General features: G+C 54.5%; 50 protein-coding genes and 1 pseudogene (1 of these 51 running past the window's edge). 30 read left to right on the forward strand and 21 right to left on the reverse strand.

Annotated features, from left to right (window positions below; all coding sequences use genetic code 11):
• Positions 1–509 precede the first annotated feature (509 nt).
• Positions 510–2,648, forward strand: a complete 2,139-nt coding sequence (locus tag ACT3T7_RS15400; protein ID WP_444631484.1) for a TonB-dependent siderophore receptor — start codon at positions 510–512, stop codon at positions 2,646–2,648.
• A gap of 61 nt (positions 2,649–2,709) precedes the next feature.
• On the opposite strand, the gene ACT3T7_RS15405 is transcribed toward ACT3T7_RS15400, so the two are convergent.
• From ACT3T7_RS15405 to ACT3T7_RS15425, 5 genes are all read right to left on the reverse strand, one after another.
• Positions 2,710–3,045: an AzlD domain-containing protein gene (locus ACT3T7_RS15405; protein WP_087109813.1), complete on the reverse strand. Its 336-nt coding sequence runs from the start codon at positions 3,043–3,045 to the stop codon at positions 2,710–2,712.
• Positions 3,042–3,752 (reverse strand): AzlC family ABC transporter permease, encoded by a 711-nt coding sequence (locus ACT3T7_RS15410; RefSeq protein ID WP_441679522.1) that lies wholly within the window; start codon positions 3,750–3,752, stop codon positions 3,042–3,044. The genes ACT3T7_RS15405 and ACT3T7_RS15410 overlap by 4 nt, the downstream gene beginning before the upstream one ends.
• The gene (locus ACT3T7_RS15415) at positions 3,749–4,279 is read right to left on the reverse strand and encodes a helix-turn-helix domain-containing protein (RefSeq protein ID WP_193054491.1); all 531 of its coding nucleotides are present in this window, start codon (positions 4,277–4,279) and stop codon (positions 3,749–3,751) included. The genes ACT3T7_RS15410 and ACT3T7_RS15415 overlap by 4 nt, the downstream gene beginning before the upstream one ends.
• A gap of 237 nt (positions 4,280–4,516) precedes the next feature.
• Positions 4,517–5,743, reverse strand: a complete 1,227-nt coding sequence (gene sstT / locus ACT3T7_RS15420) for a serine/threonine transporter SstT (RefSeq protein WP_444622475.1) — start codon at positions 5,741–5,743, stop codon at positions 4,517–4,519.
• A 340-nt stretch (positions 5,744–6,083) separates the two neighbouring features.
• Complete coding sequence (locus ACT3T7_RS15425) at positions 6,084–6,398, reverse strand: hypothetical protein (protein WP_442353027.1); 315 nt, start codon at positions 6,396–6,398, stop codon at positions 6,084–6,086.
• Positions 6,399–7,266: 868 nt separating this feature from the next.
• Here ACT3T7_RS15425 and ACT3T7_RS15430 point away from each other — a divergent pair.
• Both ACT3T7_RS15430 and ACT3T7_RS15435 read left to right on the forward strand, forming a co-directional pair.
• Positions 7,267–8,919, forward strand: a complete 1,653-nt coding sequence (locus tag ACT3T7_RS15430) for an SLC13 family permease (RefSeq protein WP_172118991.1) — start codon at positions 7,267–7,269, stop codon at positions 8,917–8,919.
• A gap of 596 nt (positions 8,920–9,515) precedes the next feature.
• Entirely contained in the window at positions 9,516–11,417 is a 1,902-nt protein-coding gene (locus ACT3T7_RS15435) for an FUSC family protein (protein ID WP_444631485.1), read from the forward strand.
• Between the two features lie 105 nt (positions 11,418–11,522).
• Here ACT3T7_RS15435 and modC read toward each other — a convergent pair whose 3' ends face one another.
• Genes modC through modA form a run of 3 tightly spaced genes read right to left on the reverse strand, consistent with a single transcriptional unit; the run spans position 11,523 to position 14,108 of the window.
• The gene (gene modC / locus ACT3T7_RS15440) at positions 11,523–12,635 is read right to left on the reverse strand and encodes a molybdenum ABC transporter ATP-binding protein (RefSeq protein ID WP_444631486.1); all 1,113 of its coding nucleotides are present in this window, start codon (positions 12,633–12,635) and stop codon (positions 11,523–11,525) included.
• Positions 12,628–13,326: a molybdate ABC transporter permease subunit gene (gene modB / locus ACT3T7_RS15445; RefSeq protein WP_193054495.1), complete on the reverse strand. Its 699-nt coding sequence runs from the start codon at positions 13,324–13,326 to the stop codon at positions 12,628–12,630. Before modB ends, modC begins: the two co-directional genes overlap by 8 nt.
• Positions 13,323–14,108: a molybdate ABC transporter substrate-binding protein gene (gene modA / locus ACT3T7_RS15450; protein ID WP_444631487.1), complete on the reverse strand. Its 786-nt coding sequence runs from the start codon at positions 14,106–14,108 to the stop codon at positions 13,323–13,325. Before modA ends, modB begins: the two co-directional genes overlap by 4 nt.
• A gap of 226 nt (positions 14,109–14,334) precedes the next feature.
• On the opposite strand from modA, the gene ACT3T7_RS15455 reads away from it, so the two are divergent.
• On the forward strand, positions 14,335–14,745 hold the full coding sequence (locus ACT3T7_RS15455; RefSeq protein WP_193054497.1) for a DUF1090 domain-containing protein: 411 nt from the start codon (positions 14,335–14,337) through the stop codon (positions 14,743–14,745).
• A gap of 62 nt (positions 14,746–14,807) precedes the next feature.
• Here ACT3T7_RS15455 and ACT3T7_RS15460 read toward each other — a convergent pair whose 3' ends face one another.
• On the reverse strand, positions 14,808–15,545 hold the full coding sequence (locus ACT3T7_RS15460; protein ID WP_444631488.1) for a CDP-alcohol phosphatidyltransferase family protein: 738 nt from the start codon (positions 15,543–15,545) through the stop codon (positions 14,808–14,810).
• Positions 15,546–15,851: 306 nt separating this feature from the next.
• On the opposite strand from ACT3T7_RS15460, the gene ACT3T7_RS15465 reads away from it, so the two are divergent.
• The 4 genes and pseudogenes from ACT3T7_RS15465 to ACT3T7_RS15480 form a co-directional block, all read left to right on the forward strand.
• A complete protein-coding gene (locus tag ACT3T7_RS15465) occupies positions 15,852–16,841 on the forward strand; it encodes a zinc-dependent alcohol dehydrogenase (RefSeq protein ID WP_444631489.1) in 990 nt (329 codons plus the stop codon).
• A gap of 28 nt (positions 16,842–16,869) precedes the next feature.
• Positions 16,870–17,268 (forward strand): 6-pyruvoyl trahydropterin synthase family protein, encoded by a 399-nt coding sequence (locus tag ACT3T7_RS15470; protein ID WP_087109789.1) that lies wholly within the window; start codon positions 16,870–16,872, stop codon positions 17,266–17,268.
• Entirely contained in the window at positions 17,265–19,190 is a 1,926-nt protein-coding gene (locus ACT3T7_RS15475) for a glycosyltransferase (protein ID WP_444631490.1), read from the forward strand. The genes ACT3T7_RS15470 and ACT3T7_RS15475 overlap by 4 nt, the downstream gene beginning before the upstream one ends.
• A gap of 106 nt (positions 19,191–19,296) precedes the next feature.
• A pseudogene (locus tag ACT3T7_RS15480) lies at positions 19,297–20,010 on the forward strand (lysylphosphatidylglycerol synthase transmembrane domain-containing protein); the annotation flags it as partial.
• Between the two features lie 111 nt (positions 20,011–20,121).
• On the opposite strand, the gene ACT3T7_RS15485 reads toward ACT3T7_RS15480, so the two are convergent.
• The gene (locus tag ACT3T7_RS15485; RefSeq protein ID WP_444631519.1) at positions 20,122–20,994 is read right to left on the reverse strand and encodes a RibD family protein; all 873 of its coding nucleotides are present in this window, start codon (positions 20,992–20,994) and stop codon (positions 20,122–20,124) included.
• Between the two features lie 97 nt (positions 20,995–21,091).
• Between ACT3T7_RS15485 and ribA the strand changes: the two genes are divergently transcribed.
• On the forward strand, positions 21,092–22,198 hold the full coding sequence (gene ribA / locus ACT3T7_RS15490; protein ID WP_444631491.1) for a GTP cyclohydrolase II RibA: 1,107 nt from the start codon (positions 21,092–21,094) through the stop codon (positions 22,196–22,198).
• Between the two features lie 5 nt (positions 22,199–22,203).
• On the opposite strand, the gene ACT3T7_RS15495 is transcribed toward ribA, so the two are convergent.
• The 4 genes from ACT3T7_RS15495 to ACT3T7_RS15510 all read right to left on the reverse strand — a co-directional run bounded on the left by ACT3T7_RS15495 (position 22,204) and on the right by ACT3T7_RS15510 (position 26,816).
• Positions 22,204–22,971 carry a creatininase family protein gene (locus ACT3T7_RS15495; RefSeq protein WP_444631492.1) on the reverse strand — a complete coding sequence of 256 codons (768 nt, stop codon included), beginning with the start codon at positions 22,969–22,971 and terminating at the stop codon, positions 22,204–22,206.
• A gap of 330 nt (positions 22,972–23,301) precedes the next feature.
• On the reverse strand, positions 23,302–24,957 hold the full coding sequence (gene mdoH, locus ACT3T7_RS15500; RefSeq protein WP_444631493.1) for a glucans biosynthesis glucosyltransferase MdoH: 1,656 nt from the start codon (positions 24,955–24,957) through the stop codon (positions 23,302–23,304).
• A complete protein-coding gene (locus ACT3T7_RS15505; RefSeq protein WP_444631494.1) occupies positions 24,899–25,282 on the reverse strand; it encodes a hypothetical protein in 384 nt (127 codons plus the stop codon). The genes mdoH and ACT3T7_RS15505 overlap by 59 nt, the downstream gene beginning before the upstream one ends.
• Positions 25,275–26,816, reverse strand: coding sequence for a glucan biosynthesis protein (locus tag ACT3T7_RS15510; RefSeq protein WP_444631495.1), 1,542 nt, complete (start codon positions 26,814–26,816; stop codon positions 25,275–25,277). The genes ACT3T7_RS15505 and ACT3T7_RS15510 overlap by 8 nt, the downstream gene beginning before the upstream one ends.
• Positions 26,817–27,354: 538 nt before the next feature.
• Here ACT3T7_RS15510 and ACT3T7_RS15515 point away from each other — a divergent pair.
• A complete protein-coding gene (locus tag ACT3T7_RS15515) occupies positions 27,355–28,764 on the forward strand; it encodes a mannose-1-phosphate guanylyltransferase/mannose-6-phosphate isomerase (protein ID WP_193056786.1) in 1,410 nt (469 codons plus the stop codon).
• Positions 28,765–28,796: 32 nt separating this feature from the next.
• Here the strand turns inward: ACT3T7_RS15515 and ACT3T7_RS15520 are convergent, their stop codons facing one another.
• The 3 genes from ACT3T7_RS15520 to ACT3T7_RS15530 all read right to left on the reverse strand — a co-directional run bounded on the left by ACT3T7_RS15520 (position 28,797) and on the right by ACT3T7_RS15530 (position 30,623).
• Positions 28,797–29,732, reverse strand: a complete 936-nt coding sequence (locus ACT3T7_RS15520) for a lysophospholipid acyltransferase family protein (protein WP_193056785.1) — start codon at positions 29,730–29,732, stop codon at positions 28,797–28,799.
• Positions 29,733–29,735: 3 nt separating this feature from the next.
• Positions 29,736–30,137, reverse strand: coding sequence for a DUF4870 family protein (locus tag ACT3T7_RS15525; RefSeq protein WP_172117296.1), 402 nt, complete (start codon positions 30,135–30,137; stop codon positions 29,736–29,738).
• Positions 30,138–30,242: 105 nt separating this feature from the next.
• Positions 30,243–30,623: a VOC family protein gene (locus tag ACT3T7_RS15530; protein WP_087109765.1), complete on the reverse strand. Its 381-nt coding sequence runs from the start codon at positions 30,621–30,623 to the stop codon at positions 30,243–30,245.
• A 43-nt stretch (positions 30,624–30,666) separates the two neighbouring features.
• On the opposite strand from ACT3T7_RS15530, the gene ACT3T7_RS15535 reads away from it, so the two are divergent.
• The 5 genes from ACT3T7_RS15535 (at position 30,667) to ACT3T7_RS15555 (ending at position 36,394) form a co-directional block, all read left to right on the forward strand.
• Positions 30,667–31,302, forward strand: a complete 636-nt coding sequence (locus ACT3T7_RS15535; protein WP_441679494.1) for a class I SAM-dependent methyltransferase — start codon at positions 30,667–30,669, stop codon at positions 31,300–31,302.
• A gap of 170 nt (positions 31,303–31,472) precedes the next feature.
• Complete coding sequence (locus ACT3T7_RS15540; RefSeq protein ID WP_444631496.1) at positions 31,473–32,846, forward strand: MFS transporter; 1,374 nt, start codon at positions 31,473–31,475, stop codon at positions 32,844–32,846.
• A gap of 129 nt (positions 32,847–32,975) precedes the next feature.
• Positions 32,976–34,763 (forward strand): acyl-CoA dehydrogenase, encoded by a 1,788-nt coding sequence (locus tag ACT3T7_RS15545; RefSeq protein WP_444631497.1) that lies wholly within the window; start codon positions 32,976–32,978, stop codon positions 34,761–34,763.
• A 144-nt stretch (positions 34,764–34,907) separates the two neighbouring features.
• Complete coding sequence (locus ACT3T7_RS15550; RefSeq protein ID WP_172117292.1) at positions 34,908–35,681, forward strand: enoyl-CoA hydratase-related protein; 774 nt, start codon at positions 34,908–34,910, stop codon at positions 35,679–35,681.
• Between the two features lie 95 nt (positions 35,682–35,776).
• Positions 35,777–36,394 (forward strand): LysE family translocator, encoded by a 618-nt coding sequence (locus tag ACT3T7_RS15555; protein WP_444631498.1) that lies wholly within the window; start codon positions 35,777–35,779, stop codon positions 36,392–36,394.
• A gap of 50 nt (positions 36,395–36,444) precedes the next feature.
• On the opposite strand, the gene ACT3T7_RS15560 is transcribed toward ACT3T7_RS15555, so the two are convergent.
• Positions 36,445–37,824 carry a GntP family permease gene (locus ACT3T7_RS15560; RefSeq protein WP_444631499.1) on the reverse strand — a complete coding sequence of 460 codons (1,380 nt, stop codon included), beginning with the start codon at positions 37,822–37,824 and terminating at the stop codon, positions 36,445–36,447.
• Between the two features lie 211 nt (positions 37,825–38,035).
• Here ACT3T7_RS15560 and ACT3T7_RS15565 point away from each other — a divergent pair, with 211 nt between their 5' ends.
• The 8 genes from ACT3T7_RS15565 to ACT3T7_RS15600 all read left to right on the forward strand — a co-directional run bounded on the left by ACT3T7_RS15565 (position 38,036) and on the right by ACT3T7_RS15600 (position 47,376).
• Positions 38,036–38,725: a glutathione S-transferase family protein gene (locus ACT3T7_RS15565; RefSeq protein ID WP_444631500.1), complete on the forward strand. Its 690-nt coding sequence runs from the start codon at positions 38,036–38,038 to the stop codon at positions 38,723–38,725.
• 56 nt (positions 38,726–38,781) lie between these two features.
• Positions 38,782–39,321 carry a YaeQ family protein gene (locus ACT3T7_RS15570; RefSeq protein ID WP_192527464.1) on the forward strand — a complete coding sequence of 180 codons (540 nt, stop codon included), beginning with the start codon at positions 38,782–38,784 and terminating at the stop codon, positions 39,319–39,321.
• Between the two features lie 262 nt (positions 39,322–39,583).
• The gene (locus ACT3T7_RS15575; RefSeq protein ID WP_444631501.1) at positions 39,584–40,573 is read left to right on the forward strand and encodes a lipid A deacylase LpxR family protein; all 990 of its coding nucleotides are present in this window, start codon (positions 39,584–39,586) and stop codon (positions 40,571–40,573) included.
• A 258-nt stretch (positions 40,574–40,831) separates the two neighbouring features.
• Positions 40,832–41,341, forward strand: a complete 510-nt coding sequence (locus tag ACT3T7_RS15580; protein ID WP_444631502.1) for a CinA family protein — start codon at positions 40,832–40,834, stop codon at positions 41,339–41,341.
• Positions 41,342–41,418: 77 nt separating this feature from the next.
• A complete protein-coding gene (nadE, locus tag ACT3T7_RS15585; protein WP_444631503.1) occupies positions 41,419–42,243 on the forward strand; it encodes an ammonia-dependent NAD(+) synthetase in 825 nt (274 codons plus the stop codon).
• Between the two features lie 80 nt (positions 42,244–42,323).
• Entirely contained in the window at positions 42,324–43,472 is a 1,149-nt protein-coding gene (locus ACT3T7_RS15590) for an exonuclease SbcCD subunit D (RefSeq protein ID WP_444631504.1), read from the forward strand.
• Complete coding sequence (locus ACT3T7_RS15595; RefSeq protein WP_444631505.1) at positions 43,469–46,546, forward strand: AAA family ATPase; 3,078 nt, start codon at positions 43,469–43,471, stop codon at positions 46,544–46,546. The genes ACT3T7_RS15590 and ACT3T7_RS15595 overlap by 4 nt, the downstream gene beginning before the upstream one ends.
• A 95-nt stretch (positions 46,547–46,641) precedes the next feature.
• Positions 46,642–47,376, forward strand: a complete 735-nt coding sequence (locus ACT3T7_RS15600) for a tellurite resistance TerB family protein (RefSeq protein ID WP_444622261.1) — start codon at positions 46,642–46,644, stop codon at positions 47,374–47,376.
• 220 nt (positions 47,377–47,596) lie between these two features.
• On the opposite strand, the gene ACT3T7_RS15605 is transcribed toward ACT3T7_RS15600, so the two are convergent.
• Positions 47,597–48,493, reverse strand: a complete 897-nt coding sequence (locus ACT3T7_RS15605; protein WP_444622260.1) for a LysR family transcriptional regulator — start codon at positions 48,491–48,493, stop codon at positions 47,597–47,599.
• Between the two features lie 129 nt (positions 48,494–48,622).
• Between ACT3T7_RS15605 and ACT3T7_RS15610 the strand changes: the two genes are divergently transcribed.
• The 3 genes from ACT3T7_RS15610 (at position 48,623) to ACT3T7_RS15620 (ending at position 52,215) form a co-directional block, all read left to right on the forward strand.
• Positions 48,623–50,134, forward strand: coding sequence for a CoA-acylating methylmalonate-semialdehyde dehydrogenase (locus ACT3T7_RS15610; protein ID WP_444631506.1), 1,512 nt, complete (start codon positions 48,623–48,625; stop codon positions 50,132–50,134).
• Between the two features lie 20 nt (positions 50,135–50,154).
• Positions 50,155–51,819 (forward strand): GMC family oxidoreductase, encoded by a 1,665-nt coding sequence (locus tag ACT3T7_RS15615; protein WP_193054523.1) that lies wholly within the window; start codon positions 50,155–50,157, stop codon positions 51,817–51,819.
• 189 nt (positions 51,820–52,008) lie between these two features.
• A complete protein-coding gene (locus tag ACT3T7_RS15620) occupies positions 52,009–52,215 on the forward strand; it encodes a cold-shock protein (protein WP_054641278.1) in 207 nt (68 codons plus the stop codon).
• A 504-nt stretch (positions 52,216–52,719) separates the two neighbouring features.
• Here the strand turns inward: ACT3T7_RS15620 and ACT3T7_RS15625 are convergent.
• Both ACT3T7_RS15625 and ACT3T7_RS15630 read right to left on the reverse strand, forming a co-directional pair.
• The gene (locus tag ACT3T7_RS15625) at positions 52,720–53,082 is read right to left on the reverse strand and encodes a helix-turn-helix domain-containing protein (RefSeq protein WP_226912098.1); all 363 of its coding nucleotides are present in this window, start codon (positions 53,080–53,082) and stop codon (positions 52,720–52,722) included.
• A complete protein-coding gene (locus ACT3T7_RS15630; RefSeq protein ID WP_193054524.1) occupies positions 53,079–53,375 on the reverse strand; it encodes a type II toxin-antitoxin system HigB family toxin in 297 nt (98 codons plus the stop codon). The genes ACT3T7_RS15625 and ACT3T7_RS15630 overlap by 4 nt, the downstream gene beginning before the upstream one ends.
• Before the next feature lie 520 nt (positions 53,376–53,895).
• On the opposite strand from ACT3T7_RS15630, the gene ACT3T7_RS15635 reads away from it, so the two are divergent.
• The 4 genes from ACT3T7_RS15635 to ACT3T7_RS15650 all read left to right on the forward strand — a co-directional run.
• Complete coding sequence (locus ACT3T7_RS15635; RefSeq protein WP_444631507.1) at positions 53,896–55,665, forward strand: SLC13 family permease; 1,770 nt, start codon at positions 53,896–53,898, stop codon at positions 55,663–55,665.
• 121 nt (positions 55,666–55,786) lie between these two features.
• Positions 55,787–56,452, forward strand: a complete 666-nt coding sequence (locus tag ACT3T7_RS15640; protein ID WP_172117278.1) for an alpha/beta hydrolase — start codon at positions 55,787–55,789, stop codon at positions 56,450–56,452.
• A 68-nt stretch (positions 56,453–56,520) separates the two neighbouring features.
• The gene (locus ACT3T7_RS15645) at positions 56,521–57,207 is read left to right on the forward strand and encodes an NADH-quinone oxidoreductase subunit K (RefSeq protein ID WP_444631508.1); all 687 of its coding nucleotides are present in this window, start codon (positions 56,521–56,523) and stop codon (positions 57,205–57,207) included.
• Positions 57,204–57,299, forward strand: partial view of a complex I subunit 5 family protein gene (locus ACT3T7_RS15650; RefSeq protein ID WP_444631509.1) — the 5' portion only. It continues 1,395 nt past the right edge of the window; 96 of the gene's 1,491 nt are visible here — the first part of the coding sequence; its start codon is at positions 57,204–57,206; the stop codon falls past the right edge of the window. Before ACT3T7_RS15645 ends, ACT3T7_RS15650 begins: the two co-directional genes overlap by 4 nt.

Here is a 57,299-nt window from a genome sequence, read left to right on the forward strand (position 1 = left end):
TTTTTGCTTGCTTCTGGCAAGAGATTTTAAGTCCCATGGCTCAAAATCAATCTTCCTTCCCATATGTCTCTCCGCGTCCTTTGAAAGTTACCCATCTTTGCGATGTGCTTCGCTGTTAGCTCGAAAGTAGCCGGCTGTTTTGCGTTGTCGATCAACAATAGCTGAAACATGTGTGAGCACGACTCAGGTAGCCTGCTAGACCTAAAGCAAGGTTCCAGATAGCTAATCTGGCACCTTCCCAAAGCGTTTTCTTGCTAGCAGGCGAATAAGTAAGCCTCGCCAATTTATTTCACTGCTAGTCAATTTTGAAAAGAAGTGCGAAAGAGCACAAGTCTCCTTAGGAAAGACGGCGGCGAGTCTGCAAATGGCGTTGTGGCTAAGAAAACTTGACATCGTGTGATTGTTGTAGTTGTGAATAATAATCCGTATCATTCGCCTTCCTCTGTTTGCTTACTATAAAAACACGTGCTCCTCTCCCCCATTCTGCCTGTCAGTGAGGTTTGTTTAACATGCGTCGTTCGCCTTTTTCCGCTACACCGTTGTCTGTCGCTATTCGCCGTGCATTGGCTGTGTCGTTAGGGGGGACGTTGTGTGTTGTGCCTTTTGCTGCACTGGCGCAGGAAGAGGCCGTGAACATGGGGACCACTGTGGTGACGGCGACCGCGCTGAAGGTGGATACCCCGGATGTAGAAACGCCTCGCGCTATTTCAACCGTGAGTGCGGAGGAGCTTGAGGATCGCGGCGTCAATAAATATGACGAAACCTTCCAGTACCGCTCCGGTGTTGTGTCTCAGCCTTACGGTAATGACAACAATGCCGACTGGTTTTTCCTGCGTGGGTTTAGTGCGGAAGGCGCTACTTACCAGGATGGTTTGCGGCTCTTCCGTACAGGAGGCTATTTCTGGTGGATGAGTGAGCCCTTTGGCTTTGAACGTGTTGATCTTTTGAAAGGGCCTGCCTCAATCCTCTATGGCGAGGCGCCCCCTGGCGGCATGATCAACGGGATTAGTAAACGGCCCACCCGTGAACCGCAAGGAGCGCTGCAGGTTGAAGCCGGTAACCATGATCATCGCCAGGTAGGGGTGGATGTGTCTGGCCCGGTGGGGCAGCGCGATGACGTGCGCTATCGCCTAGTGGGTCTCTATCGCGATGGCGAGGGCGAGCTCAACGGGAGTGAAAAAGAGCGCTATTACTTTGCGCCTAGCCTGGCGGTCGATGTGAGCGATGATACCACCGTCACCTTTCTTGCTAGCGTTCAGAAAGACCAAGGCGTGCCTACCACTGGGTTTTTTCCGGCACTGGGTACCCTTGAAGACTCTCCGTTTGGGAAAATTGACCCAGCGACCAATTTTGGTCAACCGGATTATGATCGGTTAGACCAGCGCCAGATTGCGATTGGCTATGAGTTGGAGCACCAGATAAACGATACCTGGGAGTTCCAGCAGAATGCCCGCTATACCCATTTGGATTTGGAGCTGCGTAACGTTTACCCCAATTCGTATGTGACACCGCCACGCAGTATTTCCCGTGGGATTATTGACCGGGACGGCCAGTACGATGCGTTTAATATTGATAACCGACTCATCGCGCGTACTTATACCGAGAACACAGAGAATACGTTATTGGTCGGCGCGGGTTATCAAGAGCTGAATTTAAATTACACCAACCGTGACAGCTTCCGCACCTTGGGCGATGGCTCTAGCTTCTTTACAAATATCGATACGGTGGATCTATATCATCCCGACCACTCTGCGTTTACTGCGCCTGATACCGGCGACCCAACCGAGCATAATGTCGATCGCCGCCAAGTGGGGCTCTATGTTCAAAATCAACTGCGCATAGCCGATCAGTGGGTTCTGCTTGCCGGGGCGCGCTACGATAATGTCGATAGCAGCGACGATTTTAGCGATACCACGGGCAGCTCCAGCGAAGGGTACGATGACGAACATCTCTCCATCACAGCCGGTGCGATGTACCTGGGCGATAACGGTGTTTCCCCCTATGTGAGCTATAGCGAGTCGTTCACCCCGGTGGCGGGTATTGGGCCGGATGGCGCTAGTTACGAGCCATTAGAGGGCCGCCAGTTTGAGGCTGGGGTTAAAATTGCCCCGCTGGAAGTCGATGGTTACCTCACGATTGCTGCCTTTGATGTCGAAGAAAATAACACCCTGATCTCGACCAGTGCGCCTGTTCAGGAGCAGGTAGGTAAGCGCCGCTCGCAGGGGGTAGAGATCGAAGGCGTGGGCTATTTAACAGATGAGCTAAAACTTATTGCCGCCTATACCTATACCGATGCCCGCTATGATGTGAATGATGCACAGCGGGATGAGCGCGCTCCCCTGGTGCCCAGGCACATGGCGTCGGCGTGGTTGGATTATGATATGAGCCGCACGTTGGCTGGGCTTTCGGTAGGGGCGGGTGTGCGTTATATGGGGGAAACAGTACCCAGCGCGAATAGCGCTATTGAGCAAAATGTCCCTTCTACAACGCTCTATGATGCCATGGCGAGCTACCGCATTAACGACAGCTGGACTGCCCAGGTCAACGTCAACAACCTTACCGATGAAGAGTACGTCAGTGGCTGTGACTTTTACTGCTATTACGGAGCCTCACGCAGCGTGGTGGGTAGCCTGAAATATAGTTGGTAGGTTGCTGCTGGTGAGTGGTTAACGTCAGTTGCTGATTCATTCAGCAACTGACGTGCATTGGTTAAAGCACGGAAGCGCCTACTTGCACCAGCCCAAACATGCCGACGCCTGCCGCCACCGGCCAACCCAGTGAACGCACGCGCAGCCATACCAGCAGGGTAACCAGCAGGCCAATGGCGGTTGCGGTCCAGGAAATCGTACTTGGGTTAACCGGTACAATAGAAACGCCCAGCACCGCTGCAATCATTAGCGGCCCTAAAATACCCAGCCACTGAGGCATGTTGTTGATGCCGCTATCACTGCCTAAGCGGCGCTGCATCCACAGAAAAGGGACGACGCGTATGAGTAGCGTACCTAATGCCGAGGCAATAACCGCTAACCAAAGCCCTGTACTCATAACGCACCTTTACTGGATTCAAGCTTAACCATATAGAAGCAGAGCGCGCCGCAAGCAGCCGCAAGCGGAATGGCGACGTTGGCCCAGCCATATAGCGTAAACAAGAGTGCAGATACTATGGCCCCGCTGAGTGCGAGCGACCAGCGTTTGTCGGTAAATCGCGGTGCTACCATGGTTAAAAACAGCGCGGGCAGGGCGAAAGGCATAATCTCACCCAGCAGTGGCCAGCGAGCGGTGAATGCCTCTCCTGCCGTCGCTCCTACGATAGTCCCTATGATCCAGGCGCCCCAGGCGAGAAGCGACGCTCCCAAAAACCAGCCGAAGCGCTCCGGTTTATCCAAGTGAGGAAGCCGCGTTAAGGCTAAAGCAAACACCTGGTCAGTAAGGCCGTGCATCAGCCAGGGCCAGTGACGGCTCTGAGGCAATAATGCGGCCAAGTTAGGGCCATAAACCACATGGCGTACGTTGATCAATAGCGTCATCGCGACAACCAGCCAAAGCGGCGAACCCGCCGCGATCATACCGACAAAAAGAAACTGCGAGGCTCCGGCGTAGATCAGCAGTGAAATAGCGGCGGCCTCCCATGTGGTGAAGCCCGCTTGTGTCGCCACCAGGCCGAATGAGAGCGAGACCGGTATATAGCCGCCCAGCAGAGGGATGGCTTCTCGTGCGCCTTTTAGCGCTGAGTGAGTTAATGCATGGCTCATGGTGTATCACCTTTTTCACCATAGGTGATGGTCAGGATCATGGTGGCTTCTGCCGCTTGGGTGCGATAAATGTGTGGTTTATCGGCAGGGAAGGTCAGGCTTTCACCGGGGGTAAGCTGCGTGGTGTTACCTTCCGGTCCAGCTTCCAGCCAGCCGCTAATAAGGGTAAGGGATTCCTGCGTGCCCGGTGTATGCGCTTCAGCCCGGCGCCGCGTGTTGGGCGCGCAGCGCATCCAGTAGGCGTCCACGTGGGGGGCGCCTTTGCCTTGGTCAATGAGGCGTACTTGCACGCCGTCTTCGCCCAGCGGTACGGTAATCGGCGCGACTAGGGTGCCAAAGGGAGTGTTGAGTTGAACGGCCAGCCGCCAAATGGTGTCCAGCGTTGGGTTGCCGTTGCCTTGCTCAAGCCGACATAAATTGGATTTAGCCATACCGGCGGCGTTCGCTAACTGAGAAAGCGAAAGGCCTTGTTGCTGGCGCAGCGACTGCAAATGCTGGCCCAGCGTATTAAGTGAAAGCTTATCCATACAGGGTGTCTCGTTGTTCCTTATAGAGAACGTTCTATATAAGGAACACTTGTTTGTCAACCTGAGCGCTACAAAAGCGCTTCGTCGCTTCTGAGCGATGGGGGATGCTAACCATAAGAAGCCAAATACCAAAACGGCCCGTTTTGAAGTCATGATCCAAAACGAGCCGTTGGTATTTATTGGCCTTCTCTTAACAGCGGGAATGTAGCTGTTAAGAGAAGGCTGAACGCTTGAAGCTTAGGCGCTGGTCTTTGCCTCTTTAGCTCGGCAAGCAGCTGCAGTAAACAGTACATCGGTTGAGGAGTTAAGCGCCGTCTCTGTGGAATCCTGTACCACGCTGATCACAAAGCCAATCGCAACCGCCTGCATGGCCACTTCGGTAGGAATGCCAAACAGGTTGGCGGCCATCGGGATCAGCATTAGCGAGCCGCCCGCCACGCCTGAAACGCCGCAAGCCGCCAGGGCGGATACGATGCACAGTAGTAGGGCGGTCGGGAAGTCGACGTTAATACCTAAGGTATGTGTCGTGGCCAGGGTAATGACAGTGATAGTGATGGCCGCGCCACACATGTTGATGGTGGCACCCAGCGGGATAGAGATAGAGTAGGTATCAGGGTCCAGCTTCAGGCGGCGGCAGAGCTCAAGGTTAATCGGGATGTTGGCAGCAGAACTACGCGTGAAGAAGGCGGTGATCGCGCTGCCACGCAGGCAGGCAAAGACCAGCGGGTAAGGGTTTTGACGGGTGGCGATGTACACCAGCAGCGGATTGCTTACCAGCGCGACAAACAGCATGCAGCCCACAATAACGGTTAGTAGCTGGGCATAATTAAGCAGCGCCTCGATGCCTGACTCGGCCAGCGTACCTGCCACCAGGCCAAAGATACCCAGTGGGGCAATGCGAATAACCAGCGCCACAATTCGTGAAACGGCGTCAGAAAGATCGCTAAGAGCAAGGCGCGTGGTTTCGCTGGCTTGGCGCAGCATTAAACCCAAACCGACGGCCCAGGCAAGAATAGCAATAAAATTACCTTCCATCAGTGCAGTGACAGGGTTAGCGACCGCATTCAGCAGTAGGTTTTGCAGTATCTGAAAAATATCTCCGGGCGGGTTACCACTTACCTGTTCTGCGTTAAGCGACAGCTCCGTAGGAAACAAAAAGCTCGCGGCTACCGCAATCAGTGCCGCTATCAGCGTACCGACAATATACAGCACTAGCACCGAGCGAATATGTGTAGGCTGCCCCTGCCTATGGGCGGAAATGGCGGCTGCCACCAGAACAAAAACTAAAATAGGCGCAACGGCTTGAAGAGCGGAAATGAATAGCTGGCCCAGTAGCGCTACATTACCGGCAATCGCGGGTGCAAAGATTGCGAGCAGCGTACCTGCCACGATGCCAATTAAAATCTGCGGGATAAGGCCCAGCTGTAAAAGCGGGCGGAATAAGCCAGTGGTGGTTGCAATCATCGCGCGTCACTCTGGTAGTCGAATAGGGATGGGCATACGTAGACGCCTCCGGAAAGGGGCAGCATTCTACCACTTGGCGCTATCCTGCGGGATTTTCGTGAGCAAGTTTCTTTGGGAGGGTTTTAAGTAGAGCAGTCACTACGCTTGGCAGTGCTGGTATTGCTTTGTATGTCAGCCCAGTAAGTGCAAAAAGCTGGGAGGGAGGTGTGCAGAGAAACGATGTTTTAATGAACGGGGATACGCAGCGGGTAAGACTGACCGATTATACGAATACTACCCTTGCCGCCGAATAAAAGTGGCAAGGGTAGGGCTGAAAAGCAGTACCTTGATAAGTAAATAATTAGGCAGCGACTATTGCCTGACGAGGTGTCTTGCTAGAAACCGCAGTTGGTGTCATCTCGGCAGCGGCACCGGCTTTCATGCTGGCTAGCATGGCATAGCCTTTGTCAGTTAGCTCAATCACGTCGGGGGAGGAGCCCCATTTTAAAAGCATTTCGTCTAGCTGATGCTCCGCTGTTTCAAACTGGCTACAGTGGCAGAGCAGCTTGGCGATGGTGTAATCACATTCCGGGGTGTCGAACATTTCATCCTTGATTTCTTGAATCGCAAGTTGAAGACCAGCTTGGGAAATCTCTGCTAGATGGATATGTTGCATGCCACTACTCCTTGTGAATGCTGAGTTTATTTGTACGTAAATTGTACTCTTCAAGACTAATATAGGTTTCCTTCAGAAGCAAACCCCTTAAAGGTGTTATTTGCCTCTTCTCGCTCTTACGCTTTCGCCCAATAAAAATCCCGCTCCGATGAGTAGAGGGGCTCGCTGCTTCCCTTACCGCTATTACAAAGGTAACGTAGCGATCAATGTGACTACGCAGCCTGATAAAAAAGCCAGTAAAGCACGTTTTATCATTTCTTATTCTTGGCTTTTTGATTCCTATGTGGCTGTTATACAATATGTTTTTTAAGGTAGTTACGGCTGTCTGGTTTTGCTCCATTGAAAAGATGTTGACGTTTCATCCTGGCTCCCATCGCGTTGCGATTAGTCACCCCTGATCCCCACTAATCCAAAGCCCGTACCCTTGGGCCATTTCACAACGTTTTTTAAAGAATCGTTTCTGAAAGACCGCTTCAGGTTTCAGCATAGACCACGATAGGTAAAAAGCGACTTAATAAAAGCTATACAAAACGTTAATTTTTTTGCCATCAATATGTCACCAAGGAAAAGCCTGTGTTGATGGGTGACGCTTGAAAACCAGAGGGTTTTTCCAGATTCGCGACTGGCAGCACACAGCGATAGACATTTTTTGGCAATAACCAGGGTGCCTGCTGGCTCAGGTTATACGACTAACGTTGTTAGACTTTGGTTGTAATTGTGGGCGTTTTACTGGACTAATGTCCTATTGCAGTTAATAAAGGGCGCCACGAAATCGTTGAGCCCTTCTCAGCCTGGGTAAGTTGCTCACTATCAATCTACTTTTTGTTCACCTGACAGCGGTGTTTTTATAATGCGCAGAGTTGCCATGATGACCGTGTGGGACCAGCTATGGTATTCCCACGATCAAGCCAAGAAACTGCTGATGTGTGCGTTACCCTCAACGCATGCTCCCAGCACCTCACGTCCTTCCGCCGCATCCGGTGGTGGAGAGTCTCAGGGCAGTGGGCCATCTCCACGCCCACCTGCCTACAATAAGCCCCAAACAGTAGGGCTTGTACTTGGGCCGCTGCTGTTTGCTTTGGTTGCGCTGTTTTTTCATCCTGCTGATTTAAGTTTTGAAGGCCGCATGGTCTTGGCAACTACATTGTGGGTCGCTGTTTGGTGGATTACTGAGGCTATCCCTATCCCGGCAACGTCGTTACTACCCATTATATTGCTGCCTATTACGGGCGCATTGGATGGAAGTACGGTCACGGCTGCTTACGGAAATCCTATTATTTTTCTTTTCCTGGGCGGATTTATGATCGCACTGGCCATGGAAAAGTGGGACCTGCACAAGCGTATCGCACTGACGATTATTTCCGTGTTGGGCACCAGTATTAACAGCATCGTGTTTGGCTTTATGGCGGCCACTGGGTTTCTTTCCATGTGGGTGTCGAATACCGCCGCGGTCATGATGATGCTGCCGATCGGCACCGCGATCGTCTACCAGGTGAGCCAGGAGCTGGGTAAAAACGGGGGCGAGGTTGATAGCAAGGAAATTGACAAGTTCAGTAAAGCACTAATTTTCGGTGTCGGTTACGGCGGCACTATTGGTGGGTTAGGCACGTTGATTGGTACACCGCCGAACATCATTTTAGCGGCGGTCGTGAATCAACTTTTTGGTGTGGAAATTTCCTTTGCCAACTGGTTAATGTTTGCTTTCCCGGTGGTTCTCGTGCTGCTGGTGCTGGGTTGGCTGATGCTTACCTACCTGATTTATCCGATTAGTTTTCGTAACCTTCCCGGCGGTAAGGAACTCATCCAGAAAGAAAAGGAAGCGCTAGGCAAGATCTCATTTGAAGAGAAAGCCGTTCTGGGAGTATTCATTTTTGCAGCGTTTTTCTGGATTACTCGCTCTTTCTTGTGGCAAGGCCAGATTATTAATATTCCCGGCATCAGTGATGCCATGATAGCGATCAGTGCTGCGATATTACTGTTCCTGCTTCCCTCTAAAAACAAAGGCGGCTGTCTGCTCAACTGGGATATCGCGCGGGACGTACCGTGGGGTATTTTACTGCTATTTGGAGGCGGCTTGGCCATTGCAGCAGGATTCGGCTCCTCAGGTCTGGCGGGCTGGATTGGCAACCAGATGAGCGTGCTTCAGGGAATGAATTTCATTCTGGTCATTCTTCTGGCGACCGGTATAGTGCTGTTTCTTACGGAAATTACCTCCAATACAGCAACGGCAACCATGATTTTACCGGTACTGGCATCGCTGGCGCTGGCGCTAAATATTCACCCGTTTGCTTTGATGGTACCTGCTGCCATGGCGGCCAACTGTGCCTTCATGTTGCCGGTAGGGACGCCGCCCAACGCGATTATCTTCGCAACCGGCAAAATCAAGATCACCGAAATGGTACGTAATGGTTTCGGCCTGAATATTATCTCCATGCTCCTGATTACGGCGTCTGTATACTTCCTTTTACCGATGCTATGGGGGGTTGATTTGACGGTCTATCCCGAAGCTTTCCGTCACTAAAGCGCTCTTTTAACGTTTTTGATCAAAGCCCTTATCCAACTGATAAGGGCTTTTTTTTATGCACATGGTTTTATGTACATCGTTTTTATACACATAGTTTTTACGCACATCGTTCGTATCAGTTTATTTATGATACAAATTTCCCTTTCAAAAGTGGTTAAAAGATTTAGAAAGGGCAGCCCGCGTAAATTGAACTTTTACGCTTAAGTTAAGCGACTTTTCGTACACACTCTGGGCGATCAGAGGAGAAAGTGATGACGCTATTATTGTTGAAAGCTATTGTTGGAAAAGACAGCTTGATACTTTAGCAAAAGAGCGCGACGGTTATTGGGTTGACACTAAACCTGTCAGGATGAAGAATCGATTCATAAATGATAAGTGCATGTTGGGAATGTAAGGGAAAGAGGCCGCCTGAAACTATTACGTCCCATAACGATGTGTCTCAGACGTCTCGGCTTTATAAAAGTGGCTGGAGTGAATAAGAGACGTTTGTTGGCCGCTTCTACCCGATTGCTTACTACCGAGCCCTGTCAATAATGGTGATTAGACCTTACGATTTCGCAACCTGTGCTCTTGGTCGTTTCAGACTGAGCATTTTGACGTCTGACCCTGGCCGGGTTCGGCTTCGCTTGGCTGTACGCACAATGCTCACGATGGGGCTTGTCTGCCTGGCGCTTCTCCTTCTTCATCGCTGGTTTCCCATGCCTGCGCCAGCCTATGCCGTTGCGATGCTTACTGCGCTTCAAGGAGCGGTGGCCATAAAGGATGCAACGGCTGGCAAACGCGCTGTTTCCCGCATTTTTGCCGCACTCTGCGGCTTCGCCGTTATTGCGGCGATTTCGCTAGTTGAACACTCGATTCTTCACATTAGTGCCGTGCTGCTTGGGGTCATTTTTTGGGCAGTGTTTATACGCCAGTTTGGCGCTCGCTGGCAGGGCGTCGGCGCGTTCACCTTTATGTGCGGTGTCATCGCTGCCTTTTTGAAGGCGCCTGATACGGACCTAATGGATATTGCTATTTCATTAGCGTTATCAGGCTTTATCGCACATTTCGTCCGCAATTTTGTGCTGCCGGAACGGCCCGTTCAGGATTTTGAACGGGCGATACGTGCCTCCCTGCTCTCTGCAGACCGGTTGCAGGCCGGGGTCGCACGTTCGCTGCAGGCTGGAATGGCGATCGACTTGCGTGAAACGACCCGACTGGCACGTCGGGCGCAGGAGGCGACTTTCTTATGCGAAAGCTATCTACCCGCAATGTCAGAAGCAATGGATATCAAATTAGCCGATCTACTGGCGATGCGCCTGTTTGACCTGAGACTTGCTATCGAAAGGGTGCTCGATGACGCGCTAAAAGTTGATCATAAAACATCCGGCCCCGAGCTTGCCGTGCTTGAAAAGCAGCTCACTGAGCTGCGGGATGTTGAAGTAAAAGTGCGAGCCGATGTCGCTTCTATCGGTACCTCCTCTTCGGCTTCATCTCCCAAGCACCCGCCTTCGGTGCCTGCCGCGGCCTCGTCGCCGCGCGGAAGCCTTCTCGCCAATCCATTCTTCAGGCAAGCTGTTCAGGTAACACTGGCATCCGGCATTGCCATGATTGTGGGTCTCGCGTTGTCTCCAGAAAGGTGGTTCTGGGCGGTGATGACGGCCTTTCTGATTTTCTCTAATACTCAGTCGCGGGGTGCTGTCGCCGTTCGTGGGCTTAACCGGGCGCTGGGTACTGTTGTGGGCATTTGCGTGGGTATTGGGCTTGCTACCCTGGTGCATGGCAATCTCTACTGGACCATACCGCTGGTGGCGATCTCGATCTTTGCAGCGTTTTATCTGATGATGCTCTCTTACGCGATGATGACGTTTCTAATCACCATCGCTCTTTCGCTCATCTACGGCATTCTGGGAGAGTTTACGCCGGGGTTGCTTGTCCTGCGGCTGGAAGAAACGCTGGTGGGTGCCTTCGCGGGAATCATCGTCTCGCTTGCCGTCTTACCGCAGAGTACTCGCGAGCAGGCCCGTCAGGCATTTGATCGCTTTCTATCAGCGTTTGAAAAGCTACTGGGGGATATTATCGCCGAAGAGGGCGACGCGAAGCGTCATTCACGCCTGATAGGATCCGTCACCGCGCTTGATACAGCACGGGCGAGCTTCGTTGATGCTGCAAGCCCCATGCAAAGCTTCATCTCGTTCGGGGCGACGCACCGGTGGGCTTATCAGAACTTGAAGTACGCCTCGACCCTGGCGTACGCCGCGCATCTGCTGGAGCGTCGGTTTAGCCAGGCTTCGCCAAATGAGCAAGAGCAGCAAGCAATCGCCGGTATTCGCGCTCGGCTTGCCCATCCGGCCGAGAATCATCTTGAGGCGCCTGATTTAGAGAATCCTGTTCAAAATATCCTGTCGACGTCAGCGGGTAACGACTTAGCGGCCAACGATTTGGCGGATGACACAGCCGCTTATGCGATCACTCTGATAAATCAGACGCTGGATCAACGCAAAAGTGAGCGATAGCAGAGGCAACGTATCCGTTCAAAAGCGTTGTGTACGCCAAAGCCGGTTCTGAAATGCCAGTCGCATGGCGAAGCCGCGGCCTGTCTAATTCAGCGCCAGACACACTTAACATGCCGTAAACGACACGCTGCGAATGAGTGCCGTGACCTGCATGCCTTTTGCCAACCCCATCTCATCCCATGATTTACGCGTTAACCGGGCGCGTAAGAAAAATCGACCGATGCTTAAACGCAGCTCCACCGTATAAGGTGCTTCGGGAAGGATGATGAAATCAGTGATGGTGGCGCTGAGCTGGTTGCGGTAACTGGTGTTGGCGGGTGAGATAAGCGCCAGGGCAATATCGCGGGCCAAAATGCGTACTCGCAAGCGGCTGCCAATCGGCGCTGAGGTGCCAGGCAGTACCAACTGATGTTCGTCATCAAGCGCTAAATGAGTCAGGCCATACGCGGTTTCATGAGCGACGACCTCGCCTTGCAGTAGCGAGGCCGCATCAAATCCCCCCAGTTCATGGGTTAGATCAAAGCGCTGGAGCAGGGCGCCCAGTGTGTCGCTGGCGCGAACCTGTCCGGCTTTCATTACCACCAAATGATCGGCAATCGCCGTGATCTCTTCGGCATCATGGCTAACGTAGATAACCGGAATATCCACCTGTTGGGTGAGCCGAGTGATGTAGCGCAGCAGCTCCTCTTTGCGCGCGCCATCAAGCCCGGTTAGCGGTTCATCCATAAGAAGTAGTTGGGGGTCACTGAGTAGTGCTCGGCCAATGGCCACACGGCGGGCTTCACCCCCTGAAAGTGTGCCGGGCATGCGCTCCAGCAAGGCCTCAATACCCAGTAGCTCCACTATTTCGGCAAAGCGCTGTAACGCCGGGCGACGCATGCCATAGGTTAAATTACCGCGCACGCGGTAGTGCGGAAACAGACGTGCTTCTTGAAACACAACACCCATACGCCGCCGGTGCGCCGGTACGAAGATACCTTGCCGAGTATCCAGCAAGGTCTGCTCGCCGAGTGTTATGACACCCTGCTGTGGTCGCTCAAGCCCGGCTATCAGCCTAAGCAGGCTGGTTTTGCCGCTACCGGAGGGGCCAAAAAAACCGCTGACACCGGTTGCGGGCAGGTTGAGCGCAGCTGACAGATGAAAAGCCCCTAGCTGTTGTTCAACCTGTAGCGAGAGCCGCGGGTCGCTGGGCTGATAAGACGTCGTCACGTTAGCCATCGCGTTCCTGTAGGCGTTGTCGGGTGCGTCGGGCTAGCCATTCCGAGGCAATTAACGACACCAGCGCAATGGCAATGGCGATTAGGCACAGCCGCGCGGCGGCGGCCTCCTGGCCGGGTGATTGAATCAGGGTGTAAAGCGCCAGCGGCAAGGTGCGGGTTTCGCCGGGGATGTTGGAAGCAAAGGTAATCGTTGCGCCAAACTCGGAAAGCGCCCGGGCAAAGGCGAGCACCGTGCCGGTTAGCAGGCCGGGCACGGCCAGCGGCAGCGTAATCGTGGTAAACACCCGCCATCGGCTAGCGCCCAATGTGCTGGCGGCGGCTTCAAGCTTCGGGTCAACTGCTTCAAGGGAGAGCCGTAATGCGCGTACCAACAGTGGAAACGCCATAACGCCGCTGGCGACCGCAGCACCTTGCCAGGTAAACGGCAGCGACACGCCCAGTGTGCTATACAGCCATTGGCCAATAACGCCTTGTCTACCCAGCGTCACCAGTAATAAATAGCCGACGACTACAGGCGGCAACACCAGTGGCAGATGAATCAAGCCGTCCACCACCGCTTTACCGCGAAACTCAACGCGCGCCAGCCACCAGGCGACGGCAATTCCCGGCGGTAAAATCCAGGCGATGGCGGCCAGCCCGATTAAAAGGCTCAGGCGGATAACTTCCCACTCAGCAGGCGAAAGGCTCACCGGGCATCCATACCTGTATCAAATCCGTACTGTGCAAAGATGCTCAGTGCTTCTTCGCTCTCAAGCCATTGGCGTAAAGCAACCGCTGCATCGTTCTTCTCGGCGTCGATCAAGGCAATCGGGTAGGTGATAGGCGCATGCGTTTCAGGCGGGAAAAGCCCCAACACTCTTACTTGTTGGCTGGCTAATGCGTCGGTTTGATACACAACACCCGCTGGCGTTTCCTGGCGCTCCACCAGAGTAAGGGCTGCGCGTACGTCGTTGCCACGCGCAAGCCTTGGGAGTAGCTCCTCCCACTCTCCTAGCGCTTCAAGCGCCTGTTGGGTGTAGATACCTGCCGGCACATGGTCCGGGTCGCCGACCGAGAGCCGATCCCGCTCACCCAGCAGTGTGGCGATGCGGGCGTCTTCGCCTGGTGTGAAGTGCTCGGGAGCGTCAGGGCTTGCTGAAACCAGCGCCAAGCGGTTGTACAGTAAATCACTGCGCTTTTGAACGTTAATGCCTTGGGCTTCCAGCCAGTCCATCCACTCAACGTTTGCTGAAATATAAAGCGCCGCCGGGCTGCCGTTGGCAATTTGGCGGGCAAGGGTGGATGAAGATGCATAGATCGGCGTTACAGATACATCATGCTGTGCTTCATAGGTCGCGATAGCTTCGTTAAGTGCATCGGTAAGCGAAGCTGCCGCCGCCACTTGAATATTTGCCGCTGCATAACTTGCGGTAGGCATCACCATCATGAGCAGGGGGGCTATCAAGGGGCGATAAATGGCGAGATTGATCATACGGTTACGGTCCTTGTGCGCATCTTCTTGAGGGTTAATGTAACGCTTTTATCATGATCTAATCCAGGAGGCGGTAGCCAACATTGACCATACGCACGGGTGGTGAGTCCTTGGTCATTGCGTCAGCAACGTTTAAACAGAGTGACGACCGCGAACTGCCAGGCATTTTGTGTATCTAACCTTCGATGAGCCAGTATTTATCAAATGAGCTGTTATAGGGAAAAACATGAAAAAAAATATGATTCAGGCAGGTGTTGTGGCCTTATTGGCGGGTATGTTGTTACCACCGGTCGCCGCTGCCGCCGATGATTTATGTGAAAGCAAGGCAGCCGATGTTCGTGAGCAGTTAGCGCATGCCCAGGCTCAGGGTAATCAGCATCGAGAGGAAGGCTTGCAGCGCGCGTTAGATGCGATTGACGATAACTGCACGAATGAAAGCGTACTAAATGATGCAACGGATGAAGTAAAAGAGAGCCTTGCAGAGGTTCAAGAGCGCCAGGCGGAATTTGAAGAGGCGCTCAATGAAGGCGATGACGATGACATTGAAAAAAGGCGCGTTAAGCTGGAAGAGGCAACGCTTGAGCTAGAACGCCATACTGAAGAATTGAATGCGTTACAGCAGCAAATTAGCGAGTAAATCATTGGGCGCTATGCCAGGCATAGCGCCCATCAGTAGCAGGGTAAGTAACGTGCAGGTCATTAAAGTGCTTGGCGTCGGCGCTGTTGATAAAGCCACCAGGTGTCGATGCCAAAGGAGTAGGCAAGTGAGAGTAGTGCGCTAAACGCCAATAGGCTCGCAACGAGCGTGGGCGTCAGCGGGGTGAGCGCCAATAGCAGGGCGGATACTTGCCAAACGCACACCACTTTACGGCGCCTGCTGGCAAATAAAGGGGCTGAAAGCCACGTAAAGTGCCAGCTAGCCACCACAAATACATAGCGCGTAACGCCAATCAAAAGCACCCACAGCCCTAACGATTCAAGTTGAATTAACCCCACACAGAGCAACAGGATAAGCAGCGCATCCAGCTCCATATCAAAACGGGCGCCAAACGTGCTATAGCTCTGCGTTTTTCTGGCTATCCAGCCGTCCACGCCATCCAGCATCAGCGCGGTGGTTGCGGTAACAAGCCATAGCCAAATGGCATGAGTGAATACATTGTCGGCCAGCGCCCCCGCCGCCAACGCGACTAATACGGCGCGCAGTAACGTTATTCTGTTGGCCCAGCCAAGAGCGCCACCCGACCAGAAAATCAATACGAAAAGGCTAATAAACGCATAGGTGCCAAACGCTAGCCCCCAGTTCAAAGCCGTTACCGTCAATGTGGGTAGCAGGCTGCCCAGCCCCAGCAGTAGCAAACTGCCCACCGCTAGTTCGCTGGCGCTGTAGAGGCGGCTCGATAAAAGATGGCTAGAAGCGAGCGTGGTAATTCGCACCATTGTGTCTCGCAAAGCGGATATCCCGCCGCAGTCAATTGATGGGTGAGCCTGTTTTATATATACGCTTCTTATACGTGGCTCTGCGGTTGTCTACCTCATTAATCATAGCGTATTGATGTCCCTGAAAAGTACCTGCGTACATTTTTAACCGTTCTTAAACGAAATTGGCGCTCGCATTCATCGACCTGTGTCTTTTCTGGGCTAAGCTTTACGGTACGCCACAAAAATTTCATACGTTGGCCATGCCAGATTAACGGTAGAGGCGCCCAACTGATTGGATGAAAACGCGAATAATAGGGAAATGACATGTCGGCGAACGATACGGCCACTGCCTTCTGGGTAACGCGTCCAAGGGTCGGCGAGCTTAAAAAAGAGACGCTCACCAGCGTAGGGGAGGAAGACGTACGCGTACGTGCCCTGTTCAGTGGCGTTAGCCGTGGCACTGAGTCGCTGGTATTCAATGCTCGCGTACCCGAAAGTGAAGTGGAGCGTATGCAGGCCCCTTTTCAGGCAGGTAGTTTTCCCGCGCCGGTCAAGTATGGCTACTGTAGTGTCGGCGTTGTTGAGCAAGGGCCTGCGCACCTGCTTAACAAAACGGTATTTTGTCTCTATCCCCATCAGGATCGCTATGTCGTTCCTGCTTCCGCCGTATTGCCTATTCCTGGCAGTATACCGGTGCCGCGCGCCGTGCTGGCCGCCAATATGGAGACGGCCATTAACGGCGTTTGGGACGCCGAACCAATGCTTGGGGAACGCGTCAGTGTTATCGGGGCCGGTGTTGTAGGCGCCCTGGTGGCTTACCTGTGTTCACAGATCCCCGGTGTGAGCGTCACGCTGATTGATATTAACCCGAAGCGCCAGGCGCTCGCCGAGCGTTTAGGCCTTGTCTTTTGTACCCCGGAAAAAGCGCCCAACGATCAAGACTGCATTATTCACGCCAGCGGCCATCCCGAAGGCTTACGCCAAGCGCTAAGCCAGGTCGGCAACGAAGGCCGAGTTATCGAAATGAGCTGGTTTGGCGAAGGGGAGGTGAGTATCCCCTTGGGCGGCGCGTTTCATTCACAGCGCCTTAGCCTGCGCGCCAGCCAGGTGGGCCAGCTACCCGCTAAATTGCGCCCGCGCTGGGACTTCCAGCGCCGTTTAATGTTGGCCTTGAGCCTGTTAAACGATAGCCGATTAGACGCACTGATTAGTGGCGAGAGCGACTTTGACGCCTTGCCCCAGCTTGCTCCCAAACTCTTTTCTACGGACAGCGACGTGCTATGTCACCGCCTTCGTTACCCCGCTCACGTTTAACCACTACAGCTTACTATCAGGAGCGTTTATGTACCGTCTATGTGTTCGTGATCACTTTATGATTGCGCATAGCTTCAAAGGTGACATTTTTGGTCCTGCCCAGCGCACGCATGGAGCAACGTATGTCGTTGATGTGGTCTTTCAGCGCCCGGAGCTTGATGAGGACGGATTAGTGATTGATATCGGCCTCGCCAGCGAAACGCTCAAGGAAGTGTTGTCACACCTGAACTATCGCAATCTGGATGACGAAGAGGCCTTTAAGGGTAAAAACACCTCCACCGAGTTTATGGCCAGCGTTATCTTCAGCCGTTTAGCCGATGCCATCGGTGAGGGTCGAATGGGGAAAACCGCGCAAGGCATCGCTCGTATGGAAGTCAAACTGCATGAGTCGCATATTGCCTGGGCAAGCTATGAAGGCGATCTATGAGTGAACCACTGACGTTTATTATCGCGGGGGCGCTTGATCAGCGCACCGGCGGCTATATCTACGATGCGCGCATTATCGAAGCGCTGCGTCAGGAAGGGCGCACCGTCGATGTCATCAGCTTGTCAGGCCGCTTCCCTAATGCCGACCAAGAGGCTGCCGAGCAATTGGCTACGGCACTAAACGATTTGCCCGAGGCGACGGACGTGGTGATCGATGGTCTCGCCATGGGGATGTTACCGGACATCATTATTGAGCAGGCCAATCGGTTGATGATAACGGCGCTGGTGCATCATCCGCTGGGGGATGAGCAAGGGCTAAGTGAATCCGAGCAGCAGCAATTTCATCAGTCTGAGCTTACGGCGCTTGCCGCCGTCTCACAAATAATCGTGACCAGCCGGTTTACTGAGCGCCGGTTGAAGGCGTTGGCAAACCACTACGCCATGCCTATAGCGGCCACGGTTAGTGTTGTCGAGCCAGGGGTGGACGTTGTCCCCATGAACGCAGCCCCAGCGCTTGGCGAGCCGCTGCGGTTTGTGTGTGTGGCAACGCTTGTTCCGCGTAAGGGGCAGGATGTGTTGGTCCAGGCGTTGGCGGGATTAAACCAGAGAAACTGGCAGTGTGACTGTTATGGCGGCGCACGTGATACGGCGTTTGCCGACCGGGTAGAGCAGTTGATTGAAGCGCATGGGCTTGCGTCTTGTGTGCAACTGCACGGCGAGTGCGACGCGACGACCTTAACCAGGACGTACGAAAACGCGCATGCCCTGGTACTGCCTTCCTGGTACGAAGGCTATGGCATGGTGGTCACCGAGGCGCTGGCGCGAGGCCTGCCTGTCATTACCACGACCGGGGGCGCTCTTGATGAAACCTTGCCGGAAGGCGCAGGCCTTAAAGTAACACCTGGGGATGTAAAAGCACTGACACATGCACTGAGCCGTTTTTGCGATGAACCCGAGCTGCGTGCGTCGCTTAAAGCCGGTGCAGAAGCGGTGCGTGAAACGCTTAGCGATTGGCAGCATGCCGGTGCTGCGTTTGCTAAAGCGCTGAACCCGCCCCCCTCTTTTCATACCGGCAGCCAGTTTGGTGCCGATTGGCTCACGCTACGTGAAGAGGTGGATGTTACGTTTAGAAGCCAGCAGCTTCCTCAAAAGGCCGCTATATGGCTAAACGAACGCACTCAGACGCCGAGGCTGGTCGATTTAGGGTCAGGCAGAGGAAGCAATATGCGCTTCCTGGCGCCTTTTCTACCGACCCCGCAGCACTGGACGCTCATTGACCATGACGCTGAACTACTCAACGACGCCCGCGACAGCATCGGCAAGTTGGAAAATGCCCAGGCGGGCATTCGGGTAGAAACGCTCTGTACGTCGCTTGATTCGCTTGTTCATGTACCTCTGCAAGATGCGGATCTGATAACCGCATCGGCACTGCTGGATCTTGTATCGCAAGGTTGGATCGAAACGCTCGTAACGCACTGCCAGTCACGTGACCAGGCGCTGTTAATGGCTCTTAGCGTGACCGGAGAGTGGGGTTTTACCGATGCCGATGATGAGCCGTTATCCGATGATGATGATCACTGGCTACTGGCGCTGTTTATGGCGCATCAGCATCGCGACAAAGGATTAGGTGATGCCTTGGGCGGGCAGGCTCACGAGGCGCTGGTTAATGCGCTTGAACAAGCGAATTATCACGTTGAACAAGTTGCTACCCCTTGGCTGTTGAGTTCGGCTAACCGTTTACATCAGCCTTTAATGACGGCGCTCATTAACGGCTGGGCGGAAGCGGCGACAGAACAGGCACCAGAGGCCGCTACTCGCATTGGTGAGTGGCGTGAGCGACGTACACACTCGGTGGCTTCCGGTGAGGTGGGCATTTGGGTGGGGCATTGTGACCTGCTAGCAACGCCAGAAAAAAGGGCGTAGCCCGATGAACATGCAGTGGATATGGCGCTCTCCTTGGATTCGACGCGGGCTAATAAGCGCTGGCTTGCTGGGGGCGATCGCGTTATTTGTAGAGCCCCGTGACATCATGGGCCAGGTACAGCGCTTGTCGTTGGGCTGGGTCGTTGTGGCGCTGCTGATTAGCGTGGTTCAAATTATGCTCAGTGCGTGGCGATGGCAGTTGACGGCCAACCGAGTGGGGGCTCCGCTGCGGTTTAGCTATGCATTGCGGGAGTACTATCTTGCCTTGTTAGTGAATCAGATATTGCCTGGTGGCATTTTAGGCGATGCTGGCCGCGCTCATCGGCACGCTCAACAAGCAGGCTCACGGGGTAGCGCATGGCGGGCGGTAATTATCGAGCGCACCTCTGGGCAGGTGGCTGTGGTGGGTTTAACCATCGCGGCCCTGTTACTTTCTCCGCTATGGCACGCTGTGCTTGGCTAGCCGGTTAGCCTCACTATTATTGGTGGGCTGTGCCTTGCAGGCGTGGCTGTGTGGCAAGGAGTAGTGCGCTTGCCTTCATCGCGGCTACCGGCGTGGTGTCATTCGATGGGGGTGGATATCAAGCGAGGCCTTTTTAGCCCCGGGGTGTGGCACTTACAACTGGCATCTTCGCTCGTTATTGTCATGAGCTATGGGGTCGTTATGGTCTGTGCGGCGCGGGCCATTGGTGTCGAGCTTGCGGCGTCGAAAATTTTGGCATTGGCGCCGGTGCTTCTGTTAGCCATGTTAATTCCGCTGTCCGTTGCCGGGTGGGGGCTGCGTGAAGGGGCCGCTGTGGCCACTTGGGCGCTGGTGGGCCTGCCCACTGCTCAAGGGGTTGCGGTGTCCCTTGCTTATGGTGTGTTAGTACTGCTTTCAAGCCTGCCGGGCATTTGGGTGGCGATGGATAAACGTCACCGTGCCCAGCCGTCAGGCAAAGGTGGTGGCTCTCAGCACCACGTCAAAAAGCGTGTCGTCTCCACAGCGAAACGTTCTCATCGTCGGGCGCAGAGCACTTCCAAGCGTCTCGATAGGCGTCATCTGAAGCCCCGGCTTGCCCGAGCCGATCAGCAGTGGGGCGACCAGAAGATGCAGGCGATCAATGTCATTTGCTTCAATAAACCGGGAGACCGTTATGCCGCCTCCTTCCACCAGAATGCGCTTCAAACCACACTGATTAAGCAGCGTGATTACATCATTTGGGGCGAACTGCCCCTGCGCATTAAGCGGCAGTACATGGCGCTGAACCCGCGAATTGGGCGGCGGCGGTGTATCCGGCCCCACGATGTGCAGCGTGGGCGCCGAGTCGGTGTGGAACAGCTTAATGCCTGTAGGCACACGACCGCGTGGATCAAGCACTACCCGCGTGGGATGCGTGCCGGTGACATGACGCACTGTCAATTGGGGGTCGTCAGCACTGGCCGTGCCGGCGCCGATGATAACGGCATCCACCAACGCCCGCAGACGATGCAGGTGAACCAGGCTCTCATGGCCGTTGATGTAATGCGAGTGGCCACTCTGCGTCGCAATGCGCCCGTCCAGGCTTTGCCCCAGTTGGGCAATCACCCAGTGGGGACGGCTCGCCAGCGGCACCAGGCAGTCCAACAGGTCAGTGGCCGCCGGTGTTATAGCGTTCTGACGGTGCCAATTGCCCTCAGCGTCGAGCCGCAATGGCGCCTCGGTTGTTCGGCCTTCACGTATTGCCAACAGCCACGCCCACGCCGTGTCTATATCCAGCGACGTCTTCTTCTCCAACAATGTTTTAGGACCAATGCAGCCACTATGGTGACGGGTGTCGGACATAACGCCTCCACGCTGAGAAAACAGTCTTATCTTGCGGGGCCGTATAGTTCAACACAAGCGTACGCTACCCGCTGCACCAGGCAATCAGGAGGCCACTATGTATCACATTGAACGCGCTATTTTCGACATTCGCCGTGGGCTGCCGGTTGTGCTTAATACGGGCGAAAAGCGTCTGCTGGTACAGGCATTAGAGGGCATTGAGTCGGTCGATATGCTGGCCAAACTCGCAGGGACGCGACCCTCTCTGGCATTAACGCGCCATCGCCTGGAGGCGATGGGCATGTCACTAACGGCGGAAGCAGCCTGTTTGCCATTGGTTGAGCATGTGAACGAAGATGATTTGCAGGCGCTCGCGGTGGTTCAAGCGGCGAGCCGACCCGCGCATTCCTTATTAAGTGGCCTTAAACCCGCAGGACCTGGTGAGCGTGGCGCGGTCGCACTCATGCGCCGTGCTTTGCTAATTCCAGCCGCGCTATGTGCCGATGTGAGTGACCCGGCGGCTGAATCGGTGGCGCAGGAAATTGCTCAGGGCAAGCTGTTGGAGGTTGATGCGAGAGACGCTGCAAAGTGCCTGGCCGGTGCACCGGGTATGCTGAAACGGGTGAGCGAAGCCAGGATTCCGCTGGAAGACGCTGCTGAAAGTCGCTTTGTGCTGTTCCGCGAGCCGGATGGGCTACGCGAGCATGTGGCGGTCGTAATCGGACAGCCTGAAACGCTGGAAGGGGCAGTTCCTTTACGCCTGCATTCTGCATGCCTGACCGGCGATTTATTTGGCAGCCTGCGCTGCGATTGCGGCGAGCAGTTGCGTAATGCCGTGGCGGACATTCAGGCCATGGGGGGAGGTGTACTACTTTATCTGGCCCAGGAGGGGCGGGGCATTGGGCTTGCCAATAAGCTGCGCGCCTATACTCTGCAAGATGGTGGCCTGGACACCATGGATGCTGACCAGGTGCTGGGGTTTGGTGACGACGAGCGCCAGTACGCCGTGGCGGTGGACATGCTTAATGCGCTGCAGATCTCTCAAGTGCAGCTACTGACGAATAATCCATTGAAGATCGCTGCCCTGCGTGAAGGCGGAATTGAGGTGGTATCGCGTCAAGCACTTTATGGGAGCGTCACCGACCAGAATCATCGCTACCTGAGTGCAAAAGCCAATCGAGCCGGCCATCTTTTCGGCGACGTATTAGGCCGACATGGGCGCTAACGCACTTAAAACGCAGGCAGCCGAGCTGTTTCCGTGATCACGGTTGCCAGTTGCTCAGCGTAATGGTGTACCAGACGCTCACCCAATGCCGACGTGGCTTGGTGGGCATCACCGGCCACGCCGTGCTGGCTTAAATCCTCGGCAAGCCAGGCAAATGCGGCGGCTCCTTCCGGGCCTACCAGACGGCAATTTTCTAACGTGCCGAGCGGAGCAGCCTTATAGTGGTCCAGATTGACGGTGGTTGGCGCCAGGTATTGCATCATGGCGGTTTCAAGCAGCCCGCCGTGTAATCCATAACGCAGCTCTTGGGCATCAACCGCACCTTCAAGCGGTGGGAGCCGTGTATACGTCGCTTTAACGACGCGCATATTAAACTGCTGGCGTAGGGTGAGCGCGGCCAACTCCATAATGGCTTTATTACCGCCATGGCTGTTGATGAGTACCAGCCGGTTGATGCCCGCCTGCGCGACGCATTTCCCATACGCTTCAAGCGTGGCAATCGCGAGCGACGCAGGAAGGCTAAGCGTGCCAGAGAAGTTAGCGTGCTCGTCGCTTGCGCCCACCGCAATAGAGGGTAAGCAAACGACCTCTAGAGCGGGGTCAAGAACGCTCAGCATAGCAGCCTGCAGCCCTTCGCCAATAATAAGGTCCGTGCCTAACGGTAGGTGTGTGCCGTGCTGCTCAATCGCGCCTAGCACTAAAACGGCGACAGGGTCGCGCTCGGCGACCGCCGCTAACTCGGGAACACTAAGCGCTTGCCAATCGTAAATCATAAATCCTGAATTCCTGGCATAAGCTCCTTGTAACGGAGCTTGGTATGGAGGGTGTGATAACCGATCCTGATAAACGTTTTAGTAAACACGTTTTGGTAGCCATAGCGCGCCTGCGCTTGAAACCACACCGCTGTTGGCAGGTTAGGTCGAAAATTAGCGTTTGAAAAGCTGTCACATACCATCACCCGCTGTGGGCACTCGTGGGTAGGGGATGATCCACTCGGCAGGCATGCAGGTCGCCCGAGGCCAAGCCATCTGCACCTGTGGCGAACCACAGGCTGCGTTAAACCAGCATCGAACTGCTTAGCCGATGTGCTAGCTGGCCAAGCATTAATGAGGCTCCTTCGTCTGAGCAGCCGGGGACGACGGCGCGTGGACGCTAAACTGGTTTAGCGACTGAGGCGGCATCTCGCCAGACAATTCAGGAGGCAGCGCATTAAGAACATACGGAGAACCATCGGCCATGGCAGGCAAGGTCGAACTGTCGCGCGCCATAAGGGTGTTAAATTCATCCAGCAAAGATGGGCTCAAACGCGTGCTAGGCGTTTTTAGCAGCCCTAAGCGCTGATTGATAACGCCGCCCCACGTGCTGCTACTGGAGTACTTGATGATCGGCACGGCTAACAGCAGGCCTAGCCATACCGGCGATAGCCATCCAAAGGCTGAGGCGGAAAACAGCATGACAGCTCCCGCCCAGGCAAGGCCACATAGTGTCATCCAGCCAGCATGCTGCCACACTTCTCCCCATGGTAAAGAGCGCTCGCCTCGGGGTTGGGTTTGCCACTCAATAGAGCGCCCTAGCAGCACGGTGATAATAAATAGGCTGTGCCATGCCATCATCAAGGGAGCGATCAACGCGGCAAAGAGCATTTCCAATACCATGCTGGTGAATAGCTTAAGCCTGCCACCAAAAGCATGAGGACACTGTCCGAGTGCCAGTAAAAAACCCAAAAACTTGGGTGCCAGCAGCATCCCCAAGGTAATGGTCAGTAGCCCTACGGATAACGATTTGGGCAGCATTTGCTCTGTCGGCTCATCAATCGCCTGGTAGCCGACCAGAAGGCTCGTACACACCAGCAGAGCGAGCCACACAAGCGATGATAAATAGGCAAAGGCGCCGAAGAAAAAATGTAGCCGACTGATGGGATGAAAGCCCGCGCCCGTTAGCAAACGTAAATGCTGTAAATTTCCCTGCAGCCAACGACGATCACGCTTGGCAAAGTCGAGCATATTGCTGGGCATGGCCTCAAAGCTGTTATGAGCGGCGCTGGCATACGGGTCATGACGTGAAACGGCGGTGGTGGCCGTAGTATCAAGAAGTACCTGCCAGCCACTTCTTTTTAACAGGGCTGCCTCCACGAAATCGTGGCTAAGAATTTCTCCGCCAAGTGGCGGTTTGCCGGGAATGGTAGGCAAGCCTGCGCTGGCCATAAAGGCACGCGTGCGCACAATGGCGTTATGCCCCCAGTAGTTGGCAGCATCGCCTTGCCAGAAGCTTTGGCCTGCGGCCAGCATCGGGCTGTAAAGTGCAGAGGCAAACTGGGTGAAAAGGCCAAACAGCGTGCGCTGGCCAACCGGAATCGGCACGGTTTGAATCAAGCCGACACTGGGCTCGCGCTGCATGCGATGAACAAGCGTTAACAGCGTCTCGCCACTCATCAGGCTATCCGCATCCAGAACCACCATATAGTCGTAGCGGCGTCCCCAGCGGCAGCAAAAATCGGCAATATTACCTGCCTTACGCTCATGGTTGTTCTCTCGACGACGGTAGTGAACCGCCAGCTGACCGGCAAGGCGCTGCTGAAGTGCTGCCACGTGGGCGGCCTCTTCCTGGGCTTTGTCGAGGTCCTGCGTATCACTCAGAATAAAGACGTCGAAGTGTTCGCTTAAGGGCGTCTCAGGGCGGTTCGAGGAGGTGTGCGCTTGCTCATAGCGAGCGACAGGTTGCTTCGAGGCCTGCAATAGTGGGGATGGGAGGTTCTGCATAAATCGGCATGACCAGTGCTGTTTTACTCACCAGTAAATTGCCGTTAGGCGAAAGCGGCACTTGCCGACGCAGGCTTAAGGGATCTAGCCGCAGGGCGCACACAATAAAACCGAACACCGCGCCCCAAAACGCCAAGGCGATCCAGCTAAACGTTAGTGCAAACAATACCAGCATGGTGATTTGCCAGCCTATTTCCAAAAAGGAAATAACCTTGAACATCGCCACGCAGCCAGCAATGCTGGAGCTGATGACGAGCACGGCCAGCAATGCGCGACGAAAGGCCAACCACGGAATCAACGGGGTAAGTTCAATAGATTTACGCATCGGGATACCACACATAGTTCCAGGTTTCGCTAATGGGCTGGTTATTGAGCATTAAACGCAGGCGGATATCAGTTGGCTCATTTCCCGGGGGAACTCGAAAGCTGGCGCGCCACATGTTATCGGGGAGCGGCATAACATGGGGCTGCGTGACGTTGCCGGTTTGGGTGCTAATGTCGAGTTCGACGGGTTGATCTGGGGCAATGCCATCAAGCGCACCGCCTTGAAAATCGACAACAAACTGGCGCTCTACTGTAGCGCCTTCACTGGCGCTTCCCTCAATGGTGGCCTTGCCATGACGGGTGCGAATGGCTCGGCCTACGGCGTGGTCCTGGGCATCATTGAGTGTGTAGGTGTGATAATGAAGGTGGCGTGAGTCCCCAGCGTTAAGCGGCTCATCGTCGACCCAATAGGCAACAATATTGTCGTGGGTTTCATCCGGAGTGAGTATTTCTACTAGTTCAACATGACCTGCGCCCCATGCATCAATAGGCGCTACCCATTGGCTGGGCCGTTGATGGTAATGCGCTTCCATATCCAAATAGCGGCTAAAGTCGCGCTCACGCTGCATCAGCCCAAAACCGTGGGGGGCGTTATCCACAAAGCTTGAAATATGTGTCTCTTGAGGGTTACTGAGCGGGCGCCAAATCCATTCATCAGCGCCTGTATGTATCAATAATCCATCAGAGTCGTGTACTTGTGGCCGAAAATCATCAAACCTTTCATGGCTAGACTCGCCAAACGTGTACATGCTGGTAAGCGGAGCTATGCCTAGCTTGGCGACATCGTGACGGGCAAATAGCTCGGCTTCTATCTCGGCATTGGTTTGTTCACCAGGGCGCAGCGTTATGCGGTAAGCACCGCTTAACGATGGACTGTCGAGCAGCGCGAGTAGCGTGATTTCATCGGCATCTTCGCTTGGTTTATAGAGCCAAAACTCCCGAAAGGCTGGAAACTCTTCCTTTTCAGATGACGCTGTGTCGATCGCTAATCCTCGCGTTGATAATCCGTAGGTTTGACCCTGGCCCACCAGGCGGAAATAGCTGGCGCCTAAAAAGACCGCGAACTCATCCGCGTAATCATCATTGTTGAGGGGGTAGTGCAGCCGAAATCCGGCATGGCCACTGCCGGTTAAATCCTGCTCAAGAAGCGACTCGGCATTGTCATCGTACTGAAAATCATCGCTGGAGAAGGGCAGCAGAGTAACGTCATCGCCCTCAATGATGTTCAGCGTGATAGGCGTTTGAAAAATAAACCCGCTATGAAATAACTGTAAATTGAAGGGGCTTTCATCACGCCAGTAGGCCTGGTCGGGCGAAAAGCGGATTTGTCGATAGGTATCGTAATCAATCTCTTTTAGGGCCGAGGGTAGTGATTCTTCAGGCGCTTGATACGCCTGTTCAGCAAGCTGTTTAGCCTGCTCAATGACCGCATTGAAATGGTCATCTGTGTGGGCACTGGTTGGCAATGTCGTAAAGCAGCCAAGCAGTAATATCCACTTTCCGATCTCCGGACTCTTCAACGTCGTACAGCGCATAGGCGAGTTCCTTTCGACGGCTGACTAAAACAGGGTGAGCTAACATCACTACCAGCATGTTTGAACAAATTTTGTACACTAAATCCTTTATGCACACTGTTCATCTAACGTATGGTCGCCAACCTGGGTAATGCCGCCACTTACACGGCATTTGGACGCCCGCTTAACGTATATGTAGACCTGCCGTTGTTGCGCTCAATCTTTCACTTGCTAGTAGGTAATGTAGGCCAAATATGGGCATTTTGCGCGATGCTTGCAGGCGCCGCTGGGCTATTTTTGCGCCTTGGGAGCACGCGAGTGACCCACCGGAGGTGGTCTGGCAGGATAGTGAGCGGATACGTGATCATTACGCTTGGTTTGTCGACTACGCTGTAGAGGTGACCCAGCGTTATTGGCGCCTTTTCGCACGTATGGATTTGTGGAGGGCACGCTGCCGTCATTGGATAATCCTGAAAAGGCCGCACGAATGAGCCAGCTTCGCCACTGGTTACGGGAAGCATTTGGCAGCCGGTAACACTTTGCCTACAAGGACGAGACTATGATTCAGCCGGTGATTCTATGCGGGGGAAGCGGCACACGGCTGTGGCCGCTTTCACGCGAGCAAATGCCCAAACAGTTTTTGCGCTTAACCTCGTCGAAGAGCCTGCTTCAGCAAACGCTGGATCGCCTGGAAGGGATAAGTACGACACCGCCGTTTATTATGGGCCATCAGGCGCACCGGTTCCTTATGGCTGAGCAACTGCGTGAAGCGAACCAGGCGGGGCGTATTGTGCTAGAGCCGGAAGGGCGTAACACAGCGCCTGCGATTGCCTGTGCGGCGTTGTTAGCCAGGGCCGTAGGAGACGATCCGCTGCTGTTGGTCTTGCCGGCGGATCATGTCATTGGCGATGTGAGCGCTTTTCAACAAAGTGTCGAGTGGGCCGTGCCCTTGGCAGAGCAGGGCTATTTAGTCACCTTTGGCGTTGTGCCTACGCATCCTGAAACGGGATACGGCTATATCGCCTGTGGTGACGCATTGGAAAAGGGCTATCGGCTCGCCTCGTTTATTGAAAAACCGGATGCCGAGCGCGCCGCTCAACTGCTTGAACAAGGCGATACGCTTTGGAACAGCGGCATGTTTTTGTTACGCGCTTCGACATATCTTGAGCAGCTAGCGGACCTTCAACCCGAGATGCTGTCTGCCTGCCGGGCCGCTGTTGATGGCGCTCACAGCGATCTGGATTTTCTAAGGCTCGCTGAAGCGTCGTTTCAACGCTGCCCCGCCAATTCGATTGATTATGCCGTCATGGAGCACTGCCGTTTTGCGGCCATCATCCCCCTTGATGCTCAGTGGAGCGATGTAGGCAGTTTTGATGCGCTTTGGGAGATGGCCGCGGCGGATGAAGCGGGCAATGTGGTGCAAGGTGATGCGCTTTTGCACTCGACTACGAATTCACTCGTGATGGCCGAACATCGCTTGGTGACCACGCTGGGGGTTAACGACTTGCTTGTGATTGAAACCTCTGACAGCGTGCTGGTGGCGCATCGGGACCAGGCCCAGCACATAAAACAATTAGTCGCGGTGTTAGCCAGTAAAGGGCGCCGCGAGCTTCAGTCAGCGCCCCAGGTACATCGCCCCTGGGGTGACTTTCAAGCAATTGATAGTGGTGAGCGCTACCAGGTTAAGCATATTACGGTGAAACCCGGCGGCCGACTCTCCCTTCAACGCCACCATCATCGCGCCGAGCATTGGGTCGTGGTAAGCGGAACGGCACAGGTAACCGTGGGAGAGCGCAGCTTCTTAGTCAGTGAAAATCAATCGACCTATATCCCGATTGGCACACTTCACCGCTTAGAGAACCCCGGTAAAATCCCGTTAGAGCTGATTGAGGTTCAGTCGGGTGCCTATCTGGGGGAAGACGATATCGAAAGGCTCGATGATGTCTATGCACGTCATGACGATGAGTAGGTCTGATAAATCAGTACCTACTCAGAGAAACCCTAGTAAAGCCGGAAGTCGTTGGCGTTGGGGTTTTGCTGCTGCTCTTCGATGACTTTGCGGTAACGCTTGTATTCCCACTGGTACTGGGCGGGTTCCAACGCAATTGACGCTTCAACACTGGCGTTAACCCCGCTCGCAGACACTGTTTCGTCAGCACTATACACCCGCTCGTCGGCGTCCAGAAAATGGATAGCAAAGCCGCGCCCAGGCAGGCGCAGGGCAACGCCTGTGACAACGCGTGCCTGGGTGCGCGCCACCAGTTTGGGGAGTAGCGTGGCGGTATACGCATCGCGTGCATAAAACGGCGCAAAGACGCCGCTGCCCCAGTCGGGTTCCTGGTCAGGCAGAATGCCGATGGCCTCGCTGCGCTTAAGTGCTTTAAGCAGTGCTGCAACGCCCCGCGGGTTAGTGGGCACTAACTGTGCGCCCATCCGTTCGCGGCCATGGCGAATAATCGGCTCAAGGTTGGTTATTTTGGGAGGCTCGTACATAGCGGTGAAAGGGAAATGGCTGGAAAGCCAGAAATTCAACACTTCCCAGTTACCAAAATGCGGCGCTAGAACAATAACACCACGGCCCTGCGCGCGAGCGCTGTCCAGCTTGTCGCGGCCATGCACTTCAACAATACTTGCTTCAACGCGATCAGGCTCCGCCATCCAGGCATAGCCCAGCTCCATCATGGTGGCGGTGGAGTGACGAAGGCTCTGTTTAGCGAGCGCCCTGCGCTTACGCTGGTCAAGCGCGGGGTATACCACCTTAAGATTAATATCGGTGACGTTTCGCTCACGGCGGCTAAAGCAGTAAACGAGAGGACCAAGCGTGGAGGCAAAACGCCACAGGCGCGGCAGGGGCCAGCGCGAAAGCCTGCGCCAAAGCCACGCAATCGCCGTGGCTCGGGAGAGTCGCTTGTCTGATGTCGTTGCGTGTTCCGTCATTCGTTAGATTAACCAGCTGTCCACATTACTCGGAGCACGTTTATCTTGTAAGCCCTTAAACCCTTTAACGCAGCGAACGATAAACCAAACCGCCAGTGCAAATAAAAGCGGGAAGCCGATCAGTACAAAGGTGAGCAGGAAGCTAATGCTTGCGTACAGCAAGCCAATCCAGAAGGTGCGAACCTGATAGCGGTAGTGTTCGTCCAGCCAGGCCGGGCCTTTGCCTTGATAGACATAGGCAATGATGACGCCGACAACCGAGGTGAAGCCGACAACAAAGCTTGCCAGATAAAGCGCATAAACCACCATGGCCATTGTGGTGTCGTGCTGCTTGCTTGGCTCGGCGGTAGTGTGTTCTGAAATAATTTCGCCTTCAATCGGCGAGTCATGACGGTTATCTTGCATGTCTTTTTACCTTTAATACGGATGAGACAATAAAGCGAAGGTTCTTAACGCCCTATAATACCTTGCACGACGCCGCTAAGCATTAGTCACTAACTGGCGGTAACATTAGCGAGCCGGGCGGCAAATCTCCAAAAGGTTACCATCGGGGTCGCGCAGATAAACGGACTCGATCGCGCCATTGGCGCCCTGGCGAGCCACCGGGCCAAGTTCAACCTCAATGCCCAGCACGTCTAGATGCTGTTTGAATTCATCCAGCGGCAATTGGCAGCGTAGGCATAAATCCAGGCTGCCTGGCGTAGGGGTTGCAGAAATAGGCTCGATGTCGGTGTCGGTTTGATGGAGTCGTAGGGCGGTATCGCCCAGCATTAAATCTACCCGTTGGGCATCACGATAGCGTACGTCTAGCCCGAGAACTCGCGAGTAAAAATCAACCGCGCGACCCATATCTGTGACAGTAACAACAAGATGATCCAAGCCTGAGAGCATGCCTCTTTCCTTAAATGCAAACCGAAAACCAGAGAATACGACGATGCAATGCTGTCCGCTATGCGGTGAAATTAAGGTCTCGCTCTATCATCAAAATCATCGTCGTGAATATTACCAGTGTGCCACGTGTTGGCTGGTGTTTGTGCCGTCCGAGCAGCATTTAAGCGTAGCGGATGAAAAAGCAGAGTATGACCAGCATCAAAATTCACCGCAAGATATGGGATACCGGCGATTTTTAGGGCGCTTGTTCACGCCGTTGCTAGCCAAACTGCCGACAGGTGCCAATGGGTTGGATTTTGGTTCAGGGCCTGGCCCCACGCTGTCTGTGATGTTCGAGGAAGTTGGCCACCCCATGGCGGTCTTCGACATTTTCTATGCGCCCGACATGTCTGTTTTGCAGAAAACCTATGACTTTATCACCGCGACTGAGGTCGTTGAGCATTTAGCCATGCCCGGAAAGGTGCTGGCGCAGTTGGTTGCTCAGCTACTCCCTGGTGGCTATCTGGGCATCATGACCAAGCGAGTGACCACTCAAGCAGCATTTGCCAACTGGCACTATATTAATGACCCCACCCATATCTGTTTTTTCAGTGAGGCAACCTTTGAATGGTGGGCCGCGCAGCATCAACTAACAGTCGAATTTCCTGAAAAAGATACGGTTATTTTGAGAAAACACTAATCGATACGAACAGGCTATGAAAAAGCGTTGACTTTATGCTATCCAGGGCAATAATTGCGCGCCCGTTTCTTGCCTGTGGTTGTGTAAAAGGTGGTAACGGCTCTTAAACAGCTACGCCCGCTTTTTTTGACCCTGTTTTTTGACAACGTGTTTGGCAAGGTGAGGTTTTCATGTCGCGGCAATTACTGGCTATGGCGTTTGCGCCTCTGTTGGGCCTGTTTATTTTAGGCATTGGCAACGGCTTTTTGGCTACCTTGATCACGGTACGCCTGGATGCGGCAGGCGAGTCTGCGACGGTGATCGGGATTGTCTCGTCAGCGTACTTTATTGGCCTGGCCTTGGGCGCCTTGTTTAACGACCGGTTATTGCTGCGTATTGGGCACATTCGCGCCTATGGCAGTTTCGCCTCGCTGGTTGCCGTGACGGTGCTTCTTCAAGGGCTCTTTTTTGACCCTTGGGCCTGGTTTGCATTGCGCTTGATTGGCGGCTGGGCAACGGTCGGTGTCTATCTGGTCATTGAGAGCTGGCTGCTCACGGCAGGCGAGCAAAAAGTGCGTGGCCGCCTGTTGGCGCTCTACATGATTTCGCTTTACGCCGCCGGTGTCATTGGTCAGCTATTGCTGGGCGTCACCAATGCCATGGGCGGGACGGCACCGTTTATGGTGATCGGCATGCTGGCGTCGCTTTCTGTGTTGCCAATGGCGATGATTCCGCGTGTTACCCCTCTGATTGAGCACGCCGAACCGCTGCCTCCTTATCGATTAATCATGTTAACCCCAACGGGCGTGCTGGGTAGCCTGGGGTCGGGCATGGTGGTCGCGGCGGCGTACACCTTGCTGCCCCTTTATTTGCAGCGCATTGGAATGAGCGTGAATCAGGTCGGCCAGATGATGGCGCTGGTGGTGCTGGGAGCCATGCTGCTGCAGTATCCGATTGGGCGCTGGTCAGACCGTCACGACCGCCAAATGGTACTTATCGGGATCAGTGGTTTTTGTGTGCTGGTGTCGGCAGCAATTCTTTGGCTACCGCTCTCCACGCCGCTGCTGGCGGTACTACTGTTTTTGCTGGGCGGTGGAGTGTTTGCGTTCTACCCCGTGGCCGTCAGTCATGCTGCCGACCGAGCACCCGCCGGGGCGCTTGTACGTATGAGCCAAGGACTTTTGCTGATTAACTCTATCGGGGCAACCTTAAGCCCGCTGATGATTTCACCCGTTATGACAGCCGTGGGCGATGCCGGGTTGTTCTGGGCATTTGGCGGGCTCAGCCTGTTCTTCCTGCTCTTTTTTGCCTGGCGGCGCAGCGTGCGCCCCGCCCCGATGCCGGTGGCGCCGTTTACCGCGACGACGCCCATGACTGCGGCCGGGGCAGAGCTTGTGATTACCGAGGAGCTTGTCCAAGGGGCGCTTGAGCACGAGCATCTGGAAGATTTGTCGGATGCAGTGCCAAACGTGGACGTAGCGGAACCTGTAGTCGGACCGCCCGCCGAGGAAGAAACCCGAATTGCCTACTATGACGATGTCGAACAGTTAAGCACGCGTCAGTAATTTGGTAGCGGGTCTGTATCGTAAAGAGGTGAGACGTTGGGCTAATGGTGTAACGATAGGCAGGAAACTACTATCGAATATAACGGTTTATAACAAACGACTGTTTTATTTCTACATCGAGGTTTTGCCATGAATCACTACGTCGCGCCGGTACGCGATTTGCGTTTTGTGCTCGAAGAACTGCTCGGGCATCACTCGCTGACGCTGTCCAATTTTACAGAGACAACACCCGACGTTGTTGAGGCGGTGCTGGATGAGGCCGCCAAGCTTGCGGGTGACGTTTGGGGGCCGCTGAATGCTACCGGTGACCACCAAGGCGCCAAACATCATCCGGATGGGCGAGTAACGACGCCTGATGGATTCGCGGCGGCCTACCAGGCGTATGTAGAAGGCGGCTGGAACGGCATCGGCGTATCGGAAGCGTTAGGTGGGCAGAACTTGCCTGAAGTGGTGGCCAGTGCCGTTCAGGAAATGCTCCACGGTGCCAATATGGCGTTAGGGCTTTGTCCCATGTTAACTGCTGGCGCCATTGAAGCATTGGCCCATCATGGCAGCGAGCCGCTGAAAGCGACGTATTTACCCCATCTGGTAGAAGGGACCTGGACAGGCACCATGAACCTGACCGAACCCCAGGCAGGGTCGGATCTTTCTAAAGTACGTACCAAGGCAGTACCTGAAGGCGATCATTACCGGATAAGTGGCCAGAAAATCTATATTACCTGGGGTGAGCACGACGCCGCTGAAAATATCATTCATTTTGTACTGGCGCGTAAACCTGATGCGCCTGAAGGTAATAAAGGCATCTCGCTGTTTCTGGTGCCCCAATTTCTCGTCAATGATGACGGCACCCTGGGCGAGCGTAACGACGTTATATGCACCGCCATTGAGCACAAGCTGGGTATCCACGGCTCACCGACTTGTTCGTTAAGTTTTGGCGAGCAGGGTGGGGCAATCGGTTATCTGGTGGGTGAAGAAGGGCGCGGCCTGAATCACATGTTCACCATGATGAACGAGGCGCGTCATAAAGTGGGTATCCAGGGGATTGGCGTGGCCGAACGCGCCTGCCAGCACGCGTTTGCCTACGCACAAGAGCGCCATCAGGGTCGTTTGTCGGCAGCGCGAGGCGGTAAAGAGTGCCCCATCAGTGAGCATCTTGATGTGCGGCGCATGCTGCTTTCTATGCGCTCGCGCACCGATGCGCTGCGTGCGTTAGCGCTGTACTGTGCAGGACAGCTGGATACCGCCCGCCATGCTGAAAACGAGAGTGAACGCCAGGCGGCTCAGGCTCGTGTGGATATCCTGATTCCTGTGGTAAAAAGCTTCTCGACGGATCAAGCGGTAGAGATCGCCTCGTTAGGTATTCAGGTGCATGGTGGGATGGGGTATATCGAAGAAACCGGCGCGGCACAGCTGCTGCGTGATGCTCGTATCGCGCCCATTTATGAAGGCACTAACGGCATTCAGGCGCTGGATTTAGCAGGACGCAAGTTACAGCGTGATAATGGCGAAGCATTTTCCAGTCTACTAAACGAAGTAGCCGACACGGTTGAACGTCTCAAGGCTGAACCTGCGTTGACTCATTTGGGGCAGGCGCTGGCTGCCGGGCTTGAGGATTTAAACGCTGCTCAGCAGCAGGTACTTGAGCAGGGCAAAGACCCGGAAAAAGGGCCTGATGCCGTACAGGGTTATGCGACCCCGCTGCTCAACTTGGCAGGCCATGTGTTATGCGCCTGGCAAATGGGGCAAGCGGCACTCAGTGCGCAGGCGGCCATTGGGCAGGGCACAACAGACCCTTTCTATAAGGCAAAACTTCTAAGCACACAGTTCGTGATCACCCAGTGGCTCCCTGTTGGGCGTGCCCAGCGGGCAGTAATTGAGGCAGGCATTCAATGCCTGAGTGATTTCGAGATTGGCTAATCGCCCTATTGTGACAATCGCCGCCCCTGGAGGCGGCGATTGTATTTCTGACGGGCGAGAAAAGAAGTGATTGCCCCCCAACCAAGCGTTCGCTAGGGTTGCAAGGCAGGCCAGTTAAGCCACCATAACAATGAAGGAGCCAATATGAGCGAATCAGTTATTGAAAAGGTCGATAACGAGGGTATCGTCCGCCTGACTATCAACCGCCCCAAGGCGTTGAATGCGTTAAATAGCGATGTACTTTCCGCGCTAGAGACCCACCTGACTGAGCTTGAGAATCAGCCAAACCTGCGCGCCGTATTACTGACTGGCGCCGGTGAAAAGTCGTTTGTCGCCGGAGCGGATATCACCGAAATGCGTGATAAAACGCCGGAAGAAGCGCGCGCCTTTGCAAGCCAGGCGTTACGAACCATTAAACGACTTGAAACGCTTCCGGTGCCGGTGGTCGCCCTTGTGAACGGGTTTTGCCTTGGCGGCGGCTGCGAATTGGCACTGGCCTGCGACTGGGCAGTAGCCAGCGACAACGCGGTATTCGGCCAGCCTGAAGTTCTGTTGGGTGTCATCCCAGGCTTTGGTGGTACGCAACGCTTACCACGCCGCGTAGGCCCAGCCATGGCGATTGATCTTGTGACAACAGGGCGCAAGATAGACGCGAAAGAAGCGCTACGCATCGGTCTGGTTAACCGCGTAATGCCTCAGGCAGAGCTTGAAAGTTATGTCGAAGAGCTTACCCAACAGTTAAAAGGCAATGGCCCTCAGTCGGTACGCGGTGCCAAGCAGGCCGTTCATGACGGGATGGACCAGGACCTTGATAGTGCACTGGCCCTGGAGACCAGCCTGTTTGCACTCTGCTTTGCCGGTGAGGAACAAAAAGAGGGCATGAGCGCATTTATAGAGAAGCGTAAGGCCAGCTTTTAGTCAGGCAACAAGCCCATAGCGTTCTATTCAAGGGGTGGCGGAAGCGCCGCCCTCGTTTTATGCTGAGCTACTCCTCATCACGTTTAGGATAGCGCATGCAGTGGGCCGCCTTTCTTGTCGCAACGCTTGGTTTTGCTTTTCTGCCGGGCCCCGCCATGCTGTATACCGCAGCCCAAACCATCGGGCGTGGGCGGCGAGCTGGTTGGCTGGCGGTGGTCGGGGTTCATCTTGGTTGCTATGTGCATGTGGCAGCAGCCGCGCTGGGGTTGGCGCTGCTGTTTGCGGCTATTCCACCTGCCTATATCGCCATGAAGGTCATCGGCGGGTTGTACCTGTTATGGATGGGGCTACGCCTTTGGCAGCAGGGCGTGGCCCATCAAGCGGATGATGTTCCGCTTGTCAGCGCGAAACGAGTGCTGCGCGATAGCATGCTAGTGGAAGTGCTCAACCCCAAAACGGCGCTGTTCTTTATTGCTTTTCTTCCTCAATTTGTTCAACCCGAAAGTGCCATGCCCATTGCCTGGCAGCTAATGTGGCTAGGCATTGCCACCAATGTGCTGTTTTCTACCGCCGACGTGATGGTCGTACTGTTGGCAAGCCCACTTCGTCGATGGCTACAAAAAAGCAGTGGCTCCTCATCACTTATTCAACGCTTAAGCGCAGGCATATTGATGGCGCTTGGGGGAAATACGTTGTTCCAGGCTGCACGCTAGGCACGCCTGGAAAGCTCTTTAGTTGATGTTTTTCTGTGCAGCGTAACCGTTCAAAACAGCATAAAAATAAGTGATGCGAACACAAACCCCACAACAGATTGCAGCGCCTGCTGAACGGTCCAGGTCTTGAGCGTTGTCTTGACGTCCATTCCTAAAAGGCGACCAACTAACCAGAACCCAGAGTCGTTGACATGCCCAGCAAAGACAGAGCCCGCTGCTGTTGCCAGGGTAATCGCTACTACCTGCATGGATGTAAAGTCACCGCCAATCACGGCGGGGGCCATGAGCCCGGCGGCGGTTACCAGGGCGACAGTTGCTGAGCCTTGGGCCAAGCGCATAATCACGGCAATGACATAAGCCGCCAGGATGATCGGTAAACCAATATCGCTGAGCGAACTTGATAGCGCATCGCCAATGCCGGATGCCCGGAGTACGCCACCGAACATACCGCCGGCGCCTGTGATCAGTACTACCGAGCAAATCGGCCCCAGAGAAGAATCCAGTATTTTTTCTAACGCACTGCCTCCGATACCTTGGCGGCGGCCTAGTACTAACATTGCCACCAACGTTGAAATAAGCAGCGCTACCGGCGTGTTGCCAACGGCTGAGAGCAGTTGGAACCACAGCGCGTCACTATCCACAGCGCCCATTGAGCGCAGAAAGTTTAAGCCGGTGTTCATGAAGATCAGCACAATCGGCAGCAACAGCATGCTGATAACAACGCTGACAGAAGGCGGGTTGATAACGTGGTCATCGCTGACATCGCCGAACAGGGAGTCTGCGAGAGGGAAGGGGTAGCGCTTCGCGACAATTTTCCCCCACATATAGCCTGATATCCACCAAAGGGGGAACGCAATCACCACGCCAGCAAGCAGCAATAACCCTAAATTTGCCTCATAAAGCTCCGATGCGGTAACCGGGCCTGGATGAGGGGGCAGGAAAACATGCATAACCGAAAACGCAGCGGCAGCAGGCATGGCATAAAGAAGGATAGGGCCACCCAAACGACGCGAAACGGCAAAGATGATCGGTAGCATGACGATCAAACCGGCATCAAAAAATATCGGAAAGCCCATTAACAGTGACGTGATACCGAGGGCAAAAGGCGCTCGCTTTTCGCCGAAGAGATCAATCATTTTATCGGCAAGCGCTTTGGCACCGCCTGAATGCTCAACGAGCTTGCCAAGCATTGCCCCTAACCCTACCAGTAGAGCAACAGCGCCCAGCGTTCCCCCAAAGCTATCCACCATCGTGGGAACAATCGCATTGACTGGAATCTGCGTGGCGAGCGCTGTCAGTAAGCTCACCAACATCAGCGCCACAAACGCATGCATCTTGAATCTGATGATCAATAGTAAAAGGGACAAGACCGCTACGGCGGCAATGCCTAGCAACGGTCCTGTGGACAACGTTTGCGTCCATTCATCCATGCGAGTACTCCCAATGATAGTGCTAATTGCTGGCTATGTTATCGGTAACATCGTACAGCTTGATATTTTCTTGCATACACGACCTTGGTTTAAATAAAGTAAAAAAAGAATCTGTTAGACGATGAAACAGGCAATTTATGGGATAAAGAAAGGCGACATAATGCGACTAGCGTAGCCATCCTTGCTTTTTTGACGTAAAAAAGGGGTAACCATGTTTGATCTCTACATTGCCAACAAAAACTACTCTTCCTGGTCATTGCGGCCTTGGGTGCTTATGAAAGCGCTTAATATCCCTTTTAAGGAACACGTTATGGCCTTTGAGGGTGGCAATGGGGCGAGTCGAGATACGTTTATTCGCTTTTCGCCGTCTGGGCTTGTGCCTTGCCTGGTGGATGGCGAAACGGCCGTCTGGGATTCGCTGGCCATTGTTGAATACATTGCCGAGCAGCATGCTCGGGTATGGCCAAAAGAGGCGACAATACGTGCCTGGGCACGTTCGGCCAGCGCCGAAATGCATAGTGGCTTTTCCACGTTACGTAACGAATGCCCCATGAACTGCGGCGTGCGCGTCACGCTTCAGGATGTTTCTGCTGGGCTCAGAGCTGATCTCGCTCGATTGGATAGGCTCTGGCAGGAAGGCCTTTCACGCTTTGGTGGCCCTTACCTGGCAGGTGACGAATTTACGGCGGTAGATGCCTTCTACGCACCTGTCGTTTTCCGTGTACAAACGTTTGGCTTGCCTTTAAGCGAGGCTTCGAACGCTTATGCAAAGCACCTGTTGACGCTGCCAGCGATGCAGGCGTGGTATCAAGCAGCGCTCGACGAACAATGGCGTGAGCCTCATCACGAAGCCGATACGTTAAAACACAGCACCCTAACGGCTGATTATCGGAATGCCTAGCGCCTATCGGGCCGCGCATCAGGTAAACTAGCCAAAATTTATCGCTGGATATTCTGATGGCCCTTAGTGCGACGCCTTACAAAGTTGATATTAACCTTACCGACCTGGATCGTGGGGTGTATGAAACGCTACGTTTTACCGTGGCACGCCACCCCTCTGAAACAGAAGAGCGGATGAGTGCGCGGCTGATTGCTTATGTATTGTGGTACAGCGAGGCGATTGCATTTGGGCGCGGGCTTTCCGATGTGGATGAACCCGCACTATGGGAAAAGAGTCTGGATGGGCGGGTGCTGCATTGGGTTGAAGTAGGCTTGCCGGATGCCGAACGCCTAACCTGGTGCTCACGGCGCGCCGAGCGCGTATCGCTGCTTGCCTACGGGCGCACCGATATATGGGAAAACAAAGTACTTCCTGGCGTGGCAACGCTTAAAAATCTTCACGTAGCGACCTTGCCTCAAGAAGCCTTGGCAGTGATTGCTCAGAACCTCCCGCGCGCTATTAACTGGGCGGTTATGGTGAGTGAGGGCTCGCTGTTTATCACGGATGAAAACGGCCAGCATGAAATTACTCCGCAGTGGCTGTTAAGGGACCGTTAGGCTATTTCTTTAAATACATACAGCAAGGTACTGCCAACTTGGTGCGCGCAGCGAGGGCATAGGAACTGGCTATGCTTACTGTTACCCACCTTTGGAACAGAAGAGAGGCAGCGCCTTGCGCCACGGGTGTTGGGTTGTTATTGATGTTTGGCGAATAATATTTCCTTGCTATCTTTTTGCATGTTTACATACAATCAGGAATGTTTGCTAGCGCTCTTCGAGGGCGCTACTTTGGTTTTAACCCCCACTCAAGGGATGAGCAATGTACAACGTTTGCCTGCCTGCTTGGCGCCTGCTTCTCTTTGTAGCAGCAATGAGTCTACTCCCTGCCTTGGCGAATGCAGATAACAACGTCATTTCTGTGACACATGAAAATGACGGTCTAATGAGCAGTGACGATGGGCACTTTACCAGCGGCTTCGAGCTTAATTGGGCATTTAAGCCCAGCCCGGAAAACTGGACTCAGCGTTTAGCCACGGCGTTGCCGGATAGTTTGATAGGCCAGGCAGATTCAGTTGCTTTCCGATTGGTGCACCAGATTTATACGCCGGATGATATCGAGCGCTCTGAGCTAATTGAGGACGACCGCCCCTATGCAGGCCTGGTCTATGCAGGTATGTCACTTTATGAAGATGTTCCGGTAGGACGCTGGCAGCAAGCCACTGATCTTCATATAGAGGCCGGCCTGGTAGGCCCATCATCGCTTGCTGACAGCATTCAGCGTGAGGTGCACCGTATTACCAATAGCGAACGTCCAAGCGGCTGGCATAACCAGTTAAAGGATGAGCCGTTGCTTAACCTGACCATGCGTCGTCAGTGGTGGCATAACGTGCCTCTGGCCGGTAAGCGCTTGGCTCACGGCCCCGGTGTCAGCGTTGCCCTGGGCAACCTCAATACCTACGCTAGTGCGGGTTATGGCGTTCGCTGGGGTGATGATGCCAGCGGTATCCCGACGCTTACCCCCAACCCCAGTAACCGTGGCCGCATGACGAGTACAACGGGCTGGCAGTGGTATGTATTCGCTAATGTCGAAGGCTACTACGTCGCGCATAACCTCACTCTGGATGGCAACGTGTTTTCCAGCAGTCACTCGGTTGACCGTAAAGAGTGGGTAGGAGAAGGGGCCGCTGGCTTTGCCATTGCCTGGGATGAGTGGCAAGCCGTTTTTTCCGGTGTTCAGCGCACGCGTGAATTTGATGGCCAGGAAAAGCAGGACAAATACGGCGCGATTACGCTTTCAAAAAGCTTCTAGTTAAAAAGTCTTCCGGCTAGTTCAGCACATGACCAGGGCAGATGCCCTGGTCATTGTAGAGGTGCGCCATGACTACCGCTTACAGAACAGCTCCTACGCGGATGGGTGGAAGAAACAGCGCTAAGCCCTTATCAATGGATAAGGGCTTTTTAACAAATGATGAACTTGCTGGCTGATTTTTCAGCCCTCTTCGAGAACAGCTACCTTTTAAGAGGAAGAATAAAACGACAGGGATTGTGATTTGTCAGGAGATACGCAATGGAATTGCTTAAGCAAATTACTGATTATCTACAGCAGCAAAAACTCAAATTGGCCACTGCTGAATCATGCACCGCAGGGCTGATTGTCTCTGAGCTGGCCCGTGTGCCCGGTAGCGGGCAGTGCATTGACTGTGGGCTGGCGGTTTATTCCCCGGAGGCAAAAAATCGTTATTTGTCGGTCAGCTTCGATACGATTGATACGTATGGGCTTACCAGTGAAGAAACCTCTCGAGAAATGGCGCTAGGGGCACTGAATAATAACGATGCCACTATAACCGTCGCCAATACCGGGATTGCAGGCCCTGAACCGCATGATGACATTCCCGTCGGTACGGTATGCTTTGCTTGGGCATTTCTCCATGATCAGAAGACTTACATGATTACCGAGACACGCCGCTTTTCCGGTGATCGTAACGACGTTCGCCTAGCCGCCGCGCACTATGCATTGGAGTGCATCCCTCAATATCACCGTGATGTATTGAACGGTAGCGCGCCATTAGATGAGTAGAACCAAACACATTTCTGCTCTAGCCTGAATAAAATGCTATCCGCTATGGATCAACGTTCGACCGCAAGGAGGCCAGAATGGTAGATCAGCAGGCAACCCAATCGCATATTCAAACGGTTTTGCAGGTAACGCCGCGTATTGACCCGCAGCAAGAGATTGATAAGCGCGTTGATTTCTTGTGTCGCGAAATGATCGATACAGGGCAGCATGCGCTGGTATTAGGCATTAGTGGCGGCGTGGATTCCACGGTAGGTGGCCGCTTGGCGCAGTTAGCGGTTAATAAGACGCGTGAGCAGGGCATCGACGCCTCTTTTTACGCGATGCGGTTGCCTTATGGTACTCAGCAGGATGAAGACGATGCGCAGAAGGCACTGTCGTTTATTGAACCCGACCATGTGCTGACCGTTAACGTTAAACCGGCAAGTGATGCCCTGTTGGCCGCACTGGAAGAGGGCGGGTTAACGTTTAGAGACGACGCTCACCGCGACTTTGTGTTGGGCAATATCAAGGCGCGCCAGCGTATGGTGACGCAATACGCAGCGGCCGGAGCACGAAGTGGCCTGGTGGTTGGCACGGATCAAGCCGCCGAAGCACTAATGGGTTTTTTCACCAAATATGGCGACGGTGCCTGTGACGTTGCGCCGCTCACCGGGCTAACCAAACGCCAGGTACGTGACGTCGGTGCGGCGCTGGGCGCACCCGCCGCGTTGGTTGAAAAGCAGCCCACTGCTGATCTTGAAACGCTCAAACCCCTGTTGGCGGATGAAGTGGCGCTAGGCGTGACTTATGCGGATATTGATGCCTTCCTGGTCGGCGATGCCATCAGTGATGAGGCGTATAACACCATCATTGACACCTATACCCGCACCGAGCATAAACGCCAATTGCCCAAGGCCCCGTAAGTATTTCTCACCAGTAAAGGCTAAACGCCGTCAGGTTAGGTTGTTATGATGCAACCACCTAACCTGCCGTTGAGCCTGCCATGCGTCTACTCCACACCGCCGATTGGCACTTGGGGAGATTGTTTCACAACATCTCACTGCTTGAAGACCAGCGCCACGTGCTAAACCAGCTGATCGAGATCGTCGACCGCGAAGCCGTAGACGCTGTGCTGATTGCGGGCGATATCTATGACCGCTCGGTGCCTCCTTCCGCGGCTGTTACGTTGCTTGATGATGTGCTGGGCGAGCTTTGCCAAGCGCGTGGCTTGCCAGTGGTTATTATTTCCGGCAACCATGACGGCGCCGAGCGCTTGGGCTTTGGCGCACGCCATTTGCGTCAGGCGGGGCTGCATATTCTTTCTGATTTGAGCGCCTGCGATACCCCCGTTACGCTTGCTATCAACGGCGTTGAGGTCGATATTTTTGGCGTGCCCTATGCTGACCCGGAATACGTACGCAGCCAGTTCGGTGAACCGGTCCGCGACTTTGATAGCGCCCACCGCTACTTGCTAACGCGTATTGGTGAGAAGCGCCACGCTACCCGCCCAACGGTACTGATGAGCCACTGCTTTGTAGATGGCGGCAGCGCATCTGATTCCGAGCGCCCGTTAACCCTGGGCGGTGCAGAAAGCGTTGCTTGGGAGCCCATGCAGGGCTTTGACTATGTCGCGCTTGGGCACTTGCATGGCCCGCAATACCGCGGCGGCGAACATATTCGCTACAGCGGCTCGCTGCTTAAATACAGCTTTTCAGAAGCTCGGCAGCGTAAAGGCGTTACGCTTGTGGATATAGGTAACGAGGGAGTGACCGGCATTGAGCATCGCCCGCTGGTGCCCAAGCGCGAAGTGCGCGTGCTGGAAGGTGAGCTCGATGAGCTATTGCGGCAAGGGCACGAGGACCTCTGTGCCGATGACTACTTGTTGGTTCGGCTAACCGACCGCCACGCTATTTTAGATCCCATGGGCAAGCTGCGCGCGGTTTACCCCAACGTTTTGCACCTCGAAAAGCCCGGCATGCTGGGTGGGCAACAGCGTCAGCAACTGGATTGCGAACGGCTGCGCTTTAATGCCCTGGATATGTTCAGCGATTTCTTCGAACAAACCAGCGGTGACGCCATGAGCGCGGACCAGGCGCGCGCCATGAGTGATGTCATCACCTCCCTCAGCCGCGATGAAGAGGGCCAGCCATGACGCCGCTCGTACTCACCATGCAGGCCTTCGGCCCCTTTGCGGCCGAGGAGACCATCAATTTTTCTCAGCTGGGTAGAAGCCCGCTGTTTTTGATCAACGGCCCGACAGGCGCCGGGAAAAGCTCGATTCTGGACGCCATCTGCTTCGCGCTTTATGGCCAGACCACGGGAGAAGAACGCTCGGGCACCCAGATGCGTTGCGACCAGGCCGCCGATACGTTGCTAACTGAAGTAACGCTGGATTTTTACCTGCGCGGAGAGAGCTACCGGGTGCGCCGCGTGCCTCAGCAGGAGCGCCCTAAGGCGCGAGGCGAAGGGACGACAACGCAAAACGCAGAAGCCCAGCTGTGGCGGCTAACCGCTAACGGCAAGGAGAATCAGTGCCTCGTCGCGCGTAGCGTTAACGATGCTACCGCCCAAGTGCAGGCACTACTGGGGTTGGATGCCAGCCAGTTCCGCCAGGTGATGGTGCTGCCCCAGGGCAAGTTCCGGGAGCTGTTGCTGGCGGAGTCAAAAGATCGCGAAAAGATTTTTTCCCAGCTGTTTCAAACCCATATTTTTCAACGCATTGAAGAGCATCTGCGCACCCAGGCCAGCCAGATAGACCGAGCGGTGAAAGATCACCAGCACCGTGTCCAGGGCATTCTGGATGCAAGCGACATTGAAAGCGAAGCAGCGCTTATTGAGGCGCTGGAAACGCTGGCGCCAGAGCATCAGGCTGCTGAAAAGGCGTTAGCCATTGCTAAACAGCAGCGTGAACAGGCAGAGGCTGCCGAGCGCCAGGGGCAGGAGTGTCAGGCGCTTTTTGACCGCCATACGGCATTGGGCGCAGAAAAAAAACAGCGGCTACACCAGCAGCCGGAAATAGAGCGTGCTCAACAGCGCCTAAGCGCCCATGAGCAAACCCAGGCGCTGGCCGAACCCTTTCACCGCGTGCAAACAGCGCAGCAAACGGCAAGCGCTACCCAGCAAGAGCGCGTTCAGGCTCAAACGGCTGTTGAAAAACAGCAGGCGACGCATCAACACGCTCAGCAAGCGTTACACCAGGCACAAAGCCGCTACCAGCAGTTGCCGGAACGCCGTGAACAGGCTGGCCGTTTACAGCAAGCGTTGGAGCAATTTCAGGCGCTCACTGGTGTAGAGCAGGCGCTACACCAGGCGCAACAAACATGGCAAAGCCTGTATCGGCAGCTTGACCAACAAACGCAGCAGCGCGACACCATCGCTGAGCAGGGCGAGGCACTTGCCGCCAGGCTGAAAGCGGAGCAGGCGGAGCGCAATCACCTTGCAGGTTGCGATGAGGTGTTAAAAAGCCGCCAAGCGCTGCACGCGCAGCGGCAAACACTGGCCGGGCTTGAATCCCAGCGCGCTACATTTGCCGAGCAAGTGGCTCAGGCGGCAAGCGATGTTGAGCATCATCGGCAAACGGTTGAGCGCTATAAGCGTCGCGCCACCGAGCAGGAGATGCACTGGCACCAGGGCCAAGCCGCGTTACTCGCCGCTCGGCTGGAATCCCAGCAGCCCTGCCCGGTGTGTGGCAGCCGTGATCACCCTGCACCCGCCGTACAAGAGCAGCCCCCCGTTACCCAGGCCGATGTGAAGCGCGCACGCACGGAGCATGAGCAGGCGCATCAAGCGCTGGTGCAAGCTCAACAGTTGCAGCAGCGTTTGACCCAACAGCTTAAGTATAACGATGAGCAGAGCGAGTACTTACGTCATACGCTGGGCGAGTGGGGCGCCAAGCCACTAAGCGCACTGGAGGCTGCTTGCCAGGAGAGCCAGCGACATGTTGAGCGCTATCAAGTGCTTACTCGAGAGTTGGCAACCCAGGAGCGCACACTTGAGCAACAGCGCAGCGAATGGAAAGCGCTGGATACCCAGATAAAGGCACAACAGCCTGAGTTAGAGGCCGCCCAAAAGCGGTGTCATCAGCTGGAAGCCCAATGTGAGCAACTGCGCAGGGCGTTGCCCGAGCCACATGGGTCACTTGAGGCGCTGCAGGCAGAGCTTGGCCGTGTGCAAAGCGACATTCAGCAGTCTGAGGCGGCGTGGCAATCTGCTCAGGAGAGTGCTCATCACGCACAAACGGCGCTGGCCCGCGCCGAAACCACACTGTCAGATAGTGCCCAGCGCGCCGCCGCCGCGACTCAGGCGCTAAGCGCGGCCCAAAACGAATGGCAACTGGCGCTAAGCAGTAGCGCTTTCGACAACGACGCTGACTTCATTCAGGCCCGTCTGGAAGCGCCCGAGCGCCAGGCGCTTATTGAAACCGTCACCCTCTTTCAGCAGGCGCTGGCCAAGCTGGATGGTCAACTTGAGGCAAGCCAGACACGCCTTGAGGGGCTAACGCCGCCTGATTTAACCGCTTTGGCGGAGCAAGTGGCTAGCGCGCAGGCGCATGAGCAGGTTTGTAATCAAACCTACCAGCGCCTGGCGGCTCGGATTGCACAGCTAACCGCCACTCAGCAAAAGCTCAAGGCCGCCCATGCCGCCGAGGCGGAGCTTGAAGCCGAGTATCGGCTGTGGGGAACGCTGAGTGAGATCGCCAATGGGCGCACCGGACATCGCATTAGCCTGCAGCGTTTTGTGCTTGGCGTGCTGTTGGATGATGTGCTGATCCAAGCGTCCGAGCGGCTGGTGCGGATGAGTCGGGGGCGCTATCAGTTGGTGCGCCGTGAAGACCCTTCTAAAGGTAATAAGGCGTCCGGCCTAGAGCTTGATGTTGCTGATACGTATACCGGTAAAAATCGCCCCGTCGCGACGCTCTCGGGTGGCGAATCGTTTATGGCCGCGCTGGCGCTAGCATTGGGCCTCTCTGACGTGGTGCAGGCGTATGCCGGTGGCATTCAGCTCGATACGCTATTTATCGATGAAGGTTTTGGCAGCCTGGACCAGGATGCCCTTGACCAAGCCATTGCGATGCTGAGCGAGCTGCAAATGGGCGGGCGTATGATCGGAATTATTTCTCATGTCAGCGAACTCAAAGAGCAAATGCCGGTTCGTATAGAAGTACGTGCCAGCCGTCAGGGAAGCACGGTACAAGTGCAAGGTGTTATACCGGCGCAGGTCCTCTAGACTCAGTAAGGATCTAGGCGTGCATTCGTTGCCAGTACGTACATGGTTAGCACGTACATTGTCAGTACAATCTGTCAGCCCCAAGGAGTACAAGGATGAACGCTAGTAAAATTCTTCAACAGCTTATGCAGCAGGCCGGTGGCAGCCAAAAAGGCAGCAGCGGAGTCAATGTGAAGGGCATGCTGGAGGGCTTGTCTCGTCAGTTGGGCGGGGGCGGTAGTGATCAGCGCTCAAGCCAGTCGGGAAGTTCCAGCGGGTTCGATATGAAAAGCCTTTTGGGTGGTGGTGCCATGGGCATGCTGGTCGGTTCCAAACGTGGCCGGAGCATGGGCGGTAAGGCGCTTAAGTATGGTGCCATTGCTGGGGTTGGCATGCTGGCCTGGAAGGCCTGGCAGAATTCACAGGCCGCTAAAAATCAACCCGCCGCCAGCAGTAACGCAGAAGGCGAGCGTGTTGATGTATTAAGCGGTGAGGTTCAGGAGCGGCGTAGCCTTGAACTGCTGCAGGCCATGATAATGGCAGCTCGCGCCGATGGGCATATTGATGAGCAGGAGCAGGTGCTGATTACGGAGCAGATCGATGCGCTAGGGGCCGACCAGGAAATGCATAACTGGGTCGAAAGGCAGCTAAAGGCTCCATTGGATGCCGAAGCGCTTGCCCGCGAAGCGGACTCGCCCCAGGCTGCCCGGGAAATGTATTTAATGAGTGTCGCAGTAACTGATGACCAGAACCCCATGGAGCGCGCCTGGTTGGATCAACTGGCGCAAGCGTTAAAGCTTACCCCGGATGTCACCAAAGAGCTTGAGCACCAGGCCCAGCAGGCGGGCTGATAGCGTTTTCGTTTTCACACTAAAAAGCGCCGCCAGGATGTTGGCGGCGCTTTATTTTTACCGGTGGCAATAGCCTAAACGGCGTTATCGATTACTCCTGAATTTGACCCGCCAAAGGGCATTTCCAGGGTGGCAATAAAAAGTGCGTACGTCTTTTATCAATGGTTGGCTGGCGTATGTATTCGTGATAGTTCCGTCCATCTTTTTAAAGCCAGTTTCTTTAAAGCGAGGGCCATACTTCGTTCAGCGTACGTAATGCCGCGTCAATGGGAGGTTCTTCTGCACGATCATGGCGCCAAATCAGGCTAAGTGCGCAGGGCAGGCAAATATTGCTGGCAACGACAAGGCCGCTTTCCTGACGCTCGGTCATAGCCAGAGCATCGCGCGCAAGGCTCAGGCCAACGCCCGCGCGGACTAAGTCCAGCATGCAGGCCTCCTGATCGACCTGAGCGACGCGATTGGGTGTGGCGCCACTGCTGGCAAGTGTGTGTTGTAAAAGGCGGTGATGGGCCGAGTCCTCTGGCGTGACGATCCAGGGCAAGCGGGCCAGGGCTTCCCAGCGCGTATCGGCCAATTGGGCATCCCAGCCCATCGGGGCAACAACGTAGTAGTGAAAGTGGGTCAGCTCGCGCCAGGCAAGCGCCTCATGGTGGGTTCCCAGGCCGGGTGGCGCCAGGTAAAACCCCACATCCAGGTCGCCTTGCTCAACACGCCTTAACGTATTGCCGCTCATCCCATGATGAAGCTCGGTTTCAAGCTGCGGTGCTTGCGTCATTAGACGGCGCAGGAAAGCGCCCAGGCGAATAAATTCTGGATCGACAATCGTGCCTATCTTGAGCTTGCCTCTTGGCGTGCTGTGCAACGTATTGGCCGTTTGCTCAAAAGCATAGGCGCTTGCCAGGGCTTTCTCGGCGGAGGGTAGCAGGGCATGGCCATCAGGCGTTAGCGCTAAGCCCTGGGGGCGGCGTTCAAACAAAGTAAGCCCCAAGCTTAGCTGAAGCTGCTTCAACTTTAGGCTGATGGCGGGCTGGGTAAGGTGCAGTTGCTCAGCCGCGCGTGAGACGCTGCCTAGACGGGCGACCATGACAAATGCCCGTAGTGTCGCGTATTCGTGCATGGCGCCTCCTGGTTTTCATTTTGTTATTAGCAGAGCTTATATCCCGGTTTAAATTTACTCAATTGATCGCGCCAACAATCACGCTAGTCTGGGCAGATCCCATTGGTTCTGCTTATAAAGGTAGTGATGATGACAACAACAGCCATTCAGCACTTTATTAATGGTCAGATCAGCGAAGGTCGCTCTGGCGATGCCCAGGATGTGTTTAACCCAGCCACCGGCCAAGTCACCGGCCGTGTCGCCCTGGCGTCACAAAGCGATGTGGAGGCGGCTGTAAATGCGGCCAGTGCAGCGTTTCCTGCGTGGGCCGATACGCCGCCCATTCGCCGGGCCCGAGTGCTGTTCAAGTTTCTGGAATTATTGAATACGCATAAAGATGCCCTCGCTGAGGCGATCACCCAAGAGCATGGCAAGGTATTTACCGATGCCCAGGGCGAGGTGGCGCGCGGGATCGATGTTGTCGAGTTTGCCTGCGGTATCCCCCAACTGCTTAAGGGTGACTACACCGAGCAGGTCAGTACCGGTATTGATAATTGGACAACCCGGCAACCGCTTGGCGTTGTGGCGGGTATTACGCCGTTTAACTTCCCGGTCATGGTGCCGATGTGGATGTTCCCTATCGCCATCGCCACGGGTAACACCTTTATTCTCAAACCAAGCCCGCTTGACCCTAGCGCGTCACTAATGCTGGCAGACCTTCTGAAGCAGGCCGGTTTGCCCGATGGCGTGTTTAACGTGGTGCAGGGAGGGAAGGAGTCTGTTGAAGCATTAATCGATCACCCCGAGGTCAAAGCGCTCTCGTTTGTTGGCTCGACGCCAATTGCCAACCTGATCTATGAGCGGGGTGCCAGGCACGGCAAGCGCGTGCAGGCATTGGGCGGGGCGAAAAACCATATGGTCGTGATGCCTGATGCGCACCTGGATAAAGCGGTGGATGCGTTAATCGGCGCCGCCTACGGCTCGGCGGGCGAGCGCTGCATGGCGATTAGCGTAGCGGTACTGGTCGGCGACGTGGCGGATAGCGTGGTGCCCAAGCTTGCCGAGCGCGCTAAAGCGCTAAAAGTAAAAAATGGCATGCAGCTGGATGCCGAAATGGGGCCGATCGTAACGTGTCAGGCCCACCAGCGTATTACCGGCTACATCGAAAAAGGCGTGTCTGAAGGTGCGAAACTGATCGTGGATGGCCGTGAGTTTGATACTACCCAGGTGGGTAGTGACTGTGCCGACGGCTTCTGGATGGGCGGCACGCTTTTCGACCACGTCACGCCGGAAATGACGATCTATAAAGAAGAGATCTTTGGCCCGGTGTTGGTGTGCGTACGCGTGCCGGATGTCGCGACGGCCATTCAGTTAATCAACGACCATGAATTCGGTAACGGCGTCAGCTGCTTTACCGAAAGCGGCAGCGTGGCAAGAGAGTTCGGGCGCCGTATTCAGGTTGGCATGGTCGGTATCAATGTGCCTATCCCGGTGCCGATGGCGTGGCACGGCTTTGGCGGTTGGAAGCGTTCACTGTTCGGCGATACCCACGCCTACGGCGAGGAGGGCGTACGTTTTTATACCAGGCAGAAGTCAATTATGCAGCGCTGGTCAGACTCGATTGATAACGGGGCTGAGTTTGTGATGCCGACGGCCAAATAAGTCGATGCGGAGCAAGGCAAATGACACAACAACAAACCTTGGCATTTGACTACATTGTGATAGGTGCAGGCACCGCAGGCTGCCTGATGGCCAACCGGTTAAGCGCCGATCCGAATAATCGGGTGCTTCTAATCGAAGCGGGTGGGCGCGATAACTATCACTGGATCCATATTCCGGTGGGGTATCTGTACTGCATTAATAACCCGCGCACCGATTGGCTGTTTCGCACCGAGCCAGAACAAGGCTTGAACGGCCGTTCGCTGATTTACCCGCGGGGTAAAACCCTGGGCGGCTGTTCGAGTATCAACGGCATGATTTATATGCGCGGCCAGGCGCGCGACTACAACCACTGGGCTGAGGTCGTGGGTGATGATGCTTGGCGGTGGGAGAACTGCCTGCCGGACTTTATGCAGCATGAAAGCCACTACCGGCTGGATGAAGGAGGCGATGCGGATGCCGAGCAGCGCGAGTTTCACGGCGATAGCGGTGAGTGGCGGGTTGAAAAGCAGCGCTTGAAGTGGGAAGTGTTGGACGACTTCGCCGAGGCGGCCGTGCAGGCCGGTATTCCCCGCACCGAGGATTTTAACCGTGGCAATAATGAAGGTGTTGCTTACTTTGAAGTCAACCAGCGTAATGGCTGGCGCTGGAACACCGCCAAGGCGTTTTTACGCCCCGCGCTTAAACGTAACAACCTGACGCTTTGGCACTCTACCCAGGTGAATCGGCTCTGCTTTGAAGATGGTCAGGGCAGTCCACTCTGTAACGGAGTAGACGTTACCCAGCGCGGGAAAAACCTGAACGCCCGCGCCAGCAAAGAAGTAATTTTGTGTGCCGGTGCCATTGGCTCGCCGCACCTTTTGCAGCTATCGGGTATTGGGCCTAAAGCGCATCTTGAAGAGCACGCCATTGAGGTAGTGCATGACCTGCCGGGTGTAGGCGAGAACCTGCAAGATCATCTTCAGATCCGTTCAGTGTATCGTGTCACCAATGCAAAAACGCTCAATGCGGTAGCAGGCACTTTGCTGGGTAAAGCAGGCATTGGCTGGGAGTATCTGTGCAAGCGCACCGGCCCCATGAGCATGGCACCTTCACAACTTGGCGCCTTTACGCGCAGCTCTAACGAGTATGAGCACGCTAATATTCAGTACCACGTTCAGCCATTAAGCCTTGAGGCATTTGGGCAGCCGCTACATCCTTATCCGGCCATTACCGCCAGCGTATGCAACTTAAATCCGAGCAGTCGCGGAACAGTCCGCCTGAAAAGCTCCAATCCAGCTGATGCTCCGGCTATTTCGCCCAACTATTTAAGTACCCACGAGGATCGAAAGGTGGCCGCTGATTCACTGCGCGTTACTCGGCACATTGCAGCGCAAGCGGCTTTTTCCAAATATGCTCCCGAGGAGGTTAAACCGGGGCTTGAGTATCAAAGTGATGACGAGCTAACGCGCTTGGCAGGCGACATAGGTACCACCATTTTTCATCCCGTAGGCACAACACGGATGGGTTGTGCTGATGATCCGATGGCCGTTGTGGATGCTAAATTACGAGTGCTGGGCGTCAAGGGGTTACGCATTGCGGATGCGGGGATAATGCCCACCATCACCAGCGGTAATACAAACTCGCCCACGTTAATGATTGCAGAAAAAGCGGCTAAATGGATTTTAGAGGAAAATGTGTTGCATTAACTTTTTTTTTAAGCATAGTGTTGACGTGCGACCTGGTTAGGCGCATTCTTAAACGCAGTTGGTTAGCAAGTCGAACGTTGTCAGCAGTATCGAACGCCTAAGCGTGAGTCTGGTGAAAGTTTCTTGTTCTACCCACTGCAATTCGGGTATTTCCCGGCTTTACATTAAGCTACATCGAGGATTTCGATCATGGCAACTGGTACCGTTAAGTGGTTTAACGACACTAAAGGTTTCGGCTTCATTTCTCCGGACGACAATGGCGACGACCTGTTCGCGCATTTCTCTGAAATTCAAGCTGACGGTTTCAAAACTCTGCAAGACGGCCAGAAGGTTTCCTTCGACGTCACTCAGGGTAAGAAAGGCCTTCAGGCTTCCAACATCAAAGTTCTGGGTTAATTCTCAGCATTTGATGTTTGCTGCTAGCGCCAAGCGTTAGTAAGCTGAAAAAACGCTCGTGAGCGTAATGCCGTTCGGTTAACGATGACCGAAGGCTCTAAGAAAATCCGGTATTCTTCATTGGATACCGGATTTTTTTGTGCCTATTCAACAGACATTGCTCGATATTGATGAGCTACATTCCTTCACTGGCCTCAGCACCTTTGCCCAGCATATCCCTGTCGAATGGATAGAGTCTGCTCTTCACCTTTCTGGATGACCGTCCTCGACCATCAAGGCCGAGGACGGTAAAAATATCCAAAACCCGCTATCCAGTAAATCGCAAGGCGGCGCCGCTTAAGTGAACAGCATTACGAGCCTAGCGCCAAGGCTTTTTGCTATCCACTTCCCAGCTAGAAAGCGTCACAGGTGCCACTACCGAGCAAATCAGATGCAGCAGACATTGCGGTTAGATTCTTTTGATGGGCAGGAAGGATTCAACCCCGCTGAAGCGGGGTCTGCTGGTTAGGCGACCTGATTCATAAGGCTGTCGTAAGGGATTTTCAGGCCGTCATGAAGTCTTTTTATCATGCCCAGGCTTAGCTTGCGCTTACGATTCAATACCTCAGAGACGCGGCCACTAGGACCGATATAAGCCTCAAGGTCGCGCTGCGTTAGTCCCTGTTGCTCCATGCGAAATTTGATAGCTTCGATGGGGTCGGACGGGCCAATGGGATAGTGCTTATCCTCGTACTTCTCAATAAGGATGGAAAGCACTTCAATTTCATCGGCTTCAGGAGAGTCCGGCGCGGCACTCCAAAGCTCTTCTAGGCGAGCGAAAGCGCGATCAAGGTCGCTATCATTACGGATGGGCTGAATGTTCATCATATTGTCTCCGCATCAACTTTATCGTACTGAGCATGGGTGCCGACGAATCGAACCCAGGCAATTTGCTGCTCATAACGAATGGATAGGATTACCCGGTACTTATTGCCACCGATATTGAAAACAGCGCGCCCACCTTTCAGGATGCTTGCTGTTCTAATATCAGCCTTTAGTTGCTGTGGTGTTTCCCAAGATGCCTTTAGCATCATGTTATACCACTCGGTCAGCGGGGTTTCGGCATCGCCATAGCCCTGCTCCCAAAACTCTTTCAGCGTACGCTTTGCTATGACTCTCATGCCACCTCCCAATATGGGATATTGTAGCGCCTCCCAATTTGGGAGTAAAGTTTGATTCCAGCAGGCTAGCGCCGCCTTTCCCCCCCCCCCTTAAAGCTAAGATTGGTTAGAACGCCCATATCGTCAGATGCCGCTAAGCGCGTCCCCAGTGATCGACTGCATGCCTTTCAGGGGGCGCTTGCGGCGGAGGGCTGAAGGAGGCTGAATTCTTGGCGCGAGAGAATGAAGAGACGCGATACCGTATTTCGATCGATTCCAGTGGCACCATGGATATATCGCCTACTGTCTACTAGGGCGCTTATTTATTCTCAAGGGCTTGAGGTAGGATGACCCCGCCGAAGCGGTAATGCTGTTCGGTCCTCGGCAAACCTTAACCGAACAGCATTACGCTCACGAGCGGGGTTTTTTGTGTGTGAATTTTCTTATTCTATTTTGGTATTTAAATGTTTCTAAAAATAACTTTTTAGAATATGTGGTTAAGGTCACAATAGCGCATTACTTTTGTTAGGAATGTCGCGTTATGACACTGGATGCATGGATTGCGATAGCGGTGGTTGCCACCATCTTCCCGCTAATGACCGTCTCGAGGTTAGGGCCTGACATCATTTTGCTTGGCGCTGTCATTGTACTGATGACCCTGGGCGTTATTGAGCCAGCTCAGGCGTTAAGCGGCTTTTCCAACAGTGGGCTGTTTACGGTCGCTTTTATGTACGTGCTGGTGGCTAGCATCCGTGAAACGGGCGGTATCGATCTTATTATTCGCTATGTATTGGGGCGCCCTAAAACCGAGCGGGGTGCTTTGGTGCGGTTACTGTTACCGGTGGCCTCTTTAAGTGCTTTTTTAAATAACACCCCTGTAGTGGCTACCTATATACCGGCGGTTATGAGCTGGAGTCGGCGGCTGCGACGCTCTCCCCAGCGGCTGCTGATGCCGTTAAGCTTCGCCTCCATTCTTGGCGGTACAATTACCTTGTTTGGCAGCAGCACCAACCTGGTGGTGTATGGGCTGCTGACGGAGCGTTATCCCAATGTGACTATGGGCCTGTTTGACCTTGCCTGGGTGGGTGTGCCGGTCGCCGTGGTAGGGCTTGCCTATCTGGTGATTCTTGGGCCGCGCCTGTTACCTGCCCGCGAGGGGTTGGCCAATGCGTTCGCTAACCCGCGTGAATTTACCATTGAAATGGAGGTCGATCGGGAAGGCGTTCTGGTTAATCGAACGGTGGAGGAGGCCGGGCTGCGCCACTTGCAAGAGCTGTTTCTGGTTGAGATCGAGCGTGACGGTAACGTTGTGAGTGTTGTGGGGCCTGGCGAGCAGTTAAAGGGTGGTGACCGGTTGGTGTTTGTGGGCACCAGCGATGCCGCTGTCGAATTACAGCAAATTCGTGGATTAATACCCTCGCACGATCATACCTCCAGTCTTGAAAAAGAGTTCAAAGAGCGCCGCTTGGTCGAAGCCGTAGTGTCGAACCAGTGCCAGTTCATTGGCCAGCGCATTCGAGACGGCCGCTTTAGGACGCTTTATGGTGCGGCCGTACTGGCTATTTGCCGAGGCGGTGAGCGTGTCACCGGCAATCTGGGGCAGGTACGCCTGCAGCCCGCTGATGTGCTGCTACTGGAAGCGCGTCCTCCATTTATTGAACGCCACCGTCAGTCAAAAGACTTTCTCTTGATCAGTGAGCTAAACGGCTCTGCGCGGCCTGTTCATGAAAAAGCGCCGCTCGCCTGGGGGATTCTGCTGGGGGCAGTATTGCTGGCTGCATTCGGCGTTTTGAGCATGTTAAATGCCGCGATGCTGGGCGCTGCACTGGCGCTGTTAAGCGGCTGCTTTTCGGTTGAAGCTGCCCGGCGCGGGCTGGATAGCCAAGTGCTTTTGACGATTGCTGCCTCGTTTGGTGTGGGGGCTGCGCTGCAGAGTTCGGGCGCCGCAGATGCTATTGCCGGTGGCATACTGCATGTCGTAGGCAGTAACCCTTGGCTGCTCTTGATAGGTACGTACTGTGTTGTGGCGTTGCTAACTGAGCTTGTCACTAATAACGGTGCGGCGGTGATCATTTTTCCGGTCGTCATGGCCGCCGCCGAGAGCCTTGGCGTAAACTCAATGCCTTATGTGATTGCAATAATGTTTGCCGCTTCGGCCAGCTTTTTAACGCCTATTGGCTATCAAACCAACTTAATGGTGTATGGCCCCGGCGGTTATCGTATTAGTGATTTTATGCGCGTAGGCGGTGGCCTAAACGTGCTAACCGGGGCCATCGCACTCATATTGATTCCTCATGTGTGGCCCTTTTAAGCGTAATCACTCGCTGTGAATGCCGGTTTACGTTAGGGTCTGTTAATGTTTCATCGCCGCTTGCGCTAACCGTTCAAGCGCCCTAATCGCGTGCTTTTTCAATTAAGTAAGGATAAATATCATGACGGACCCAGGCGAACTGATTATTGAACCGAAAAACGGTCAACCTGCCGATGCCTGTGTGTTTATCATTCATGGCTTAGGTGCCGATGGGCATGACTTCGAGCCTCTGGTGCCCGCGCTTAACCTTCCTGAAGATGCCCACGTACGGTTTATTATGCCGCACGCGCCACGGCTGCCGGTGACCGTTAACGGCGGCATGGTGATGCCCGCCTGGTACGACATTCTGGCGATGGACCTCGGGCGCCGTGTTGATGAAGTACAGCTGAAATGCTCTGCCAAGCGTATTCAGGCGCTGATACAGGAACAGATTGATCACGGTATCGATAGCCAGCGGATTATCGTGGCAGGGTTCTCTCAGGGGGGCGCGGTGGCTTATCAGGCGGCGTTATCTTTTCCGTTGCCGTTAGGCGGGTTGCTGGCAATGTCGACCTACTTTGCCACGGCAGACAGTATCGAATTGAGTGACGCCAACAAGGCAATTCCGATTGAGGTGCATCACGGTAATATGGACCCTATCGTGGCAGAGAGTTTGGGACGGGCTGGGTTTGAGCGCTTAAAAGCCCAAGGCTACACCGCCAACTATCGCCAGTACCCTATGGCTCACGCACTTTGCCCTCAGCAAGTGGGCGATATTGGTCAGTGGTTGAGCACTCTTCTGAAGTAATCCTTACATCGACAAGTGATCAAAAGATAGGCAAAGTAATTTGTCTATAAGCCGCTGCAAGGATAGCAATGGCAGTAATCTCGTCTGTCGACCTCATCGAGGCTGTATTAGCGCTGTGTCTTATGATAGCAGCGCTGGTTTGCCTATTTGACCGCCATTTGGTGCGTGCGTGTCGCGCCTTTTTTGCCTTTACGCTCACGATGGTGCTTGCCTGGCTAACCCTGGGGATGCCCTGGTTAGCGGCTGTCGAAGGGCTATTGGGCACGGTATTAACCGTCGCCTGCTTTTTTTACGCGTTAGGTATCTTTCCCTCAAGCGCTTCTAAATTACCCCGTTACGATCATTTTGAGCCGCCACTAACACATAGAATCATGCGCATTGTGTTAGCGCTTGCCTGGTGTTTGATGGTCGGAGCTGCCATTTTCCTTGTGCTACCTGAAATGGCTTACTCGCCTGCAAAGCACCCCCTGGTGTTGGCCGGAGTGGCGGTGGTGGCCACAGCAATGGGTGCTTTTGCCTGGCAGCGCCACTTATTGCGCCGTTTGCTTGCCTTTAACGTACTGGGGTCGGGTGTGTTTCTGCTCTTGGCCGGGGTCGCAGGCGCAATTCCCCAAGGGCAGGCGCTGGTTATAGTGGGCCTGGTGATCGCCTGGCTCGGATCACTGCTGGGGGCATTAGTGATCCGAAAGCTTTACCAGCTTGAAGGGCAAGAGGCCCTGTTAGAGGATGACGGGCGTGAGGAGAAGGCTAAATGATAGAGCGATTTGGCCTGACAGACAGTACATTCGAGCCGCTTTTAACTAGCCATTGGGCATTGGCTGCCGCCGTGTGTTTGCCGCTTGTTTTC

The sequence above is a fragment of the Halomonas sp. 111 genome (genome assembly GCF_052379685.1).
In the GTDB taxonomy this organism is placed as follows: domain Bacteria; phylum Pseudomonadota; class Gammaproteobacteria; order Pseudomonadales; family Halomonadaceae; genus Vreelandella; species Vreelandella citrativorans.

Bases quoted from the DNA above. Each gene is read 5' to 3' on its own strand.
- ACT3T7_RS15520 (WP_193056785.1), bottom strand. From the start codon at position 29,732: ATGACGGAACACGCAACGACATCAGACAAGCGACTCTCCCGAGCCACG.
- ACT3T7_RS15625 (WP_226912098.1), bottom strand. From the start codon at position 53,082: ATGATGAACATTCAGCCCATCCGTAATGATAGCGACCTTGATCGCGCT.
- ACT3T7_RS15405 (WP_087109813.1), bottom strand. From the start codon at position 3,045: ATGAGTACAGGGCTTTGGTTAGCGGTTATTGCCTCGGCATTAGGTACG.
- ACT3T7_RS15415 (WP_193054491.1), bottom strand. From the start codon at position 4,279: ATGGATAAGCTTTCACTTAATACGCTGGGCCAGCATTTGCAGTCGCTG.
- ACT3T7_RS15470 (WP_087109789.1), top strand. From the start codon at position 16,870: ATGTACCGTCTATGTGTTCGTGATCACTTTATGATTGCGCATAGCTTC.
- ACT3T7_RS15515 (WP_193056786.1), top strand. From the start codon at position 27,355: ATGATTCAGCCGGTGATTCTATGCGGGGGAAGCGGCACACGGCTGTGG.
- ACT3T7_RS15530 (WP_087109765.1), bottom strand. From the start codon at position 30,623: ATGCTCTCAGGCTTGGATCATCTTGTTGTTACTGTCACAGATATGGGT.
- ACT3T7_RS15615 (WP_193054523.1), top strand. From the start codon at position 50,155: ATGACACAACAACAAACCTTGGCATTTGACTACATTGTGATAGGTGCA.
- ACT3T7_RS15620 (WP_054641278.1), top strand. From the start codon at position 52,009: ATGGCAACTGGTACCGTTAAGTGGTTTAACGACACTAAAGGTTTCGGC.
- ACT3T7_RS15455 (WP_193054497.1), top strand. From the start codon at position 14,335: ATGAAAAAAAATATGATTCAGGCAGGTGTTGTGGCCTTATTGGCGGGT.
- ACT3T7_RS15465 (WP_444631489.1), top strand. From the start codon at position 15,852: ATGTCGGCGAACGATACGGCCACTGCCTTCTGGGTAACGCGTCCAAGG.
- ACT3T7_RS15485 (WP_444631519.1), bottom strand. From the start codon at position 20,994: ATGTCCGACACCCGTCACCATAGTGGCTGCATTGGTCCTAAAACATTG.
- ACT3T7_RS15430 (WP_172118991.1), top strand. From the start codon at position 7,267: ATGACCGTGTGGGACCAGCTATGGTATTCCCACGATCAAGCCAAGAAA.
- ACT3T7_RS15410 (WP_441679522.1), bottom strand. From the start codon at position 3,752: ATGAGCCATGCATTAACTCACTCAGCGCTAAAAGGCGCACGAGAAGCC.
- ACT3T7_RS15505 (WP_444631494.1), bottom strand. From the start codon at position 25,282: ATGCGTAAATCTATTGAACTTACCCCGTTGATTCCGTGGTTGGCCTTT.
- ACT3T7_RS15630 (WP_193054524.1), bottom strand. From the start codon at position 53,375: ATGAGAGTCATAGCAAAGCGTACGCTGAAAGAGTTTTGGGAGCAGGGC.
- mdoH (WP_444631493.1), bottom strand. From the start codon at position 24,957: ATGCAGAACCTCCCATCCCCACTATTGCAGGCCTCGAAGCAACCTGTC.
- ACT3T7_RS15565 (WP_444631500.1), top strand. From the start codon at position 38,036: ATGTTTGATCTCTACATTGCCAACAAAAACTACTCTTCCTGGTCATTG.
- modA (WP_444631487.1), bottom strand. From the start codon at position 14,108: ATGATCAATCTCGCCATTTATCGCCCCTTGATAGCCCCCCTGCTCATG.
- ACT3T7_RS15475 (WP_444631490.1), top strand. From the start codon at position 17,265: ATGAGTGAACCACTGACGTTTATTATCGCGGGGGCGCTTGATCAGCGC.
- ACT3T7_RS15400 (WP_444631484.1), top strand. From the start codon at position 510: ATGCGTCGTTCGCCTTTTTCCGCTACACCGTTGTCTGTCGCTATTCGC.
- ACT3T7_RS15425 (WP_442353027.1), bottom strand. From the start codon at position 6,398: ATGCAACATATCCATCTAGCAGAGATTTCCCAAGCTGGTCTTCAACTT.
- ACT3T7_RS15535 (WP_441679494.1), top strand. From the start codon at position 30,667: ATGCAATGCTGTCCGCTATGCGGTGAAATTAAGGTCTCGCTCTATCAT.
- ACT3T7_RS15525 (WP_172117296.1), bottom strand. From the start codon at position 30,137: ATGCAAGATAACCGTCATGACTCGCCGATTGAAGGCGAAATTATTTCA.
- ACT3T7_RS15590 (WP_444631504.1), top strand. From the start codon at position 42,324: ATGCGTCTACTCCACACCGCCGATTGGCACTTGGGGAGATTGTTTCAC.
- ACT3T7_RS15570 (WP_192527464.1), top strand. From the start codon at position 38,782: ATGGCCCTTAGTGCGACGCCTTACAAAGTTGATATTAACCTTACCGAC.
- ACT3T7_RS15540 (WP_444631496.1), top strand. From the start codon at position 31,473: ATGTCGCGGCAATTACTGGCTATGGCGTTTGCGCCTCTGTTGGGCCTG.
- nadE (WP_444631503.1), top strand. From the start codon at position 41,419: ATGGTAGATCAGCAGGCAACCCAATCGCATATTCAAACGGTTTTGCAG.
- ACT3T7_RS15635 (WP_444631507.1), top strand. From the start codon at position 53,896: ATGACACTGGATGCATGGATTGCGATAGCGGTGGTTGCCACCATCTTC.
- ACT3T7_RS15555 (WP_444631498.1), top strand. From the start codon at position 35,777: ATGCAGTGGGCCGCCTTTCTTGTCGCAACGCTTGGTTTTGCTTTTCTG.
- ACT3T7_RS15580 (WP_444631502.1), top strand. From the start codon at position 40,832: ATGGAATTGCTTAAGCAAATTACTGATTATCTACAGCAGCAAAAACTC.
- ACT3T7_RS15560 (WP_444631499.1), bottom strand. From the start codon at position 37,824: ATGGATGAATGGACGCAAACGTTGTCCACAGGACCGTTGCTAGGCATT.
- ACT3T7_RS15495 (WP_444631492.1), bottom strand. From the start codon at position 22,971: ATGATTTACGATTGGCAAGCGCTTAGTGTTCCCGAGTTAGCGGCGGTC.
- ACT3T7_RS15645 (WP_444631508.1), top strand. From the start codon at position 56,521: ATGGCAGTAATCTCGTCTGTCGACCTCATCGAGGCTGTATTAGCGCTG.
- ACT3T7_RS15605 (WP_444622260.1), bottom strand. From the start codon at position 48,493: ATGCACGAATACGCGACACTACGGGCATTTGTCATGGTCGCCCGTCTA.
- ACT3T7_RS15550 (WP_172117292.1), top strand. From the start codon at position 34,908: ATGAGCGAATCAGTTATTGAAAAGGTCGATAACGAGGGTATCGTCCGC.
- ACT3T7_RS15640 (WP_172117278.1), top strand. From the start codon at position 55,787: ATGACGGACCCAGGCGAACTGATTATTGAACCGAAAAACGGTCAACCT.
- ACT3T7_RS15460 (WP_444631488.1), bottom strand. From the start codon at position 15,545: ATGGTGCGAATTACCACGCTCGCTTCTAGCCATCTTTTATCGAGCCGC.
- ACT3T7_RS15595 (WP_444631505.1), top strand. From the start codon at position 43,469: ATGACGCCGCTCGTACTCACCATGCAGGCCTTCGGCCCCTTTGCGGCC.
- ribA (WP_444631491.1), top strand. From the start codon at position 21,092: ATGTATCACATTGAACGCGCTATTTTCGACATTCGCCGTGGGCTGCCG.
- ACT3T7_RS15545 (WP_444631497.1), top strand. From the start codon at position 32,976: ATGAATCACTACGTCGCGCCGGTACGCGATTTGCGTTTTGTGCTCGAA.
- ACT3T7_RS15510 (WP_444631495.1), bottom strand. From the start codon at position 26,816: ATGCGCTGTACGACGTTGAAGAGTCCGGAGATCGGAAAGTGGATATTA.
- sstT (WP_444622475.1), bottom strand. From the start codon at position 5,743: ATGATTGCAACCACCACTGGCTTATTCCGCCCGCTTTTACAGCTGGGC.
- ACT3T7_RS15600 (WP_444622261.1), top strand. From the start codon at position 46,642: ATGAACGCTAGTAAAATTCTTCAACAGCTTATGCAGCAGGCCGGTGGC.
- ACT3T7_RS15575 (WP_444631501.1), top strand. From the start codon at position 39,584: ATGTACAACGTTTGCCTGCCTGCTTGGCGCCTGCTTCTCTTTGTAGCA.
- modC (WP_444631486.1), bottom strand. From the start codon at position 12,635: ATGGCTAACGTGACGACGTCTTATCAGCCCAGCGACCCGCGGCTCTCG.
- ACT3T7_RS15610 (WP_444631506.1), top strand. From the start codon at position 48,623: ATGACAACAACAGCCATTCAGCACTTTATTAATGGTCAGATCAGCGAA.